Consider the following 55,873-nt stretch of genomic DNA (forward strand, 5'->3'; position numbering starts at 1 on the left):
CGTGCAAACCTTCCGGGCCTAGCTCCCGATAGCGTCCAAGCCATTTGTAGCCGGTCTTGCGTGAGATCTCGTGGGCCGCACAAAGCGCCACCATCGTCTCATCTCCAGAAAGACACTCCACAACAAACCGAAGCCGCTCGTCCATGATGCCAGTCTCTCGCCAAACCATCGCCGGTTCCTCCGGCGGACAAGAAAACTGTCACCCATGCTATCGGTCCATTCTGTTACCTATCTATCCGGTTCGGACATCAGCCCTTTCTCCCCGTCACTATACGGGGAGAAATGCCCGGCAGGGCAATGAGGGGCCGCGCCGCCATCGGGAATTGTTCGATCACAATCCCAGCCGCTCGACCTCTTCCTTCCTCACCTTCAAATCATAGTCGAGCAGAAACTCATCCAATTGCGGCGGCGCGACCGAGGTGCCGGACAGCATCGCGTGCACCTGGCCGCGATGGTGGATGTCGTGCAGGAAGACATGAGCGAGGATATCGCCGATCTTTTCGGGGATCATGCCGTCCTCGCGGCGGTCGGTGATGACGCGACGGTCGAGATCGTCTGCCGACAGCCCGTCGCAAAAGGCGATCAGGCGCCCGTCGGCCGCAGCTTGGGCGGCAAACAGCGCCTGCGGCTCATCGAACGGCACGTAGTCGTCATAGACGGCAGCACCGACGCCGCCCTCTTCCAGGAAATCGAGATAGAGTTGGTCGACCGCGAGGATGTGGTTGAGCGTCGCCTTGATCGACGGAAAAAAGCTGGTGCGTTCGGCTTCGAATTCGCCGGGCTTCAGCGCAAGCACGGCGCGGTAGAGTCGATCGTTCGACCAGAGATTGTTGCCGGCCATGCGGCGCAGATGATCGAGCAAGGTCACGAGTTCATTCGTCTGACCAGGCCAATGCCCGCCGCCATGACCGCGAAGCCGGCGACAACGATCAGCAAAAGCCGGTTCATACGCCGGCGCATGGCCTGCGTTTCCTCGTCACGTGCCACATTGGTGTTGGTGATGGTGTGGAACATCATCGCCTTGCGCGGGTAGCCGCTGCGGTTGGTCAGATCGGGCGAGCGCGCCTCGATGCGGTAGCTCAGCCGGATCGCCTGGATGGACACCACCAGAATTCCAAGCGCCCAGACGCCGGCCAGCAGATAGAACGCCTCCCCCGTCACTCCACACCCCCGCTATTGCTCGTATTTCTCGACCTTCTGCTCGATGGCGCCGAAGATCGAGTTTCCGCTTCTGTTCTTCATTTCGATGCGCACCGTGTCGCCGAAACGCAGGAATGGCGTTTTGGGCTCGCCTGATTCAATAGTCTCGATCATGCGCAATTCGGCAATGCAGGAATAGCCGGCGCCGCCTGCCGACACCGGCTTGCCCGGGCCGCCATCCAACTTGTTGGAGACGGTGCCGGAACCGATGATGGTGCCTGCTATCAGCGGCCGTGTCTTTGCGGCATGAGCGATCAGCGCCGGGAAATCGAAGGTCATGTCGACGCCGGCATTGGCGCGGCCGAACGGTTTGCCGTTGAGGTCGGCGAGCAGCGGCAGGCTGACCTTGCCGCCATCCCAGGCATCACCTAGTTCGTCCGGCGTTACCGCCACCGGCGAAAAGGCCGAGGACGGCTTTGACTGGAAGAAGCCGAACCCCTTGGCGAGTTCGGGCCCGGTGAGCGCGCGAAGCGTCACGTCATTGACCAGCATCACCAGCCGGATCGCGGCGCGTGCCCGGTCGAGGCTGGCGCCCATCGGCACGTCGTCGACGATGACGGCGACCTCCGCCTCCATATCGATGCCGAAGGCCTCATCGGCCATACGGATCGGTTCGCGCGGCGCGTTGAAAGAATCCGAGCCACCCTGGTAGATCAGCGGATCGGTCCAGAAGCTTGCCGGCATGTCGGCGCCGCGCGCTTTGCGCACCAGCTCGACATGGTTCACATAGGCCGAACCGTCGGCCCATTGATAGGCGCGCGGCAGCGGCGAATGGGCGTCATGCTCGTGGAAGCGCGCCGACGGCACCGCATTGTTTTCCAGCGATTCGGCGATGGTCGCCAGATGCGGCGAAATCCGCTGCCAGTCGTCGAGCGCTGCCTGCAGCGTGCGCGCCAGGAACGAGGCGTCGGTGAAGCGCGTCAGGTCGCGCGAGACGACGACGAGCTTTCCGTCGCGCGTCCCGTCCTTCAATGTGGCAAGCTTCATGCGGTTTCCTCTCCTGATGCGGCTTTGGCGCCGTCTACGTTCACAACAAGGCCGTCGCGGGCAATCGTCAAGTCACCCACCCACGATTTCCTGACAGCGGCCTCCCAATCGATCTCCACGATCGCGGGATCGTCGGCCGGAATGAGGTGATTGAGCACCAGCCTTTCTACCGCAGCTTCAGTGGCGATGCGCCCGGCTTCCTCGGCAAAGGAGTGGCTGGCAAGCAGGTGTTCCCTGAGCCGCACGCCGTTGCCAGTCCTGGCGACCAGCCGCTCGATGCCCTCCTCGAGCATGGCTTCATGGACGAGGATGTCGGCATTTTTGGCAAAACCGGCGAGCGGCGGAAAGAAGGCAGTGTCGGACGAGAACACGACGCTTTTGCCATCATGGTCGAAACGCAGCGCAAAACAGTCGGTCACCGGCGGATGATCGACGCGCAGCGCCGAGACCTTGAGGCCGCGCTGCGCAAGAATCTCGCCTTCGCCGAACTCGGCGATCGAAACCAGCTCGCGAATGTCCGGCCTGCCTTCGTCGACGATGCGGATCTCGATGTCGAACTCCATCGCCTGGCAGAAGCGGCGCCAGTAATGGCCGGTGCCGGGCGGCCCGAACATTGTCACCGGACTGGCCAGACCGGCCGTCCAGGCGGTGTGCAGCAGCGGCCCCAGTTCCAGCACATGGTCGGAATGCAGATGGGTGATGAAGATCAGGTCGAGCGTCTTCAGGCTGACGCCGGCATCGACCAGGCCACGCGTGACGCCGAGTCCGCAATCGACGACGATGGTTCGCCCACCGAGTTCCAGCAGCGACGAGCTCGGCCATGGCCCGCCCGGCCGCAGCGCCGGGCCGCCCTTGGAACCGAGACACACCAGCCGGTCGCTCATAGGGCGAGCCTCAAGACCAGTCGCCCTCCGGCGTGCCGTTGAAACGCTTCTTCAGATCGGACCAGCAGTCGATGTAATTGTCCTGTCTTGTTTCCAGCTCGGCGCCGTAGCGGGTCAGCATCTGCGGGAATCGGGTCTCGAACATGAACGCCATGGTGTTGTCGAGCTTGACCGGTTTCAGTTCGACACGCGAGGCCTTTTCGAAGCCAGGCGCATCAGGGCCGTGGGCCAGCATCAGATTGTGCAGGCTGATGCCGCCGGGCACGAAACCTTCCTCCTTGGCGTCGTACTGGCCGTGGATCAGGCCCATGAACTCGCTCATGATGTTGCGGTGATACCAGGGCGGCCGGAACGTGTCCTCCGCCACCAGCCAGCGCGGTGGGAAGATGACGAAGTCGATGTTGGCGGTGCCCTCCTCGCCGCTCGGCGCCGTCAGCACGGTGAAGATCGACGGGTCCGGGTGGTCGAACAGGATGGCGCCGACGGGCGAAAACGTCGCCAGATCATATTTATAGGGCGCATAGTTGCCGTGCCAGGCGACGACGTCGAGCGGCGAATGGCCGATCTCGGTGACATGGAAATTGCCGCACCATTTCACCGTCAGCCGGCACGGTGTCTCCTTCTCCTCGAACCAGGCGCAGGGCGTCTTGAAGTCGCGCGGATTTGCCAGGCAATTGGCGCCGATCGGGCCGCGGTCGGGCATGGTCAGCTTGGCACCATAATTCTCGCAGAGATAGCCGCGCACTTCGGCGTCAACCAGTTCGACCTTGAAGACCAGCCCGCGCGGCAGCACGGCGATCTCGCCGGGCCGAAGCTCGATGACGCCCATCTCGGTGACGAAGCGCAAGGCGCCGACCTGCGGCACGACGAGCAATTCGCCATCGGCGTTGAAGAAATGGTCGTCGACCATCGAACGGTTGGCAACATAGACATGCGCCGCCATGCCGCTCTGCCCCAGCACATCGCCGGCGGTGGTGATTGAGCGCATGCCCTGAATGAAATCGGTCGGCTCCTTCGGCATCGGAACCGGGTTCCAGCGGTACTGGCCGAGCGCCAACTCGTGGTCGCCGACATTGGGAGCGGTCTTCCACAGGGGATAGCTGGCCGCCTTGAAACGCCCGGTGTGCTTGACGCTCGGCCGGATGCGGTAGAGCCACGAGCGCTCATTGGTGCCGCGCGGCGCTGTGAAGGGCGAGCCGGAAAGCTGTTCGGCGTAGAGGCCGTAAGCCGGCCGCTGCGGGGAATTGCGCCCCTGCGGCAGCGAGCCGGGCAAGGTTTCGGTCTCAAAATCATTGCCGAAGCCCGGCATGTAGGAAAAGGCCATCCGATCCTCCCTGATCCCGGCCTCGCGAAACGCTGCTTGCCGGCACTGTTGACCAAACTGGTTTCATTTGTAACCATTGAAAATGTAACTATCAACGGCAAACGCATCCACGGTGCGCAGATGGAACCTGAGATCCTGGAACTCGAAAGCTTCCTGCCCTACCGGCTTTACCGGCTTGCCGATGCCGTCAGCCGCGAATTTTCAAAAATCTACCGCGACCGTCACGGCCTGACGCGACCGGAATGGCGCACGCTTTCAGGGCTTGGACAGCGTGGCACCATGACCGCGACGGCGCTCGGTGAGCAGTCGGCCATGCACAAGACCAAGGTTTCGCGGGCGGTGGCCGAACTGGAGCGGCGGCGCTGGCTGACACGCACGCCGGACGAGAACGATCGACGCGTGGAGCATCTGACGCTGACCAAAACGGGGCTGGCCGCCTATCGCGAGATGGTGCCGCTGGCGAAGGCGTTTGAACGCGAGCTTTTGGCTAGGCTCAGCGCGGCGGAACGAGCGGCGATTGTGAACGGCGTGGCGGCGCTGGAGACGGCGTTGTCCGTTCCGTAGCGATCCTTCACACCCCCCTCTGTCCTGCCGGACATCTCCCCCGCAAGGGGGGAGATCAGATGTCACGAAGGCTTTCGCCAATCTCGGACGTTGCAGAAATCAACAAAACGAAGAAGCTGCTAATCTCCCTCCTTGCGGGGGAGATGGCCGGCAGGCCAGAGGGGGGTGCCGTCCCTCCATCGTCTCCAATAGGAGGCGCGACTCTGCCCGCCTACCAATCCATCACCACCTTGCCAGAACTGCCGCTCCTCATCGCATCAAACCCCGTCTGGAAATCGTCGATGCCGATCCGATGGGTGATCAGGCCCGACACGTCCAACGGGCCCTGCACCAAGGCGATCATCTTGTACCAGGTCTCGAACATCTCGCGGCCGTAGATGCCCTTGAGGTGCAGCATCTTGAAGATGACCTTGTTCCAGTCGATCTCGAAGCCGGTCGGCGCGATGCCCAGAATGGCGATCTTGCCGCCATTGTTCATGGTATCGATCATGTCGCGGAAGGCGGGCGCGGCGCCCGACATTTCGAGACCGACGTCAAACCCCTCGGTCATGCCGAGCGCGGGCATGACATCCCTAAGCTTCTCCTTCGATGCATCGACGACATGTTGGACGCCGAGCTTTTTGGCCAGCGCCAGCCGGACCGGATTGATGTCGGTGATGACGACTTTTCTGGCACCGACGCATTGCGCCACCAGCGCGCCCATGATGCCGATCGGCCCGGCGCCGGTGACCAGCACGTCCTCGCCGACCAGATCGAAGGACAGAGCGGTATGCACGGCATTGCCCAGTGGATCGAAGATGGCGGCGATCTCGTCGGGCACATCGTCGGGGATGGGCACGACATTGTGCTGCGGGATCGCGAGATATTCGCCGAAGGCGCCGGGACGGTTGACGCCGACACCGAGCGTGTTGCGGCAGAGGTGGCCCCTGCCCGCGCGGCAGTTGCGACAATGGCCGCAGACGATGTGGCCTTCACCGGAGACGCGCTGGCCGACCTTGTATTCGGTGACCGCGGCGCCGAAATCGGCGACCGTGCCGACGAATTCATGGCCGGTCACCATCGGCACCGGCACGGTCTTCTGCGCCCACTGGTCCCAATTGTAGATGTGGACGTCGGTGCCACAGATCGCCGTCTTCTTGACCTTGATCAGCACGTCGTTGGGGCCGATCTCCGGCACCGGCACCTCTTCCATCCAGATGCCCGGTTCGGCCTTGGCCTTCACCAGCGCCTTCATCATGTTCGACATTCTTTTGTCCCTTGAATCCTTTGATCCGGAATCGCTTTTGGCGGCTCAGGAAATGACGCCCAGTTCCCGGCCGACCGCCGCGAATGCCGCCACGGCGCGGTCGATATCAGCGCTGGAATGCGCCGCCGACATTTGCGTGCGGATGCGCGCCTGGCCTTTCGGCACCACCGGGAAGGAAAAGCCGATGACATAGATGCCGCGCTTCAGCATGCGCTGTGCCATCTCCTGCGCCAGGCTGGCATCGCCCAGCATCACCGGGATGATAGGATGATCAGCACCGGCAAGCGTGAAGCCGAGCTTGCCCATTTCGGACCTGAACCGCGCCGCATTGGCATATAGGCGCTCGCGTAAGGCGTCGCCATTGCGGATCAGCTCGAACACCTTGATCGAAGCGCCGGCGATCGCCGGCATCAGCGTGTTGGAAAAGAGATAGGGCCGCGAACGCTGGCGCAGCCAGTCGACCACTTGGCTTTTGCCGGAGGTGTAGCCACCGGAGGCACCGCCCAGCGCCTTGCCGAGCGTGCCGGTGATGATGTCCACCCTGCCCTCGACGCCGCAATATTCGGCCGAGCCGCGGCCGTTTTTGCCGACGAAGCCGACCGCGTGGCTGTCATCGACCATAACCATGGCGTCGTACTTTTCCGCGAGATCGCAGACGCCCCTCAGATTGGCGATGATGCCGTCCATGGAGAACACGCCGTCGGTGGCGATCAGCCGGAAGCGGCAGTCCTTCGCTTCCTTCAACCGGGCTTCGAGGTCGGCCATGTCGTTGTTGGCGTAGCGGAAGCGCTTGGCCTTCGACAGCCGCACTCCGTCGATGATCGAAGCATGGTTGAGCGCATCGGAGATGATCGCATCCTCCTCGCCGAGCAGCGTTTCGAACAGGCCGCCATTGGCGTCGAAGCACGAGCCGTAAAGGATGGTGTCGTCCAGGCCGAGGAAGGAAGAAATCGTCGCCTCAAGCTGCTTGTGCTCTTCCTGCGTGCCGCAGATAAAGCGCACCGAAGCCATGCCGTAGCCGTAGCGGTCGAGCGCGCCTTTGGCTGCCGTGCGCAATTCGGCGCTGTCGGCGAGGCCGAGATAGTTGTTGGCGCAGAAGTTCAGCACCTTCTCGCCGCCGACCTCGATCTCGGCCGACTGCGTCGAGGTGATCACCCGCTCGGATTTGTAGAGCCCGGCCGATTTCAACCCTTGCAGTTCATTGTCGATATGGGAGAGGAATGCCGCGCTCATGATCAGGTCCTATTGAGATTGGCGGCGACTGTCGCGCCCCGTGAATGAAAAATCCACCGTAAATGCGACCGCTTCGGTGGCGCGGCAAGCTCAACCTTGGCGCGATCCGATCGCAAAACCAGCATGTTGGAGTAGCAGGTGTGCAAATATGGCCATGCCGCGAAAGAACATGATAACCATTTCGGCAGCTTTCATTGACTGCTGAAGCAACAATTCCGCCGGCTTCGAGACCTGTTAACCCTTTCAAGCCAATGGTCTTCTCGCCATGAATCCGTGGCGGAAATCCGTTCGACCGAGGGGTCACTTAGAATATGTCGCAGCAGCCGGTGCAAACCATCTCGGGGAAACTCATCCTGCTGATCAAGACCGGCTACTGGCTGGCGCTGCTGATCATCGCAGCCATGGTGATGGCCTCCTTCATCCTGCTGCAGCAGATGATGGCGGCCCAGCAGCACAACCATACTCTGCTCGATATCGTCAGCACCCAGAAGGCGCTGTCGCAGCGCATCGTCTTCCTGGCAAGTGCAACCGGCTCCGCCTCGCGCGACAAGCAGCCGGCCCTGGTTTCTGCGCTGAAGCAGGCGACCACCGAGTTCGAGACAAATTACGATCTGCTGCTCGAGCAGACCGGGGCCGATCCCAAGTCGCCGGCACGGTCCGATCCGAAATCGATCGAGAACGTGTTGTTCGCCAAGCCGTTCCACCTCGACTATTTCTCGGTCGGGCTGATCGCTAACGGCCAAAGGCTGATCTCGTCCTTCGAGTCCCAGCTCTCCGGCAACGCCGCCTACAAGGGCGGCGGCGAGCGCGTTAACCTCGACGCCTCGGTCGCCAATGCGACGCTGTCGGGCTATGCAGCCCTTGGTCAGCGCATCAACGCCTTCGCCGACGAACGGTCGGAAAAGTTGCTCGATCTGCACCGCACATTGTTCTACGCCACCATCGGCGTCATCGTTCTGGTCGCACTTTTCATCTTTCGGCCAATGTCGAAGGCGATCCTGCGCAAGACGCACGAGCTTGTCGACGCCCGCAATTCGATGGCCTTCATCGCCGTGCATGACGGGCTGACCGGCCTGCACAACCGCACCTTCCTGACCGACCACTTCGAAACGCTGATCAAGGGCGCGCATCGCCGGCGTGAAAGGCTGGCGGTGATCCAGCTCGATCTCGACCGGTTCAAGCAGATCAACGACACGCTCGGCCACGCCGCCGGCGACTATGTGCTGGTGGTCACCGCGCAGCGCATGCGCGATTCCTGTCGCGCCTCGGATCTGTGCGCGCGTCTTGGCGGCGACGAATTCGTGATGATCCTCAATGGCGCCGGCGGCACCGAGGACATCAACATGCTGGCCAGGCGCATCCTCGAGCAGATCAACGAGCCGATCATGTTCCAGGGCACGACCGTCCTTCCGGGCGCCAGCGCCGGCATTGCCGTCTATCCCATCGACGCCGACAATGCGGCGGATCTGCTCGTGCATGCCGACCTCGCGCTCTATTCCGCCAAGAAGCTTGGCGGCGGCAGCTTCTCGTTCTTCTCCGAGGAGCTCAGGCGCGAGCTCGATTACCGCAAGCAGCTCGAGCACGACATCAGGGTCGCCATCTCTGAGAATGCCTTCCAGGTCTATTTCCAGCCGCAGGTGTCGCTGACCAACGGCGCCATCAGCGGCATCGAGGCGCTGGTGCGCTGGAAACATGCCGAGCGCGGCATGATCTCGCCGGGCGAGTTCATTCCCGTCGCCGAAAAATGCGGCTTCATGCCCGAGATCGGCCGCATCGTCTTTGCCAAGGCGATCGAGCAGGCAGCCGAATGGGACCGCGCCGGCATTGCCTTCGGGCGGCTTGCCGTCAACGTGTCGGGCACCGAACTGCGCGAACCCGACTTCGACCGCTTCCTGTTCGCGACGCTGGAGAAGGCTGGGCTGTCGCCCGACAAACTGTCGCTGGAGATCGTCGAATCCGTCATTCTCGACGACGAGAAGACCGGCATCGCGGCCAAGCTGCGCCACATCCGAGCCGCCGGCGTTCATCTCGAACTCGACGATTTCGGCACCGGCTATGCCTCGCTCAGCCATGTCAACCCGAACGAGATCGACCGGTTGAAGATCGATCGCCGCTTCGTCCAGAACATCAACGAGAATGGCGACAACACCAAGATCGTGCGCGCCATCACCGAGCTGGCGCGCGGCCTCGGCATCTCGATCGTCGCCGAGGGTGCGGAAACCGAGGCCGAACTCGATTCGCTGATGGCGATCGGCTGCGACCAGGTGCAGGGCTATTCCATCGCCTTCCCGATGCCGCAGGACAAGGCACGCGAATGGCTGCTGGCGCGCAGCCCGAAGAAAGCCAAGCTGAAGGTGCTGCAGGGCAATTTAGCCTAGACTATTGCCACACCGGTGCCGGTCATTTGGCGGGCGCGGCATTGGCCCGCAACACCGCCAGCACCTCGGCGAACTCCGCCAGCCGGTCGTCCGGTAATCCGGTGCGCAGCCGCTTGTCGAAAACGAGAGCCGCCGCGCGCAGTTTCACGAACATTGCCTCGCCTGCTGCGGTCAGCTCGACCAGATGAACCCGGCGGTTTTCGGGATCGCGGCGGCGCGTCAGCAGACCTTGCGCCTCCATGGCATTGAGATGGTGGGTGAGCGTGGCGCCCTGGATGCCGATCATGCCGGCAAGCTCGCGCTGATTGGCAAGCTCGCTCGACTTGACCGAAAGCAAGGTCAGCCACACCGGCAGCGTGCCGCCGGCCTCGACCAAAGCGGCGTCAAAAGCTTGCGCTACCAGCTTGGATGTACGCGCGAGATTCATGCCGACGGGCGGGTGGTCAAAGGGAGTCATGAGCCGACAGTAGAACAAGGCACCGAGCGAGGGAACGCAGCATTATTCATTGACATCGAATCATTCGATGTCTAACTATATCACCTGTCGTTGCTAACGTTATCCGCGTCGCCTTGAGCCGGACCGAGGGCCAGTTTTGGCGACGTTCATTGGCGGTGGGGCAAGGAGGAACCATGCAATATGTCTACATCGTCATTATCGGCCTTCATGTCATGGCCGGCGTGTTCTGGGCCGGCACCACCATCACGCTGGCCCGCGATCCCGAGATCAAGGCGGAGCGCTTCATTCATCCGCAGATGGGCGCGGCCGGCGTAGTATTCCTGACGGGCGCGCTGCTTTGGTATTTCTTCCATGGCGCCTATTTCGGCTCGATGGAAATGGTGCTGGCGCTGGGCATCCTTGCCGCCTGTGCCGCAGCCGGCGTTCTCAGCGCTGTGGTTCACAAGACCAGCCGGCAGCTTGCCGGGGCGGACGCCGCCAAGGAAACGGCGCTGCGCGCCAAAATGGCTGGCGGCGAGCGGGTCGCCGCGTGGCTGCTGGTGCTCACCGTCCTGTGCATGGCCACCGCCAGGATGATTTGAGCCCTGCCGCGCCACGTCAGCTTGAAGCTTTCCGCATCGCATGTCGCTTGGCTCCAGGCCGGCGACGTGCGCGGCGCGCAGATCGAACCGATGTGCAAGGTGGCTCTCCGCACAGAGGCTCGACTGCGCGCCAACAGCCGGGCCGGGAATGGGCTCAGATCCGCAAGCCGAACCTGATGCCGTCATAGATGGCCGCGTGGATGTTGCGCGAGGCGACGGCATCGCCGATGCGCAACAGCACGAAGCTGCCCTGCGGGTTGCGCTGCGGAAAAATGTCGCCGCCGCCGACGAGCCGCTCGTAGTCGATCGCGCCACCGTTTTTCGACAGCGGCTTCAGCGCGAGATAAAGATCGTCGAGCGGGGCTGTGCCATGTTCGACCACCACCTGGTCGACCCGCCTTTCGCCGCGCCAGCCATCGGCAAAGTCGGAGGCCAGTTCGGCGACCAGTTGATTGCCCTCTCGCCGCACCGAGCGCAGCCTGGTGTTGATGGTTATGATGACGCCCTTTTCCTGGAAGGCGCGCATATAGGGCACGTGGTTCATGCCGCCCATTTCCGGGGCGAAGAACCGCTCCGGCGAGACGAGTTCGAGTTTCGAGCCGGCATTGGCGATCAGCTCCGCCGCGCCCATGCCCTGGTGACCGCCATTGTCGTCAAAGAGCAGCACGTTCTCCGCCGGCTTGACGCTGCCGGCCATGATGTCCCAGCTCGAGGTCACGAGATTATCGCCTGATGTCAGCGGCGGGTTCTGCGGCAGGCCGCCAGTAGCGATCACCACCACATCGGGCGACAGCGCCAGCACATCGTCCTGCTCGGCCCATTTATCGTAGCGGATCTCGACGCCGAGCCGGTCGAGTTCGGCCAGCCGCCAGTCGATGATGCCGATCAGCTCCTTGCGGCGCGGGTTCTGCGTCGCCAGCCGAACCTGCCCGCCGGCCTGAGCGGAGGCTTCGAGCACCGTGACGTCATGGCCGCGTTCGGCCATGACGCGGGCAGCCTCCAGCCCACCTGCCCCCGCGCCGACGACGACGACTTTCCGCTTCGGCCCTTCGGTCTTGACGATGATGTGTGGAATTTCGGCCTCGCGGCCGGTCGCTGCATTGTGGATGCACAGCGCCTCGCCGCCCTCATAAATTCGGTCGAGGCAATAGGTGGCGCCGACGCAAGGGCGGATCTCGTGCTCGCGGCCTTCCATGACCTTTTTGATGATGTGCGGATCGGCGATGTGGGCGCGGGTCATGCCGACCATGTCGAGTTTTCCCGTCGCTATGGCATGGCGCGCGGTGGCGACGTCGGAAATCCGCGCCGCGTGGAAGGTCGGGAATTTCGTCGCCGCCCTCACCTCGCCGGCGAAATCGAGATGAGGCGAAGAGCGCATGCCGGTCACCGGGATGACCTTGGTCAGTGCCGCATCGGTCTCGATCGAGCCGCGGATGATGTTGAGGAAGTCGACCTTGCCGGAGCCGGCGAGCCGCCTGGCGATCTCGATGCCCTCCGCTTTCGACAGGCCCTTTTCGAAATCCTCGTCGGCGACCATGCGGATGCCGACGACGAATTTTTCGCCGACCGCAGCCCGCACCGCATCCAGCACCAAGTCGGTGAAGCGCAGCCGGTTGTCGAGCGAACCGCCGAACTCGTCGTCGCGGTGGTTGGTGGCCGGCGACCAGAAACCGTCCATCAGATGGCCGTAGGATTCGAACTCGATTCCGTCGAGGCCGGCCGCCTGGCAGCGCTGGGCGGCCGACGCATAGTCGGCGACGATGCGCTCGATGTCCCAGTCCTCGATGGTTTTTGGAAAAGCGCGATGCGCCGGCTCGCGCACCGGCGAAGCTGACAGCACCGGCAGCCAGTCGGCCTTGTTCCAACCGGTGCGGCGGCCAAGGTGGGTGATCTGGATCATCACCTTGCAGTCATGCTCATGGCAGGCGTCGGCAAGCTCGGCCAGCCACGGCACGATGCGGTCGTCGTAGACATGCAGATTGCCGAAGGCGGCCGGGCTGTCGCGCGAGACGATGGCCGAGCCCGCCGTCATGGTCAGCGCCATGCCGCCCTTGGCCTTCTCGGCATGGTAAAGCCGATAGCGCTGTTTCGGCATGCCGTCCTCGGAATAGGCCGGCTCATGGCTGGTCGACATCACCCGGTTCTTCAGCATCAGGTGCTTGAGCTGATAGGGCTGGAGAAGCGGATCGTTGGAGGTCATCGTCTTCCTGCATTTTCATTTTGTGTCGGAGCAGCATGCGCTGCTCCAGTTCTTATTTTAAGCATCGGATTTATCCGAAAACCGCTGCACATTTTTCGGTCCGATGCTAATGAGCGCGGAAAATCCAAGGACAACCGCTTATGATCGATACCAAAACCCTTACCCAGCTCGGCGCGCACGTCGAGACGCCACAGAGCCCCGAAACTGCGGTCCTCGAGACCGTGCCGTTCCAGCGCGGCGACGGGCCGCCGGCAATCGTGCGCTTCACCTGTCCGGAATTCACCTCGCTCTGCCCGGTCACCGGCCAGCCGGACTTTGCCCATATCGTCATCGACTACGCACCCGATGCCGCCCTGGTGGAATCGAAGTCGCTCAAACTGTTCATGACCTCGTTTCGCAACCATGGCGCTTTCCATGAAGACTGCACGGTGATGATCGGCCGCCGCATTGTGGCGGCGACCAAGCCGCTGTGGTTGCGCATAGGCGGCTATTGGTATCCGCGCGGCGGCATTCCGATCGATGTCTTCTGGCAGACGGGGGCGCCGCCTGAAGGCGCCTGGCTGCCCGACACCGGTGTAGCGCCCTATCGCGGAAGGGGCTGAACTCGTCTCTCATTCGCACTGATACTGGCTGAGCGCCCATTCGCCGGTCACCGAGAGCAGGTCGGATATCTTCCAGGCGCCGTCGACCTTCTTCAGTTTCCACTCCAGCCGATGCTGATTGCCTTCGACGACGAAGGCGACCACCACCTTGGCCTGATCACCATTGACGGCCTCGATGCTCTTCAGGCTCTTGTCGATTGCAAGCTTGTCGTAATCGGCATTGTCGAGCGCCATGTTGGGGTCGAGACATTCGCCCTGCCCCGACGCCCGCAGCGCATCGCTCTTGTCGAGCACGGTCTTGGCCGGATCGACGAAGTTCTTGCGCTGGCTCGGATCGAGCTCCAGCCCGAGATGTTCGTAGAACGGCTTGACGACTGCCGTCGGCGAGCCCGGCAGGACGGGCGCTGCTGGCTCGGATGGCGGCCATGCCAGGGGTGGCGTTGTCGGCTCCACCGCAACCCCGGGTGGATTTGCAGGCGGTGTGCCGCCCGGCACTGTCTCAGCCGGGGCATTTGCGGGTGGCGGACCCAGCAGCCCTTGAGCGGCGGCGCCGCTCATACCCACCGCCAGCAGGCACAGGGTGGGCAGCGCCAGGGCGAGACGGCGGAACACTGGATCACTCCGGCGCTTTGTCGGGCATGCATTCGAGCGCGCTCAGCGTCCAGTTGCTGGTCTTCGAAGTGATGTCGGCGATCTTCCATTTGCCGTCGATTTTCTTCAACGACCACAGCATTTCGCGTTTGGACTCATCGCCTTCCACAAAAAGGCTGAACGTCGCCGTCACCTCGGCTGTATCGCCGTTGACGGACTCGGCCAGCTTCAATGTCTTGGCAATCGTCTTCTGGTCGAAATCCTGGGCGTCGAGGCCGGGATCGAAGTCGAGGCAGGCGACCTCATCGGGCTTGTTCTTCTGCGCCTGGTCGTTGAGATCGAAGAGTTTCGTCACCGGCTCGGTGAAGCGGTCGCGGTATTTGGCGTCCCCTTCGAATTTCACTTCAGGGACATAAAAGAACTTCACGGCGTTCGAAGCCGGCCCGGCCAGCGCTGCGGCGGGCAAGGCAATCGAAAGGGCAGCGGCCAGCACTATCGGTCTCATGCAGGAATCTCCGGATGTTCGGCGGCAAGGTGCTAATACCACACATCCTGCATATCGGCTTTTTTGCGGCTCATGAAGTCCCGGAGCGCCAGCCTCAGATGCCCCACCAGATGTTCTGGAGGTTCGTGATTGCCGACGATACTGGCCTGATACAATCGCCGCGACCATCACAGGATCCTCAGCCTCCGAAAATCGCGACCGGCGCTTTGAGTTGGGAGCGCTCAGGCTTGACACCGAGCCCTGGCATCTGCGGGACGCGTATATGTCCGTTTTCGATGACGATGGGGTTCACCGGGTCGGTATGCCCTTCGATGTATTCCTGCGCGATCCAGGCGCCCTCAAAACGTCTCGGCTCGACGGTGGCAGCGAGGTGCACGCATGCCGCGGCGATGACGTCCCCTCCCCAGGAATCGTCGCAGCTATGCGGAAGAGATCGTATCGCACACAGGTCGCGGACCGTGGCCATCCTGGTGAGGCCGCCAAGGCGGGTGACCTTCAACCCGAATCCGTCCGCGACACCTGAAGACACTGCCCGCAGGACCGCGTTCAAATCCTCGGCATTCTCATCGAGATAGATCGGATGGGTCACGCGTCCCTTAAGGCTCGCGACTTCCTCAATAGTGTTGCAAGGCTGTTCGAACACGAACGGGATTGCCTGGCAAAGCCGATCGATGTGCAGCGCAGCCGCGGTGGTGAGGCCACGATTGGCGTCGACGGCCATCCGGGCCTTGAAGCCAACCGCTTCCCATACCTTGTGCACGGTGGCGACGTCCTGTTCGATATCCCGTCCGCCGATCTTGATCTGAAGCCGAGGGTAGCCGGCCTTGACCTTGTCGACGGCAATACGCGCCGTCTCGTCCGGCGCTCCGACGATAGTCGAGTAGTAGGACGGCACACGATCGGTGAGCGCACCGCCCAGCAGTGTTGAAACCGGAACGCCCAGCCGCTGGCCGGTGAGGTCGAGGAGAGCGATGTCCAAGGCCGCCTTGGCATAGTTGTGACCGTTCAGCCGCTCGTCCATTGTTTTCGCGAGGCGGCGCATGGACGTGGTGTCCTCACCGACGAGCCCGGGCGCAATTTCGGCAATTGCCGCTCTCGCGCCCAGAGCATGTTGGGGCTGATAGACAGGGCCGACCGGGCAGGTCTCACCCCAGCCTGAAAGCCCGTCCTCGGTGGTCACTTCAACGAGCGTGCTGTCCAGATCCTGCACGGTATCGCTGGCCATCCGGTAGGCACCGCCTTTGACAGGCAGAAGCACTTGATAGACTTTGATCGTCGCGATACGCATACCAACCTTAGCCCCCTTCGAGCCAAGCGATCCCGGCCATCCTGCCATCCCGGTGCATGACGGCGCTCTCGGTCACAATCTCGGATCGAACTGCTGTGCTGAAGCGCGCACGTTGTGCTTGCGCTTCATGAAGTCTTTGGCGGTCTCGACCGCCACTGCCGCGTCGCGGCAATAGGCGTCGGCGCCGACGGCCCTGCCGAATTCCTCGTTGAGCGGCGCACCGCCGACCAGCACGACGTAGTCGTCGCGAATGCCCTTTTCCTTCATCGTGTCGATGACGACCTTCATATAGGGCATGGTCGTGGTCAAAAGCGCCGACATGCCGATGATGTCGGGCTGATGCTGCTCGATGGCGTCGAGATATTTCTCGACCGCATTGTTGATGCCGAGGTCGATGACGTCGAAGCCAGCGCCTTCCATCATCATGCCGACGAGGTTCTTGCCGATGTCGTGAATGTCGCCCTTGACGGTGCCGATCACCATCTTGCCCTGCTTGGGTGCGCCGGTGGCGGCGAGCAGCGGGCGCAGGATGAACATGCCGGCCTTCATGGCGTTGGCCGACAGCAGCACTTCGGGAACGAACAGGATGCCATCGCGAAAATCCTCGCCGACGATGCGCATGCCTTCGACCAGCGCCTCCGTCAGCACCTTGTAGGGCGCCCAGCCGCGCTCGAGCAGGATGTTGGTGCCTTCCTCGATCTCTTCCTTCAGCCCGTCATAGAGATCGTCGTGCATCTGCTGCACGAGCTCGTCGTCGGAAAGCTCGGAAAGGATGATCTCGTCGTCGGACATTTTGCCTGCGCCAATTGCTTGTCAGTGATTTACGGACCGCCGGCACCTTTTGTCAGGGGTGCCGGCGGCGGTTGCTTGCTAGTCTCGGGAGTTAAATCAGGTGTCGAGCCAGACGTTCTGGAAGTCCATTTCGTAAGTCTGGTGCATTCCGTAGTTCTTCACCTTCTTGCTCATGTGGCAGTAGAGCTTTTGCCAGAACGGCTGGATGATGACGCCGGAATCCTGCAGGATCTGCTCGACGTCCTTCATCACTTCCTTGCGCTTGTCAGGATCGGCCAGCGATAGCGCCTGCTTCAGCTTGGCGTCGAAGTCCGGGTTGGCATAGGCCGTTTCGTTCCAGGCCTCGCCCGAGCGATAGCCAAGCGCCAGCACCTGCACGCCGAGCGGCCGCATGTACCAGATGGTCATCGAGTACGGATACTTCGTCCAGTCGTTCCAGAAGGTCGAGCCCGGCAGCACCGTACGCTTCACCTTGATGCCGGCATCGCGCAACTGGCCGGCGATCGCATCGCCGGTGTTCTTTTGCCATTCGTCCTCGACGGTGATCAGCTCGTGCTCGAAGTCGGCCTGCCCGGCATCCGCCATCAGCTTCTTGGCGGCGGCGGCATCCCGCGTCTTCTTGGGCAGCGGATAGTATTCGGGATGGATCGGGGCGACATGGTGGTTTTCGCCGACCGTACCGCGCCCGGCGTAGCCGAGTTGCATGACGGCATCGTTGTCGACGGCCATCTGCAGCGCATTGCGCACCCGCTGGTCGTCATAGGGCTTGTGGGTGATGTTGGTGCGGGCAACGAGCGTGGTTGCCGTTGCGACCTCCGATTTCACCAGATCCATCTTGTCGAGGGCATCGATGAAGTCGGCCGGCGTTTCGAAATCGAGGTCGATCTCGCCGGATTCGAAGGCATTCAGCGTGGCATTGAAGTCGGTGCCGTAGTCGATGAACTCGACACTGTCGAGCGGCGTTTCGCCACCCCACCACTTGCCGTTCTCGCGACGCTTGACGACCGCCTTCGAACCCACCGCATAGGACACCAACTCGAAAGGACCGGTACCGATCGGCTTCTTGATCGGGTCGGCGCCATCCTTGTCGAAGTCGCGATGCACGACCAGCGCCGGATAGTCGGTCAGGCCCGGTATGATCGCGATGTCGGGTTCGCCGAGCTTCAGCTTGACCGTGAGGTCATCGACCTTGGTGATGGCGCCGTCCTTGGCCTTGCCGGTCTTTGTGTCGATCAGCGCGCCGACGCGTGCCGCCATGGAATTGCCGGAAGCACCCTTCTCGCACCAGCGGTTCAGATTGGCGACCACGTCGTCGGCGTTGAATGCATCGCCATTGTTCCAGGTGATGCCTTTGCGCAGATGCAGCGTGTATTCGGTGGCGTCGTCGTTGACGTCCCAGCTTTCGAGCAGGATCGGCTCGAAAGTGAACTGGTGCGTGTAGCGGACGAGCGGCTCCAGCCAACAACGGGTGACGTTTGCCATCTCGGTCCAGTCATAGGTGCGCGGATCCTTCTGCGCCTTGACCGACATGGCGACATGCAGCGTTCCACCCTTTTTCGGTTCATCGGCCAGGGCCTTTGTCGGCGCGGCAAGGCCGATCATGCCGTAGGCGAAAGCCGTCGATGCGCCGAAGGCGCTGGCCAGCGCCAGGAATTCGCGCCGGTCCATGCGGCCCGCACGCGTCTCTTTCGCCATTGCCTCGATAGCGCCCGGCACGCGGTCGCCATTGCTTCTGAAGAGCGTCATGTTTTCCTCCCTGGGTTGTTCCGTCAGGTCTTCGCCTGTCACATCAACTAACGCTGTCCGGCAGAATTTCCTCTCGCCGCGCGATCAAATCCTTGAGACCCTCGGCGATACCCTCGTCGAGCTTCGGCTCCTCATAGTCGGCAAGCATGTTGCGCGCCTTCTCGCGGCCGCGCGTGTCGTGGTCCTTCGCGCCTTCGGCATTCCACTGCTCGTACGAATTGAAGTCCATGATGGTGGGCATGAAGAAGGCGGACTCGAAATGTTCGAGTGTGTGCTGGGTGCCGAGGAAATGTCCCTGCGGTCCGACCTCGCGGATCGCCGCCATAGCTTCCTTGAAATCGTCGAAAGGCAGGCCGCCGGCGTATTTGTACCAGCCGACAAGCTGCTCGCAGTCGGTGGCGAATTTCGAATAGCCGCAGGTGAGCCCCGCCTCCAGCCATCCGGCGGAGTGCCAGATGTAGTTGGCGCCGGCAAGGATGGCGGCATGCATCAGCATGTTCGCCTCGTAGCCGGCCTGGGCGTCGTTGAGCTTCGAGCCGACATGGAAGCCGGAGGTGCGCCACGGCAGCCGGTATTTCCTGGCCAGCGCACCCATCAGATACATCATCTGCGCGGCCTCCGGCGTTCCGCCCATCGGTGCGCCGGTCTTCATGTCGACGGTGACCATGAACTGGCCGTAGATCTGCGGCGATCCGGGACGCAGCAGCTGCGTGAACGCGATGCCGGCAAGCGCTTCCGCATTGACCTGCGCGACAGCGCCGACGGCGGAGGCCGAGGTCGAGGCGCCGCACAGTGCGAAGGGCGCCAGGATCAGCGGCTGGTTGCTGCGCGCATAGACCTTCATGGCGTCCAGCATGGTGGCGTCCCACACCAGCGGCGAGTTGCAGTTGGTGATCGACACCAGCACCGGGTTGTCGCGGACGAACTCCTCGCCGAACACGATGCCGGCCATCGCCATCGTGTCTTCGGCGCGCTCCTTCGACGTGACGATTCCCATGAACGGCTTGTCGGAATGCTTCAGCGCCGAATGGATGATGTGGAGGTGACGCTTCGGCACAGCAATTTCCATCGGCTCGCAGATGACCGAACTCGACGAGTGCAGCGCTGGCGCCATGTAAGCGAGCTTGTGGAAATTGTTGAGGTCGGCGAGCGAGCCGTAGCGCCTGTTGTTGTCGAGGTCGCGCACATAGGGCGCGCCATACATAGGCACGAAGATGGAATTCTTGCCGCCGACGCGGACGGTACGCTCGGGGTTGCGGGCATTGAGGGTGAATTCCGGCGGGACCTTGGAGACCAGCTCCATCAGGAGCGCTCGATCAATGCGGACGCGTGTTTCCGAGACATCGGCTCCAGCCGCCTTCCACAGGGCGATCGCCTCGCCGTCGCGGAATTCGCAGCCCACCTCTTCGAGGATCAAGAGCGATTCCTGATGGATCAACTCGACCGCCTCATCAGGCACCATCTGATAGGCGGGGATCTGGCGCACCAGGGTCGGGAACGAGGCTATGGGAGCGCCGCGTATAGCCTTGCGCCCCAGGCGGCCGCCGCTTCTACGGTTGGCGTGTTCGGTCACTGCAACGGCCGGTGCATTCATGGCAATTCCATCCTCCAACAGCCCGTCAACTTAGCGAGACGAAATATGCCTGTGACGCTGGAAAATCCTGATCTCTTGTATAAACTCAGCTTATGCGAAGCCTGCGCCACCTGCTGCCCTCCGCCGGGAGCCTGATCGTCTTCGAGGCGGCCGGCCGTCTGTCGAGCTTCACCGCCGCCGGGCGAGAGCTCGGCATGACGCAGGCCGCCGTCTCCTATGCGGTGCGCGGGCTGGAGGAACAGCTCGGCGCCAAGCTGTTCCAGCGCCGCCATCGCCAGGTGGTCCTGACGGAAGCCGGCGAGCGCTTCCACGCCGACGTCTCGCTCGGGCTGTCGCATATCCGCAAGTCGGCGGAGGACCTGCGCCTGCAGGCGACCGGCGGCCATGTCACGCTCGCCGCCTCGACCGCGTTCGGCTCGTTCTGGATGATGCCGCGCCTGCAGCAATTCCGCGACGAGCTGCCGGGCGTTGATCTACGCATCCAGACCGCCGACCGCGACCTCGACATCATCGCCGAGGGCATCCCGCTCGGCGTGCGCGGCGGCGTGCCGCGCGACTGGCCGGACTATCATTCGCTATCGCTCTCCGACGAGGAGATCTTCCCAGTCGCCGGCCCCAACTATCTGGCGAAGTTCGGGTTGCCTGAGACCGTCGAGGAACTCGCCATGCACCGGCTCATCCATCTCGAGGAGCCCTACCGCGAGGCCCCGAACTGGGACGAATGGTTCGCGTCAGCCGGAACCAGCCTGCGCAATGCCGAGCGCGGCTTGCGCATCAACGATTATGCCCTGGTGATCCAGGCGGTAATGGAGGGACAAGGCATCTCGCTCGGCTGGCGGCATCTGGTCGAGCGCCTGGTGGCATCAGGACTGTTGGTGCCGGTGACTGATCATGTGCTGAGGACCGGCGTCGGATTCTACGTCATCTGGCCCAAGAACCGCGAGCTCAGCGACAATGCGCGCAAGGTAAGAGACTGGCTGGTGGCGCAGGCTTAAGTTTGCCTGGCGCAACACTCTCGAGGTTGGCGGGACAGCACCCCCTCTGTCCTGCCGGCCATCTCCCCCTCAAGGGGGGAGATCGGCAGCTTTGACGCAGGCTCTTCTTTTTGAACGTGGAAAATTGGCGAAAGCCACGGTGGCATCCAATCTCCCCCCTTTAGGGGGAGATTGCCGGCAGGACAGAGGGGGGTGCTGTCCCGCCAGCGTCTCTATTGAAGCCTTCCGCACACCCTTCGAATCCGCCTATAGTGCGCCATGCCCATCCGCCAGCTTTCCGAAACGATGATCAACCAGATCGCCGCTGGCGAGGTCATCGAGCGTCCGGCGAGCGTAGTGAAGGAACTGGTCGAAAACGCGCTCGACGCCGGAGCATCTCGCGTCGAGATCGTCACCGCCGGTGGCGGACTCAACCTGATCCGTGTCACCGATGATGGCTCGGGCATCCCCGAGAAGGAATTAGCGCTGGCGATCGCCCGCCACTGCACCTCCAAGCTCGCCGAGGATATCCACGATATCCGCTCGCTCGGGTTTCGCGGCGAGGCGCTGCCGTCGATCGGCTCGGTGGCGCGGTTGTCGATCCGCTCGCGCACAGCATCGGGTGACAGCGCCGCCGAGATCGGTATCGAGGGCGGCCGGGTTTCGGCGGTCAAGCCGGCGGCGGCAAACCGGGGGACGACCGTCGAGGTGCGCGACCTCTTCTTTGCCACGCCGGCACGGCTTAAATTCATGAAGGGCGAGCGCGCCGAAAGCACCGCGACCAATGACGTGGTCAAACGCATCGCTATCGCCTTCCCCGCCGTGCGCTTCACGCTCGCCGGCTCCGACCGCTCGACGCTGGAATTGCCAGCCACCGACGACAGCGCGGAAGGCAGCCTGCGCCGCGTCGCCCAGGTGATGGGCGCCGAGTTCCCCGACAATTCCATTGCCATCGACGCCAGCCGCGACGGCGTGCATCTGACCGGTCACGTCTCGATCCCGTCCTTCACCCGCGCCAACGCGCTGCAGCAATATGCCTATGTCAACGGCCGGCCGGTGCGCGACAAGCTGATCGCCGGCGCCATTCGCGGCGCCTTCGCCGATGTGCTGCCGCGCGACCGGCACGCTGTCACCGTCCTGTTCCTGACGCTCGATCCGGCGACCGTCGACGTCAACGTCCACCCGGCCAAAGCCGATGTCCGCTTCCGCGACCCAGGCCTGGTGCGCGGGCTGATCGTCGGCACCATCCGCGAGGCGCTGGCCAATGCCGGCATCCGCGCCGCCACCAGCGGGGCTGCCGGGATGATGGCGACGTTCCGGCCGGGTGCTGCGTCCTATGCCCATGCCGGCCCGGCCAACGGCCACCGCAGCTATGACGCGACCTACCGGCCGTCTGGCTCCGGCGGCTTCGACCCATCGCGCTCGCCACAGCGACCACTGGATATGGGTCACGGCGAAGCAAGGGCGCAACGAAACGGCTTTGCTGACAGCGACCAGGCGGCGTTCGATGCCGGGCCGCTTGCCAGCGCCGATGCGCGTGCCGGCGTAGCCGAGCCGACCGAGACGCTGCTCGGTACGGCGCTGGGCGCGGCGCGGGCGCAGGTGCACGAGAATTATATCGTCGCGCAAACCAGGGATTCGCTAGTCATCGTCGACCAGCATGCGGCGCATGAACGGCTGGTCTACGAAGCGCTGAAGAATGCGCTGCATTCACGCGCGGTGCCCTCGCAAATGCTGCTCTTGCCCGAGATCGTCGACCTGCCGGAGGAAGACGCCGAGCGGCTGGCCATGCATTCCGAGACGCTGGCCCGCTTCGGTCTCGGCATCGAGCGTTTCGGCCCCGGAGCGGTGGCGGTGCGCGAGACGCCGTCCATGCTCGGCGAAACCAATGTCCAGCAATTGGTGCGCGATCTCGCCGACGAGATCGCCGACAATGACACGGTCGAGACGCTGAAGGAGCGCCTGGACAAGATTGCGGCGACCATGGCCTGCCATGGCTCGGTGCGTTCCGGCCGCCTGCTCAAACCCGAAGAGATGAACGCGCTGCTGCGCCAGATGGAGGCGACGCCGGGATCCGGCACCTGCAACCACGGCCGCCCGACCTATATCGAGCTCAAGCTCGCCGATATCGAGCGGCTGTTCGGGCGGCGATAACCTGTGAGCGGCGAGACGACGCTCCGGTTCCAGTTCGAAGCCGAGGTGATCCACTGGCGGGGCCCTTCGCCATACTTTTTCGCGCCAATCCCCGAGCAGCATGGCGACGAGATCAAAAGGATCGCGAAGTTCGCGACCTATGGCTGGGGGGTGATACCTGTCGAGGCCACCATTGACGGCGTCACGTTCGGCACATCGCTGTTTCCCAAGGACGGCAGCTATCTTTTGCCGTTGAAGGATGACGTCCGGCGCGAGTGCAATCTAACGGCAGGCGATTCGATTTCCGCTTCCGTGGCGATACACCTTCGCGGACGATAACGACGCGGCCCTTGGGCGGTTATGTCGGCAGGCGTCGTCTCACTTCTTCAGACGGTACTTCTTGGTCTTGCGGTCAAAGACATAGGCCTCCTCATAGCCGGCGCGGCCGTCGTAGAAATTCACGGATATGATGTCCTTGCCGCGTTCTGTCTGCTTCTGCACGTTCCAGTAGATGGGTGTCATCAGCGTGCCCGCATTGCAAAGGTCGCCGCCGAATTTGATGGTCTGTATGGCCTCCTTCCGCTTCTTGTTGATGACCTGCATCTTCGTCATGCAGATTCCGTTGTCGGTTTTCGCGTAGATCCCGGCAAACCGGTCGGTGGCCGTCTGCTCCCAGAAGGGAATCTCGACGATTCCTTCGACCTTCCCCTCGCCGGTGTCGTCCAGGCCCGCTACCTTCCTGAGATTGACGGGGAATTTATCGACGCCCTTGCTCCAGCTTCCCGTCAAGACACCGTTGCCGAGCTCAAGGGAAAACGGGCATCCGGAGGTGTCGAGGCCGGTTTTTTTGCCCATGACGATGATGCGCTCAAACTCCTCGTCATCCGCAATCGCGCAAAGCGCAAGGCCGGCGCCACTGGCTTTGCCGTAGAGCGCGATCGGACTTTGCTTCGCGTCATAGAAGTAGCTGCCCTGGACAGTGATGCCGCTGCCGAAACTGTAGGTCTGCAAGGAGAGATGGACGGGATCGGGACCGATGGAACCTTCGTAGTTTTCCACGTGATACCAACCAGCCGTGGCCTTGCCGCTTAGCAGCAGCAAGCAAAACACGGCCGATACAAGCTGCCTTACCATCCCGACCCCCGGTGAATTTCAACTCACCATAGCCAGCCGGTGGGGTCATGTCTGCACCGCATCGACAGCCGGCCGTCTCGTGAGCTGTGAAACTCCGGAACGGCTCTCATGTTGATTCGGGAAATGCGTCCAACCCTCTGATCTAGCGCTTCAAATTCACCACGATGACACCGCCAAGCGCCAGCGCGCCGCCGACGATGCCGAGCAGTGTCGGCACTTCGCCCAGCCAGAAGAAGCCGATCAGGGCTGACATGGGCGAAACCAGATAGAGGAAGTTTGAAGCGCGCGCCGCAGGCAGACGCGAAAGAGCGGTTGCCCAGGCGGCATAGGCGATCAGGCTCGGCACGATGCCAAGAAAGATCACGGCACCGATCCCAGCTGTGTCGGCTACCGCCGCCTGCGCAAAGCCGCTTGGCAGAAAGGGCGCTAAACAAAGTGCGCCAAGGATCATGTTCGAGGCCGAGATGGTTAGCGGGTGATGGCGGGCAAAAAGCGGCTTCTGAACGATCGTGTTGACGGCCGAGCACAGCGCGGAACCAAGAACCAGCAGCGCACCGGTGTCGAAATGCAGGCCATTGCCGTCGGCCACGGCGATGATGCCGATGCCGGCAAAGGAAATGGCCGTGCCAAACCAGGCCCAGCCTGAGAAGCGTTCGCCGAGCAATGCCATTGCCATGATGGCGGTGAAGATCGGGCTGACATTGATGATGAAACCGGCAGCACCTGCCGATACGGTCAATTCGCCATAGTTGAGCATGACCGTGTAGAGCGCGACGAAAATCGCGCCGCCAAAGACGAGGCGCCACAATTCGTCGAGCCTCGGCAGCGCCGGGCGCTTGACGGCAAGGAAGATCGCCGCCGGTACCGCGGCGATGGCAAAGCGCAGCGCGCCGAGTTCCAGCGGCCCGAAGGCGGCGAGGCCGGCGCGTATCGCGGGAAAGGCGGACGCCCAGCCGACCACCGTCAGCGCCACGGCGATGGCTGCCGTGGCGTCCATCCGCTGTGTCGGATTCGACGTGCTGGTCGTTGCACTCATCTCACTGTCCTTCGTGTTCTTGGGTCTCGAAAGCCAGAAAGCGCCTTTTCGACGCCGTTGACAAACGATCAAATCGAGGATCACCTGTGACTATGGATCACAGCTCAGACACAATGATGCCGCTCGAGACTCTGCGCGCCTTCGATGCGGCGGCGCGCACCGGGAGCTTTTCGGCCGCCGCCGAGAAGCTCAACATCACCCATGGCGCCGTCAGCCGGCAAATCGCCAAGCTGGAGGACTGGCTGGGCCTGAAAGTGTTCGACCGCGGCGCGCGCGGCGTCTCGCTGACCATCGAGGGCAACCGTCTGCATCTGCGCACGGCGGAAGCTTTTGCGCTGATCTCCACCCATTCCGACCGTTGGGTCGAGCCGCGCGGCACCGCCGTGGTGCGGCTGACCTCGATCCCCTCGGTCAGCGGGCTGTGGCTGATGCCGCGCATGGCGGCGCTTGAGAACAATCCCAGCAAGCTGCGTATTGTGCTCGACGTCGACATCCGCCAGGCCGACCTTGCCGACGAAGGCATCGACCTGTCAATCCGCTGCGGGCGCGGCGGCATTCCGGGCCGGATCTCGGTGCAGCTGTTCGAGGAATATGTCTTTCCCGTCGCCGCACCTGGCCTTGCCCACGAGATCGGTCGCGGCGACCCTGCCCGTCTGCTCAAATTTCCGCTGATCAACGATTCCGACGCATCGGGCTGGCGCGCCTGGTTTGCCGCTCAAGGCATGGATTACCGCCCGCGCCCGCAGGACCGCCGCTTCGAGGACTATAATCTGGTGCTCGATGCCGCCGCTTATGGGCTCGGCATCGCGCTGGCGCGGCCGCCATTGACCGGGCAACAGCTTGATACGGGCCGCATCGTCGCCGTCGATGAGCGCACCGCGCTCAACCCGGTGTCATACTGGCTCGACCGGCCGCTGGGGCGGCCGCGCACGGCTGCCGCCGAACTTTCACGCCGCATCGCCGTCGAGGCGGGGCTGGCGATGGAAAAGATGGAGGCGTTCCTCGAAGCCGAGCGCTAGCGACGATCGTTCAGTGCTCAGCGAAGCACCAGCAGGACGAACCCGATAATCGCGACAGCCAAAAACCCGGTCCCCACCGCCATCAGCCCGATACGCATCTGTTGCTGGCTTTCGGGCTGGACTGCGCCATTCGATCGAGGCGTCGCCTGCCCTCCTTTCGCCGCTGCATTGGTTGCGGAGGCACGAGACTGCGGCGAAACTTCAGGGACGAGAAAGGCAAGCCATGGCAGGCCTGCGGGTTTCACAGCAGCGCCATCGTCGGTTCTTGGCGGCAACACCGGCAAACCGTGCTGTGCGTCGTCGTTTGCCGGTGTTGCCGCCACAGCCCGTATCGGCCGCCCCGCAGCATCTGGCGCCCCGGCGCCTGGTTCGGCAATTGCCAGATAGGCCTGCAGCATTTCGGCAGATCCTGTCTGCTGCGCCTTGGCAGGGGTGGCGGACAACTGGGCCTGCAGCGCTGGCACCGCAGCCGGCTGCAATGGAGCACCGGATGGCGCCGGCGGCTGCGCCACCGCCTTGACAAGGCCCGTTTTCGCCGGGTCGGCGTTCGCCGACGGCACCGCCGCCAATACCATGGCTTCGCGCAGCAGAGCGGTCAGACGGGCCGATGAAATGTCCATGCCGGTCCCACGAGAATGGTTTGCGGCGCGACAATAGAGCCTCAGCATTGCGTCAAGCTTGACCTTGCCGGCAATTTATGGCGATGAAATCAGCATGAACTCTGGCACCACCCAATGATGAACCGTTTCGAAGGCCCTGGCGGCAAGGAAGCCCGGATCCGCTATCTCGACGGCGATTTCCAGGTCACCAGCCCCGGCGCATTCGTGCGCTGCGCGGTGACCGGCGAGAGCATCCCGCTGGACGAGCTGAAATACTGGAGCGTCGCCAGGCAAGAACCCTATGTCAGCGCCGCCGCCTCGCTGCGCCGCGAGATCGAAACGCATCCGGAACTGCGCAGCCGACGCTGACGCCAGCCCCTCCTGCCGGGCCGGACCGAACTCAGCCCCGCAGCTTGCGCTGCCTCCACGCGTCCAGCGTCTCGTCGATGATGCGTTCGGGCACGTTGTCGAGCTCGAACATGGCGTCGATCTCCAGCACGTCGAGCTGACCAAGGAATTCGGCCGAGGCTGCACCATGGCGCAGCCGGGCGGCGTCCTTGGCAGTGGTGACGAGACCCAGTCCCTCGCGGCGCGCGGTCGCTGCCAGCTCAGTGAGCTCGTCAGGGGCATAGAAATGATGGTCCGGAAACGACCGGCTCAGCGCCACCTCCGCGCCTGTGCCGCGCAGCGTGCCGAAGAATTTTTCGGGGTGGCCGATGCCGGCAAAGGCGAGGAAACGCCGACCGGCGAAGCGTTCCTTGCCGCCGGGTTCGACATGCGCCTCGAAGATCGGCCGGCCGGCGCGGGCGGCCTGGCGCACGACCTGGTCGGCGGCGGTGCCCTCGCCCATCTTCAGCAGCCCGTCAGTGAAGACCAGCTGATCGACGATGTTGGCGCGCAGCGGCCCACCCGGAATAACGCGGCCATTGCCGATGCCGTAGCGGGCGTCGACGACGACCAGCGCATAATCGATATGGATACGCGCGCTCTGAAAGCCGTCATCCATGATCAGGAAATCGCAGCCATGGGCTTCCAGGAGCAGTTTGGCGCCGGCGGCGCGGTTGGGGCTCACCGCAACCGGCGCATGCTCGGCCAACAGCAGCGGCTCGTCGCCGACATGTTTGGCGGCGTCGTGATTGATGTCGACGACATGCGGCTGCGCGAACGAGCCGCCATGGCCGCGCGACAGGAAGCCGGGATTGAGCTGCATGCGCCTGGCCTGCTTTGCCAGCGCGATGGCGACCGGCGTCTTGCCGCTGCCGCCGACGGTGAAATTGCCGACGCAAAGCACGGGTGCGTCGATCTTTTCGCGCGGCGCGCGGCGCATGCGGCGGCCGGCGACCATGCCGTAGACCGCTGACAGCGGCGACAGCGCGAAGACCCGCCAGTCCGGCGCTTCCCACCAGAAAGGTGGCGCTTCGGACGCCACCCTAGCGCCCGTCGGCGCCCTTCAGGCGCGACTTGACGATCAGTGGCTGGATGTAAGGCTCGAGCGACTTCAGCGTGTGGGCCAGCGCGCCGCGCATCTGGTCGACGGTGGCGGCACCGGCCGCCATCATCTCATGGCGGGCGACTTCATTGCTCAACAGGAAATTGACGGCGCCGGCCAGCATGTCGCGGTCGCGCACCAGCTTGGCGCCGCCACTGTCGAGCAGGCGCTGATAGGCTTCACGGAAATTCTGGACGTTGCGGCCGGCAAGCACCGCGGTGTCGAGCATGGCCGGCTCCAGCGGATTCTGGCCACCTTCCGAGGTCAGCGAGCGGCCGACAAAGGCGATTTCCGTCAGCCGGAGGTAAAGCCCCATCTCGCCGATCGTATCGCCGAGCAGGATATCGGTGTCGGCGGTGATCCGGTCGCCCTTGCTGCGCCGCGCCAGCTTCAGCCCCATGCCGGAAATCTGCGCGGCAAGCGCTTCGGCGCGGTCGGGGTGGCGCGGAACGATGATCGTCAGCAGGCCATGGTGGCGCTTGTAGAGCATGGCGTGGACCTCGGCGGCGACCACCTCTTCGCCGTCATGGGTCGAGATCGCCGCCCAGGTCGGGCGACCGGCGATCTGGCGCTTCAGCGTCGCCAGCGTCCTTTCGTCGACCGGCGGCGGCAAGGTGTCGACCTTGAGGTTGCCGGACACGGTGACCGGCCGGGCGCCAAGCGCACGAAACCGTTCGCCATCAACATCAGACTGGGCAACGACATGGGCGAGGTTCTCGAACAGCGCCTCGGCGATGTTGGCGCGCTTCTTCCAGGATTTGAACGAGCGGTCGGACAGCCTGCCGTTGACCAGCACCTGCGGCACGCGACGTGCGCCGAGTTCGAGGATGGTCATCGGCCAGATCTCGGATTCGGCGATGATCGCTAGGTCCGGCCGCCAGTGATCGAGGAAGCGGCTGACCGCCGGCTTGAGGTCGAGCGGCACATATTGATGGATAATGCGGTCGCCGAGCCGTTCGTCGGCGACCTGCGCCGAGGTCACCGTGCCCGTCGTCAGCACGATGTTGACGCCGTAATCGAGGATGCTTTGCACCAGCGGCACGACGGCAATGGTCTCGCCGACGCTTGCGGCATGGATCCAGATCACCGGGCCTTCGGGACGCGGCCGCCCGGCGACGCCGTAGCGCTCGCGACTGCGACTACGATCTTCCTTGCCCTGCGACGTCCGCCAGGCGACATAGGGGCCTATCAGCGGATAGGCGGCCGCGCCGGCGAAGCGATACGCCGTCAGGAAGGCGCGCGCCCAGCGCTCGCTCATGGATTGCCGTCCACGAGGCGATAGGCCTCTGCGGTTGCGGCATTGAGCGCGGCCGTGACTTCCTGGCGCTTGCGCTCCATTTCGGCCTCGTCGGCATTGGCCGGCACAAACACCGGCGTTCCAATGACGATCGAGGAGCGACCGAACGGCAGGTTGATGGTTGTCTTGTCCCAGCTCCGTTCCAGCACCTTGCGGCGGCTGGTGGCGATGGCGGCAGGCATGATCGGCCGACCCGAAAGCCGCGCCAGCAGAACGATGCCCAGCCCCGCGTCGCGCGGCGTGCCGTGGGGAATGTCGGCGATCATGGCGACGTTCTTGCCGGCGACGAGTGACTTTTTCAGGGCAATGAGCGCCTTGGCGCCGCCCTTGTCGAGGTGCTTCGAGCTTTCGCGGCCGCCGGAGCCGCGCACCGCCTCGATGCCGAATTTCTCGATCATCAGCGCGTTGAGTTCGGCATCGGCACTGCGCGAGACCATGGCGACCAGCGGCCGTCCCTTGGGATAATAGGCCGGGGTGAGCAGATGCTGGCCATGCCACAGCGCGATGATGCCAGGCTCGAATTTGGCGTAGGCGCCGCCCGAAAACTGCGCCGAGCCTTCGACCATGCGGTTGGTCAGGCGCACCAGGCGGACAAACCAGGCGAGCAGGCTGACGATGATGCTCTTGACGATTCGCGACTGCGCCAATGGCTCGCGGATCTTGCGCCAGAACGTCTTCGTGCTGCCGCCGCGCCTTCTTCTGACCGCGGCGCCGGTGGGCTGCCCTTTCACCGCTTCATGCTCCATCGCTGTCAACTGCCGGCCTTGCTTTCAGGGTCGAGCAGCCGGTGCAGATGAACGACGAAATAACGCATATGGGCATTGTCCACGCTGGCTTGCGCCTTGGCTTTCCACGCGCTGTGCGCGGTTTGGTAGTCCGGATAGACGCCGACGATGTCGAGCGCGTCGAGATCGCGGAACTCGGTGCCACCCAGCTTCTTCAGCTCGCCGCCAAACACCAGGTGCAAAAGCTGTTTCTTTCCGTCTTCCGCGGGCATTTCGGTCCTTCACATATTGTGAGTTTGTGACAGGTCTAGACCAAAGCTGTCGACTTTGGAACCTTCGATCACGCTTCCGTACCGGCAATGACGCCGGCAAGCACGGTGAGCAGCTTCCCGCTGCCGGCGACCAAGGCTCCGTGACGGATCACCTCGCCGGCATAAAGCGGCGCACGGCCATGCCCGTCGAGCACGGCGCCGCCGGCTTCGCGCAGAATGAGATCGGCGGCGGCAATATCCCAGTCATGCGCGTTGGGCTTGACGAAGGTGGCGTCGAGCGTGCCGTTGGCGACCATCGCCAGCCGATAGGCGAGCGAGGGAATGTGCGCCGCGCGATGCACCCGGCTCTGCCACTCCGCCGGCATCCGGTCGATCAGCTGTTTCAGACCGCCGATCTTGACCGTCTCGCCCAAGCGACGCACGGCAATGGACTTGCCATTAAGGAATGCGCCCTGTCCGGGCAGCGCCCAATAGGTTTCGTCCTTGGCCGGGCATTCGAGCACGCCGGTGAGCGTGCGGCCGTCCTCGACCACGGCGACGCTGACGCACCAGGAGCGCAGACCTTCAAGGAAGCCACGGGTGCCGTCGATGGGATCAACGACAAAGGTGCGGCGCGCCAGAAGCCGCGCCGGATCATCGGTGGTTTCCTCCGACAGCCAGCCATAGTCCGGCCGCGCCGCGAGCAGGGTCTCACGCAAATAGGCATCAGCTGCATGGTCGGCCTCGCTGACCGGCGAGGTGCCGCCCTTCATCCACACTTGCGGGTTTTTGCCGAAATAACGCATGGCGATCGCACCGGCCTCGCGGGCGGCGTCGCGCAAAAGCTCAAGGTCTTCTGCAGCCGATATAACCGGGTCACGCGCCGGCAAGGGTCATGCCTTCGATCAGCAGCGTCGGTGCCGCGGTGCCGAAATTGCGGTCGAGGTCGCTCGCCGGCACCATGTTGAGGAACATCGTCTTCAGATTGGAGGCGATGGTCACCTCGGCCACCGGATAGGCAAGCTCGCCATTGTCGATCCAGAAGCCGGACGCGCCGCGGCTGTATTCGCCTGTGACCATGTCGACGCCCTGGCCGAACACTTCGGTGACGTAAAAGCCTGATTTCAGCGACTTGATCAGATCTTCCGGCGTCCTGTCGCCCGGCTCGATGGCGAGATTGGTCGATGACGGCGACACCGAGGAGCCGCTGCGCGCACCGCGTCCGTTGGTGATCAGTCCCAATTCCCGCGCGGCGGACGTCGACAGGAACCAGTGCTTCAGCACGCCGTTTTCGACCATCAGCAGCTTTTCACCCTCGACGCCTTCGCCATCGAAGGGACGCGAGGCCTGGCCGCGGCGCCGCAGCGGCTCGTCGGTGACGGTGATATCGGCCGATGCAACCTGCTTGCCCATCATCTCGCGCAGAAAACTGGTCTTGCGCGCCACCGAAGCGCCGTTGATGGCGCCGGCGAGATGGCCGGCAATGCCGCGCGCGACGCGCGGATCGAACACCACGTTGACCGGCCCAGTCGTCGCCTTGCGGGCGCCGAGGCGGCGCACGGCGCGCTCGCCGGCCTTGCGGCCGATCAGTTCGGGCGCGTCGAGATCGGAAAAATGCTGGTGCGAGGAATATTCATAGTCGCGCTCCATTCCGGTGCCCTCGCCCGCAATGACGCTGGCCGAGCGCGAAAAGCGCGAGGCGACATAGTGGCCAACGAAGCCGTTCGACGTCGCCAGCACCAGCCCGCCCAGCCCGGCGCTGGCGCCGCTGCCGGCCGAATTGGTGACGCCCTTGACGGCAAGGGCTGCTTCCTCGGCAGCCAGGGCCGCTTCCTTCAACTGATCGGCCGAAACCTCGGTGGCGTCGAACAAATCGAGGTCGCGCACCTTGCCAACGAGCAAAGCCGGATCGGCAAGACCCTGGTAGGGATCCTCCGGCGAGACTTTCGCCATCGCCACGGCGCGCTCGGCCAACGCCTTGGGGTCCGATGCCGCCGTCGCCGATACGCTCGCCACCCGGTTGCCGACGAAGACGCGCAACGAGACATCGTCGCCCTCGGAGGCCTCGGTGCTCTCGACCTTGCCCAGCCGCACCGACACGCCGGTCGAGCGGCCGCGCACGGCAACCGCATCTGCGGCGTCGGCGCCGGCCCGCTTGGCAGCCTCGACCAGAGCCGCGACGCGGTCGGTCAATTTCGCTGCCTCTGATGTATCGGTCATGCGCATGGTCCTGGCTTCAAGCCGCGCCGGGCGGTAGCGGCTGCTGCACCATCTATTGTCCCGATGCGGCTTGTGCAATGGCGCATGGGCAATTGCGCCGCTGCGGCATAGCGCCCGAGCAGACTGCAAAGCCCATCCACGGCGCCGCGCTCGTGATCCAAGCCAAGGCGGTGGTGATGGCAAGCCGACTGCGCGGAGGCAAGGCTCCGAACTTTCTCGTAACAGCAGCCCTTTCCACAGAACGCAGCTTTAAGAGATCAAGTTGATTTAATTTATTGCGCACGGATTCCAGCGCGGCCGGATCGCATCCATTTCAGAACGAACTGTGGAGATCCGATAGTCCCGCTTTTCGTCGCAAATCTACTGGCGCGACTGCAGCCAGAAGCGGCCGCGAAGGCGCACAGCCGCCCTGCCCGTTCTTCAGGCAACCGGCGTCCAGATCACGTCGTCTATTCTGGCCGCGCCCGTCGCCAGCATCACCAGCCGGTCGAAGCCGAGTGCCGAGCCGCTGGCCTGCGGCATGGTGGCCAGCGCCGCGAGAAAATCCTCGTCCAGCGGATAGCGCTCGCCATAGACGCGCTCTTTCTCGTCCATCTCGGCGGCGAAGCGCCGTCGCTGCTCGGCAGCATCGGTGAGTTCGCCGAAAGCGTTGGCGAGCTCGACGCCACAGCAATAGAGCTCGAAGCGCTCGGCAACGCGCGGGTCCTCGGCGCTCCGCCGGGCAAGGGCTGCCTCCGAGATCGGATAGCCGTATAGGATGGTGGCGCGCCCCTGCCCCAGTATCGGCTCGACCTTTTCGACCATCACTCGACTGAACAGATCGGCCCAGTTGTCATCATCGGCCGTGCGCAGGCCGGCCTTGACCAGGGCCTGATAAAGCGCGTTGCGGTCGGTGCTGCCATCGGCGGCCACCGTGGCGAGAAGGTCGATGCCGGCATGGCGTTGGAAGGCGTCGGTCACGCTGAGCCGCTCGGGCTCAGCAAACGGATCGGCCTCGCGACCGCGAAAGCTGAAGCGCTTGTTTCCCGACCGCTCGGCCGCCAGCGCCAGCAGTGCACCGCAATCCTCCATCAGGCTCTCATAGGTTTCGCCGACCCGGTACCATTCGAGCATGGTGAATTCGGGATGGTGCAAGGGGCCGCGCTCGCGGTTGCGCCAGACCGCACCCAGGCTGAAAATGCGCTGTTCGCCGGCGGCCAGCAGCTTCTTGCAGGCGAATTCCGGGGATGTGTGGAGATAAAGCGGCCGGCGCTCCCCGTCAGAACCAATTGCCTCGGTGGCGAAGGCCGAAAGATGCGCCTCATTGCCAGGCGAGATTTGCAGGGCCGCCGTCTCGACCTCGATGAAATCGCGCTCGCCAAACCAGTCACGCATCGCGGCCGCGATGGTGTTGCGGGCGATCAGCCGCGGCCGGCGGTCGGCGTGAACATCCGGCGTCCACCAGGGCGAAGCCTCGGTCATGGATTTGCCGGGCAACGGAATCGCTGACAGGGCTGGCGGTTCGCGCCAAGATGCGCTACGGCGACGGCTCTCGCAGCCGATTTGCGCCGAACAATCGTTTCAGGCCAACGAAGTCTAGGATTGAAAACCGTGGTGAAGGTCATCGCCAGTTCCCTGCGTAAAGGCAACGTCGTCGACAAGGACGGCAAGCTTTACGTGATCCTCTTTGCCGAAAACATCCATCCTGGCAAGGGCACGCCGGTCACCCAGCTCGACATGCGCCGCATCTCGGACGGGGTGAAGGTTTCGGAGCGCTACCGCACCACCGAGCAGGTCGAGCGCGCCTATGTCGAGGACCGCGAGCACACCTTCCTCTACGCCGATAGCGAAGGCTATCATTTCATGAACCCGGAGAGCTACGACCAGGTCGCGGTGTCGGAAAGCGTTGTCGGCGACATGGCACCCTATCTGCTCGAAGGCATGGCGGTGCAGATCTCGCAGTTCAACGGCATCGCCATTGCCCTCGTGCTGCCGCAGCGCGCCACCTTCGAGGTGGTCGAGACCGAGCCGGTGACCAAGGGCCAGACGGCCTCGTCGTCCTACAAGCCGGCCGTGCTGTCCAACGGCGTGCGCACCGCAGTCCCCCCGCACATCAGCGCCGGCACGCGCGTGGTGGTGATGACGGCGGACGGCTCCTATGTGGAGCGGGCGAAGGACTGAGGCGCCAAGCCCCAGTCCTCGTCAATCCCTTGCATTGCCTTCTGCGGCCACTGGCTCGATAGTCCTGCCGATGTGGCAGACCTTTGTGACCTACTGGCCTCTGATCCTCGTGATCATTCCGATGCTGATGGCCGCTATCGGCATCGTCCACGCCATCATGACGAAGGAAGACGTCCGCGCCGCCACCGGCTGGGTGGGCGTGATGATTTTGTCGCCGTTCCTGGGCGCAATCATCTACGCCATCGCCGGCATCAACCGCATCCGCCGCGCCACGATCAGCGCCATGAGGCCCGTGGCGGGCGAAGCCGAGACGGCCAAACACGACCGCGACATTGCGCTCGAAGCGCTGATCTCAGCCGAATTCGGCCAACGCTTTGCCGGCCTGAAGACATTGGGCGACAGGGTGGCGCGACGCGGGTTGCTTTCGGGCAACGCAATCACCATGCTGAGGACGGGCGACGATGCTTGCGCGGCCATGCGCAAGGCGATCGACGAGGCACAGCGCAGCGTCCTGCTCGAGACCTATATCTTCGACAATGACGAGATCGGGCAGCGTTTCGTCGATTCGCTTGCCGGCGCGGTTCGGCGCGGTGTCACCGTGCGCGTGCTCATCGATGCCGTCGGCGTGCGCTATTCCGTGCCCAGCATCCTGACGACTCTTCGAGAAGCCGGCGTCACTGTCGATCTCTTCAACGGCAACATCGTCATGGGCCTGAGACTTCCTTATGCGAATTTGAGAACCCACAGAAAAATCCTGATCGTCGACGGCGCAGTGGCATTCACGGGGGGCATGAACATCCGAAAGGGATTCTCGGCCGAATTCGCTGGCGCCGACACCTCGGCGGATACGCATTTTCAGGTCACCGGACCGGTCGTGGCCGACCTGTTTGCGGTTGCCGCCGAAGACTGGCGCTTTGCCGGCAACGAGGCCCTCAAGGACGAGGTCTGGCAAGTCGAAAAACCCGCGCCGCCTCCCGGTCAGCCAATCCTGGTGCGGGCCGTGGCGTCGGGGCCGGACGCCAGCATCGAAACCAACCACAAATTGCTGATGGGCGCATTTTCCGTCGCCCGCAAATCGATCCGCATCATGTCGCCCTATTTCCTGCCGGACCGGGAATTCATCAGCGCGCTGACCACGGCGGCCCGGCGCGGCGTCGAGATCGACATCGTCGTGCCGGCGGTGAACAATCTCTTCCTGGTCGGCCGCGCCATGACGGCGCAATACGACCAAGTGCTGAAGCATTATTGCCGTGTCTGGCGTCATGAAGGATCGTTCGACCATTCGAAGCTGCTGTCGGTCGATGGCGTATGGGCCTATGTCGGCTCCTCCAACCTCGACGCCCGGTCGCTGCGGCTGAATTTCGAAATCGACCTGGAGGTGCTGGATGCCGGCTTTGCCACCGAGATCGAAGCACGCATCGGATCGGCAATCGCTTCCGCCAAACCCGTCACACTCGCAACCCTGAAAGCGCGGTCATTTGTCATCCGTGTCTTTGACCGGTTGCTATGGCTGGGATCGCCCTATCTCTAATGCATATCGCTCAAAAGTGGTCCCGGTTTTGAGAGAACGATATGCATAAAACAAGGAATCAGTACAGATTGAACAGCAGGCCCATGGACATAAACGGACGCAGCCTCCCTGAAACCGTGCTCCTGTCGATCCGCGGCAGGAAAGCGCGCAAGGCGAACGCGACGCCGCGCAAGCGGGTTGATGGCGCTGAGATGGTGGTCGCCTCCTACAATGTTCACAAATGCATTGGCACCGACCGCCGGTTCGACCCCGAGCGGACCGCCCGCGTCATCCGCGAGATCGGCCCAGACGTCATTGCTTTGCAAGAGGCCGACAACCGGTTCGGCGATCGCGCCGGGCTGCTCGATCTTGCCCGGATCGAACACGAAACCGGGCTGGTGCCGGTGCCGGTTTCGGGAAACGGCAAGGGCCATGGCTGGCGCGGCAACGTGCTGTTGTTCAAGCGCGGCACTGTGCGCGACGTCCATCAGATCAAGCTGCCGGGCCTGGAGCCGCGTGGCGCGCTGGTGGCCGAAATCGACCTCGACGAAACGCGCACGCTGCGCGTCATTGCCGCCCATCTCGGCCTGCTGCGCCGCTCGCGCTCCGAGCAGGCCCGCGTCGTGCTCGACATTATGAGCAGCCAGGATGAAAGGCCGACGTTGCTGCTCGGCGACCTCAACGAATGGCGGCTGGGCAACCGCTCGGCGCTGAAGACGCTGCACACCACCTTCGCCACGCCGCCGGCCGTGCCGACTTTCCCCTCGGGCCTGCCGGTGCTGGCGCTCGACCGGATCATGGCCAACCGGCACGGCATGGTCTCGTCGGTGGAAGCCCATGATACGCCGCTATCGCGGGTGGCGTCTGATCATCTGCCGCTGACGGCTTTCGTGAGTTTGTAACTCACCCGTCCCGCAACCACACCACCATCTCGCCGGGGTCACGATTGTCCCAGGCGTAATAAGGGACGGCCTTGAGCTTCGCCTGCTCGACGGCTGGCGCCTCGGTGCGATAGAGGCCGTCGTCCCAGTTTTCCGCCGTTTCCCGGCTTCCGGTGGCCGAGAGGGTGACGACGCCGCCGAGAAGGTTCGGCTCGGGATGCGCCTCGATCTCAGCCGTGCGCGGCAAGGTGATGCGGTGCAGTTGGCCGGCATTGTCGGTCTCTTCGACGCAGTAGATCAACGGGCCGCGCGCAAGTGCTACGCGGCCGATGTCCTGGCGCACCTGGGGGTTGGCGAACAGGCGCGAGATCGACATGTCGAGGTCGAGCTCGACGCGGTCGCCCTTTTGCCACTCGCGCCGGATCGCCGCGTAGCCATCGTTCGACGCGGCATCGAGGTCGACATGCGCCCCGTTGACCTTCAGCGTCGCCTTGCGGCACCAGGACGGCACGCGCAGATGCAGCGTGAACTCAACGGGCGCATCCGGCTCGACCCGGATCGAGACCGCGCCGTCCCAGGGATAGTTGCTGGTCTGGACGAGGCTGACGGGCGTGCCCGCGATGTCGAAACGCGCCGTCGAGTCGCCATAGAGGTGGACGGCCAGCGCATCGTCGGCCAGGCTGTAGAAATAGCTGCCGATCGACGCCACCATGCGGCCGATATTGGGCGGGCAGCAGGGGCAGCGGTGCCATTTCCAGCGATTGTGCTTGCCCCGGCTTTCCAGCGGGTTCTCGTAGAAGAACAGCGAGCCGTCGAGCGACAGGCCGGAGATCGAGCCGTTGTAGAGCGCCCGCTCCATCATGTCGGCGTAGCGGGCGTCGGGACCCATGCCGAGCATGCGGCTGGCCCAGAACACCAGCCCGACCGAGGCACAGGTCTCGGCATAGGCGGTATCGTTGGGCAGGTCGTAATCGCTGGTGAAGCCTTCATTGTGGGCCGACGGCCCGATGCCGCCGGTGACGTAGAGGCTCTTGGTGGTGAGATCGTCCCAGAGCCGGTCGAGCGCTGCCCGCAGCGTATCGTCGCCATATTCGGTGGCGATGTCGGCCATGCCGGAATAGAGGTACATCGCCCTGACCGCGTGACCGACGACCTTGTCCTGCTCGCGCACCGGCCTGTGCGACTGATTGTATTCGTAGGTTTTGAAATGATAGGCCTTCGGGTCGGCGCCGCGCGCACGCGCCTCCTCGTCGAAATAATGCGGCTCAACGCCGCGCTGGTCGATGAAGTATTTCGCCAGCTCCATGTATTTCCGCTGGCCGGTCGCTCGCGCCAGCTTGACCAGCGCCAACTCGATCTCCTCATGGCCGCAATAGCCCTTCTGCTTGCCGGGCTCTGGGCCGAACGTGTCGGCGATATGGTCGGCATAGCGGCATAGGATGTCGAGCAGCTTGCGCTTGCCGGTGGCCTGGAAATAGGCGACCGCGCCCTCGATCAGATGGCCGGCGCAGTAGAGCTCGTGGCAGTCGCGCAGATTGGTCCAGCGCAGGCCGGGCTGGATGCGCTGGTACCAGGAGGACAGATAGCCGTCGGGCTGCTGCAGCTTTTCGTACATGTCGATGACGGCGTCGATGTTTTTCTCCAGCCGTTCGTTGCGGCGGCGGTAGAGCGAATAGGCGGCGGTCTCGATGGTCTTGCCCCAGTCGGAATCCCAGAACATCTGCGTCGTCACCGTCGAGCCGGTGAAGCCGGGCGTGGCTGCCTCGTCGGGCGACGGCGAATGGAAGGGGATGACGAGGCCGGGCGACGGCCGGTCCGGATCGATCTGCTCCAGCATGCGGGCTTCGACGCAGCGCTCGTAGAGGATGTCGGCGGTGCGCGAGGCGACCGCATCGACGCGGTCGCCCCAGAAGCCGCGCACGTCGACCTGCGGCACCGGCAGCGGGCGGAAGGCGAGGCTCAGTTTTCCCGTCTTCCGGGCGGCGGATTTGTGTGCGGTCATCGGCTGGCTCCGTTCGATTTCGTTATTGTCATTTCACCGCGGGTCATTTCACGGCGCCGGCCATCAGGCCGCGTATGTAGAAGCGCTGCAGCAACAGGAAGAGGATCAGGCAAGGCACCATCATCACGGTGACGCCGGCCTGCACGGCGCCCCAGTCGATGGCGCCAAAGCGGCCGGATTGAAGTGCGGTCATCATGATCGGCAGCGTGAATTTGGACTGGTCGGTCATCAGCACGAGGGCGGCCAGGAACTCGTTCCAGGCGCCGAGGAAGGCGAACAGCGCGATGGTGACGATGCCGGGCCAGACCAAAGGCAGCATCACCTTCAGCAGCATGGTGAGATTGTTGGCGCCGTCCATGCGGGCGGCCTCCTCGATCTCGCGCGGCACCGCGTCGAAGGCGTTGCGCATCATGAAGATCGAGAACGGCAGCTGCAGCGTGACATAGACGCAGACCAGCCCGGTCAGCGTGTTGTGCAGGCCGACCTTGGTCAGCACCAGGAAGATCGGCGTCAGGATCGACTGGAACGGGATCATGATCGTCGACAGGATGACGACGAAGAGCAGGTCCTTGAACGGAAAGCGGAAGCGCGAGAAGCCGTAGCCGGCAAGCACGCTGACGATAACGGAAAACACCACCGTCATGACGGAGACATAGAGGCTGTTTTGCGCCGGCAGCCAGAGCCCGTCGCCGAAAGTGTTGAGCGTGCCGTAATTTTCAACCGAAAAACCGGTGGTCGGCCAAGGCGGCAGCGGCGGCAGGCGCGCCTCCTGCGACGGCTTGAAGGCAGACAGCACTGTCCAGACGATCGGCGCCAGGAACAGCACCGAGGCGATCATGCCGGTCGCGTGCTCGGCGATGCCGAGGCGCAAGCGGCTTTTGCGGCTTCTTGCCTGCGCCATCAGTCGACCCCCTCGGGCTTGCGCAGCAGCCAGAGTTGGAACGTGCTGAGCGCGACCAGGATGGCGAGCAGGATCATCGACAATGCGGCGCCATAGCCCAGCTTGAACGACACAAACGACTGGTTGAATATCCAGTAGACGGCTGTCAGCGTCTGATTGCGCGGGCCGCCACGCAGGATGATGTAGAACTGGTCGAAGGCGAGGATGGAGCCGGCGACCGACAGGATCAGCGCCAGCGCCAAGGTGCGGCGCATCAGCGGCAGCGTGATGGCGCGAAAGCGCGCGAACGGCCCTGCTCCGTCGATCATCGCCGCCTCCTGCAGATCGGTCGGGATCGACTGCAGGCCGGTCATCAGGATGATCATGGTGAAGCCCGCCACCTTCCACACGACCATGGCAATGATCGACCAGAAGGCCGGCTGGAAGGTGGCCAGAAGGTTGAATTTCTTCCCGGTCAGGCCGAGGTCGAAGGCGGCCGGGCTGAACAGACCGGAATCGACATTCAAAAGCCACGACCAGAGCAGGCTCGCCGAAGCGAAGCCGATAACAGCCGGCATGAAGAAGGACGTGCGGTAGAAGCCGGTGAGCCGCCGGGGACGCTCGATGAACAGCGCCAGCGGAAAGGCGACGGCGAAGATCGCGATCGTCACCACCACGGTGTAGAGGCCGGTGAAGCGCAGCGCGTTCCAGAACCTGGTGTCGCGCAGGATTGCCCAATAATTATCGAGGCCGATGTAGCTGTGCTCGCCCATCAGCGGCCAGTTGTGCAACGACATCCACGCCGTCATGCCGAGCGGGATGATGAAGAACACGACGACCAGCGCCACGGCCGGCGCGACATAGAGCAAGCCGATCCACTGCCGGCGCCCGGCGCCGACCAGTTTTCGCGGGCGCGCCGGAGCGGAGGTTGCTGCGATGGTGGTCATGCGATGCTCCAGTTGCGGCGTCCCCCTCCCCCTCGAGGGGAGGGTCCGGCCGAAGGCCGGGGGTGGGGTCCTCTGCGCAGTGCGCCGACAGAAAGGCCGAGCACTTCGCAGGCGACCCCACCCGGACCCTTCGGGTCCGACCTCCCCTCAAGGGGGAGGTTGAGGGCGGCGCTATTTCTGCGGCGCCTGATCGATGATCGACTGCATGGTCTCCTGGGCGTTCGCGATCGAGCCGTCGACATCGTCGCCGAAGAAGACCTCGTTGACCATCTGCGTCCACGGGCCGTTGGCGGAGTTGATCAAATCGTTGAACACCACCGAATAGGGCGTGCGGCCCTTGGCCATCGCCTCGGCGGCGATCTGGTAGCGCGGGTCGAGATCCTTCAGCGCCTCCTTGGCGATGTCGCCGCGCACCGGCAGGCTGCCGTATTTCGCCAGGATGGTCTGGCCCTCCAGCGAATAGGCGAAGTCGAGAAACTCCTTCACCACGGCGAGCTTCTTGGTGCCCTTGGTGACGACGAAATTGTCGCCGCCGGCGAAGGATGACCAGCCGGCATCCTTGCCCGGCAGAAAGGTGACGCCGTAATCGACATTGGGGTACTGCGTGTTGAGGGCGCCGATGGCGAAGGCGCCGGAGGGCGAAATGCCGATATTGCCGGCGGCAAAGGCAGCAAAGAAGTTGGAACCGGTATCGGTTTGCGCGCCGGCCGGCACCAGATCCTTCTTGACCATCGACCGGTACAGGTCGATGGCGCCGCGCAGTTGCGGGCTGTCCAGCGTCGCCTTGGAGCCGTCCTCGGAGAGGATGTCGCCGCCCGAGGCCCAGACCAGCGGCGTGAAGGTGAAGATGTTGCAGCCGCCGCAATTGCCGGAGAAGTAGAAACCCTTGATGTCGCCTCCGAGCGCGTTGACCTTCTCGGCGTCGGCTTCGATTTCGGCCCAGTTGGTCGGGCCCTTTTCAGGGTCGAGCCCGGCCTGCTTGAACAGCTTCTTGTTCCAGATCAGCACCGAGCTATCGGCCGAGAACGGCAGGCCGTAGATGCGGCCCTTGTAAGTGCCGGTCTTGACGTGCGCCGGCGACAGGCTGGCGAAATAGGGCAGAGACTTCGCCCAATCGGTGATGTCTTCCAACTGGCCGGCGGCGGAAAAAGCCGGCGTGTAGATCAGGTCGAGGGACAGCGCGTCGGGCGCGGTGCCGCCGGCGGCCGCTGCGCCATATTTCGGAATGATCTCGGCATTGGGGATGATGTCGAGCTTGATCTGGTTCTCATGCGCCTTGTTGAAAGCATCGACGATGCGCGGCATGAAATTCGAGCCGTCGGCGCGGACCCAGATATTGGCCGTGTCGGCGGCAAAAGCGGGCAGAGCAAAGATGCTTGCGGCGAGCGCGAGCCCGGCAATCATGGTCTTCATGGTTCTCCTCCTCATGGTTCTGTTCTCCTCCCTATTGCGGCGCTCTCCCAGATCGCGCCGCGCGTTCTCCTAACCGCCCGGTGGACGGCCGCATGACTGACGCACCACCAGCCGGCACGGCAGTTTTCGGATGCCCGGCGCGGCCAGTTGGCCGCCAACGAGCGAAAGCAATGCAAGCCCGGCCTCGCGGCCAAGCGCTGACAGGTTCATGTCGACCGAGGTCAGCGGCGGCCGCGTCGCTTCGGCCACGATCTCCCAATTGTCGAATCCGATGACGCCGACTTCGCCGGGCACACCGACCCCGCGCTCGCGTAGAGCATCGATGACGCCACGCGCGATCTGGTCGTTGCCGCAGAAGATGGCGTCGGGTTTCTCCGCCCTGCCCGCTCTGCCGTCGAACAGTCTTGCGACGGCCTCATGCCCCCAGGCCTCCGACCAGTGCCCAAGCAGCGGCTCGGCAACCGGCAGGCCATGCTCGGCCAGCACCTCGCGGTACGCCCGGGCGCGCTCATGCACCACGGCGAAGCTCGTCGGACCGCTGACATGGGCAATGCGCCGGCGCCCGAGCGCGCAGAAATGCTCGACTGCCAGCCGCGCGCCACCGGCATCGTCGGATTCGAAGCCGATGGCGTCGGGATCGGGCTGGGTGAAGGCGTAGATCACCGGGATGCGCAAATTGGCGAGATCGACCGGCAGGTGGCGGTCGATGCGCTTGCCGGTGGCGATGATGCCGTCGACGCGTTTGTCGAGCATGGCCTCGACATGCAGCTGGCCGAGCCGCTGGTCGTCCTCGACATTGCACAGGAACACCGAGACGCCGGCATCGACCAGAGCATCGGAGACGCCGGCCATCAGCGGCAGCGAGAAGCGGCCGTAGGTATCGTTGGTAAGCAGCCCGACGGTGAAGGAGCGCTTGCGCAACAGGCTCTGCGCCAGGCTGTTCGGCCGGAACCCGAGCCGCTGCGCCGTCTCGCGAATACGCTCGCGCGTCTGAGCGGTCATCCGCCCCTGCCCGTTCAGCGCCTTTGACGCCGTGGCGACGCTGACGCCGGCGACTGAGGCCACCTCACGCAGAGTGACCGGTGTCTTGGCGGAGACAGGTGGTGGCGCGTCGGATGCCATTGCTTAGGTGTTGGTCCTCGGTTTGGGAAAAGGTTTTCTCTTGCTGGCCCGTGCCCTGTCGATGTTGGGGATCGGCGGACGCCACGGAACTTGGGAAAAGGTTTTCTCAACGGGAGACTAGGATGAGAATTCGGGGATGGCAAGGGGGGCGGCGAGTGGCGACGCGATCGACGCAGTTGTTCGTTGCGACCGATTTGCGTCAGAAGTGACCATTGACGAGCAGATCTTCCGATGTCGCCTTTGGGGCCGAGAGGGGATCGGCAGCTTTTGGCGTCAGGGAGAACGATAGCGGACGCTTAGCCGGTGGAGCTAAGGTCGTCGGTAAGCTGAACTCAAGCTACCACTGCCAAGCCCGGCGAGGCGCGCAAGCGGGCTATGTCGCGCGCCGGCGGTTCCCCAAAGTGGCGGCGATATTCGCGAGTGAACTGCGACGGGCTTTCGTAACCCACGCGGAAGGCGGCAGTCGTGGCGTCGATGTCGTGGACCAGCATCAGGCTGCGCGCGTCCTGCAGCCTGAGCTGCTTCTGGAATTGCAGCGGCGTCATCGCCGTCACGGCGCGAAAATGCTCGTGCAGGCTCGACGGACTCATTCCTACTTCCGCGGCAAGCCGCTCGATGCTGAACCGTTCCCGGAAGTTCTTCCCGATCCAGGCGATGGCGCGGCCGACCTGGGCCACCCGGCCCTGGCTGGAGGTGATGTGGCGCATACGGGCGCCGTCCGGCCCTGCGAGCAGGCGATAGAGAATTTCCTGCTCGGCAAGCGGTCCGAGCACGGGCAGCGCTGCCGGATCGTCGAGCAGGCGTAAGAGGCGTAGCACCGCGTCGAGCAGACCGGCGCCGGCGTCGGAGACGGTCTTGCCTATGGGCGGGGATGGTGCTCCCGGTGGCGGCGGTACGCGCAACGCCAACTCCCCCAGCGTGACTGGATCAAAATCGAGGTACAGGCAGAGATAAGGCTTGTCAGGCGTTGCCTCCACCACCTGGCCTGTCACCGGCAAGTCGTAGGTCACGACCCCATAGCGCCCCGGTGCATATCTGAACAAGCGGTCGCCCAGCGTGACCTCCTTGCGACCCTGCGCGACGAGGCACAGTTGCGGCCGGTAAACATTTGGCATCGGCATCGTCACCGTGGAGGATCGAACAAGCGTCACGTGTTCGATGGGAGTGGCGTGGAAGCCATCCTTCGAGACGTGCCGGGCAATTATTGTCGCAATTTCCGCCAGTGTTTCCATGAAAGGACCATCGCACGCGCGCGGAAGGGCGGCAATGCGAACCGCGGCTTCTGGAGGATCAGGCAGTAATCCCGGCGCATCGGGCTAACGGTTCGGCCTCGCTGCGCATCACAGTGTCAGCGGCCCCTGGGTCACAGCAAACCTGGCCGCAGAACAAGTGAACAAGTAGGAACAAACATGAGAAGCGATAATCTGAAGACCCCCACGGTCGCACTGGGCACCTGGGCTTGGGGCGACAGCGGCGAGACTGGCAGTGGCTACTTCGGCAGCCACATGACTCAGGCTGGCCTGGAAGAGGTCGCCGACAAGGCACATGCGGCCGGGTTCACCCTGTGGGACACCGCGATTGTGTACGGCATGGGCCGTTCAGAGACCGTGCTCGGGGAGGTCCTGAAGCGCTACCCGCGCGGCGACTACCAACTCTCCACGAAGTTCAACCCGCGGATCGCGGGCACCGGCGACGATCCGGTGGCGGACATGCTGGAGCAGAGTCTGGCCAACCTCGGCACCGGCTACATCGACCTCTACTGGATTCACAATCCAGCCGATGTGCCGCGGTGGACTCCGCACCTGATTCCGTTGCTGAAGAGCGGGAAGGTCAAACATATCGGCGTCTCGAATCACAACCTTAGCGAAATCAAGCTCGCCGACCAGATCCTGGGTGAAGCCGGGTTCCGGGTCGAAGCCATCCAGAACCATTTTAGCCTCCTCTACCGCAGCTCTGAGGACGCTGGCATCCTGGACTACTGCCGCAACCAAGGCATCCCGTTCTTGGCTTATATGGTGCTCGAACAGGGCGCCTTGACCGGCAAGTACAGCCCGGAGAACCCACTGCCGGAAGGCAGCAGCCGGGCGAAGATCTACAACGGCATGCTGGCTCAGCTGAAGGCCCTGACGGACAAGCTCGCCTCGATCGGCCACAGCCAGGGTGCAGCAACGCCCTATGTCGCGACGGCGTGGGCCATCGCCAAGGGCACGACGCCGATCATCGGCGTCACCAAGCCCCACCATGTCGATGGTCTGGTCCGGGCCACCAGCATCACGCTTACCAGCGACGACATCACGGAGTTGGAAGCTCTTGCTGACGCCGCCAACGTGAACACCCGCGGCTTCTGGGAGCAAGAGATGTAAGTCTAAGTCCTCGAGCGTCGGATCAACCCCGGCAAGGTGTTCGATCTGGAACTGGCCGATGTCGGCGAAGGCTACCGCGCAATGGACGAGCGCCGCGCGATCAAGACCCTCCTTCGGGTCTGACCTAGCTGCAGGACCCGTCCTTGCAATGCTGTCAGCCGCCGTGGCAACGCCGCTACGGCGTGGCGCGAAGGTTGCGGCGCGTGCGGCGGCGGCTTACGGCGCGGGCGGCTCCCGCCACCGGGCCGTTGATTTCTACCACGACGCCTTCGCGCGGCTTGGCGCTGGCAACTTTGTGCAGGCGCTCAAAGGGCAACAGTTCCTTGACGCGGGCATTGAGAGCCGCGACCTCGGCTCTCAGTTCCTCGCATTCCTGCCGCTGGACATCCAACTCCATCCGTTCGGAGGCGTGCAGCAGCGAAAGCTGCGATAGATCGGCGTTCGCGGTCGAAAGGCTCATCTTGTCGCTTTCGCTCTCCTTCATCAGAGCAGCCAGCCTTTCGTCCGCGACCTGCTTTTCAGCAACGGCGTCGGCCCATTGAGCCTTGAGCCTAGCGGCCTCGGCTGAGGCCGCGCTGCTCTCGTTCGAGGCCAGTTCCAGCCTCGATTGCAGGCTCTGGATCTCGGAACGCAAGCCGCTTGTCTCCAGCTGGTTGCGGGCGAGTTCGGCCTGCGTGTCGGCTTCCATCATGGAAGCCGCTTCAGTCATTTCCGCCAGCTTGGTTTGCGTCTGCTCGAGCGATCTCTGCAACCGCAGTTCCTCCTTCTCGCTCTTGCCGAGTGCCGCCAGCAGTTCCGCAAGCCGCGCCACCTCGGTGGTGTGGATCGCCGAAAGCTCGTCCAGCCTGTGGCGCGCTCCGGTTTCGCGCTTGCGCGCCGTGTCGACATCCATCGCCAGGCTGACATGCTTTTCGCGCAGCAGCTTGTTTTCGCGCGCCCGTCTGTTGGCTTCGACCGTCTTGGCCGTCAGCGCCTTGACGATGTCGCCGAACTCGGCCTCGCGCTTGGCGCTTGCATTGGCTGACTTCACGAGTTCCAGCCTTACTGCCGCAAGTGCCTCGCGAAGTGTCTCCCGGTCCTGGACCAGGCTTGCCTCGCGCTGCTTCAGGACCTCGAAGGCAGCTTCGCGCTCGCGCTGCTTCCTGGTTGCGTCGTGGAGCTGTTCCGACAACGCTCTCTGATGCGCGGTCAGGTCGATGGTTGCCAACTCCAGTTCGTTGGCGCGAAGAACGTCGCCGTGCAGGAGGTTCAGGTAGTCGCGGGTGAGATTGTGCGAATTAGATATTTCCGAGAGTTTCGCGTTGATCTCGTCCAGATAGTCCTGCGCATTGTGAAAGAGCCCATCCACCGCGCTCAATGCGGCCAGCCGGCTTTGCGCATGCGGCGTCAGCCGCCGCGCGCTCTCGGCCGACGTTGTGCCGTCGTCAGCCCGGGGACTGTCCTCAGGCTGCAAGCGCTCATTGTTTGCGGCAAGGTTCTCGTCGGGAATAGGGCCGTCTTGCGGCGGCGACAGATCGTCCAGTTCAAGACACTCATCGACCGCATCCGCCAACTCGGCTTCGATCTTCTCAAATGCCTTGTCGGAATTCACAGCACGCTTCATCAGACTCTTGAGGTTCATGACCTAACACCCTTCGCACTCACTCCAAATTCTATACTTAACGATTTGCTAATGTTCCTTCTACATCCGCTTGTTCCGTTGGGGAAGCCCCCTTCCCGGCCAAGCTTGGATAGTCATGTTGATCCATGCCTCCGGCCCAGCGAGAGGTTTTTTCCCATGGCGGGACTTTGAAGGCGCGTTGCACGCTCAGCACGGCCCAACAAGTGCGGCGTTTTTTTGCCGCGGCGTGTCGCAAAGGGCTGGCGCCATCCGTCCTCTGACAAACAAGGAGAACGCCATGCGAAAACTGATCGTCACCGAATTCATCAGCGTCGACGGCATTGCCGAGGTCGAGAAGCTGCCCAAAGTGACCTGGAACGATGAAATGCAAAGGTTCAAGGAGGATGAGCTTGCCGATAGCGGCGCCATGCTTCTGGGGCGCACGACCTATGAGATCTTTGCCGGCTCATGGCCGAGCGAGACCGGCGACTTTGCCGACCGGTTCAATGCGCTGCCGAAATATGTCGCCTCGGCCAGCCTGAAGGCGCTGGACTGGAAGCCGGCGGAATTGCTTACGGGTTCCTTGCCGGAAGCAGTGAGCAAGCTGAAGCAAGGCAGTGGCGGCAACATCTATGTGCATGGCAGCCTCAGCGTCGCGCAGGAACTGCTGCGCCACGGCCTGGTCGACCGCGTCAGGCTGCTGAGCTACCCCGGCACTGTTGGCGAGGGCAAGAAGCTGTTTCCGACCGACATGCCTGTGGCGCTGGAGCCGATCACGGCCATGACGTTCAGCAATGGTGTGGTGGCGCTGGAATATGCGGCGGGGACGTGAAGGCTGATCTCCCCCTTGAGGGGGAGATGGCCGGCAGGCCTGAGGGGGTCGGTCCGACTGGATACGACCTTCTTGCGACCGATGAGGTTGGCGCTTCACACGAGACGACCCCCTCTGTCGCCTTCGGCGACATCTCCCCCTCAAGGGGGGAGATTGCAGCCTCACCCGGCCTTCTTCCCGCGCTTGCCCTTGGCGCGCGCCTCGACCACCCTTTCCACCTCGCGCTTCAGCTCGTCCTTGATCTCCTGCGTCTCGGCCATCAGCGCGTCGATCTTCATGAAATCGAGCACGCGGTACTTCGACACGTTGGGGCGGATCAGGATGTCGGGCGGCCCCTGCTTCAGCTTGTGGGCGATGATCGACTGCATCATCAATTGCGTGGCGCCGTACATCAGGTCGACGGTGGTCGGGTGCTTGCGCTCGGCCTCACTCGGCGCGCCGACGACATCGATGGCGATGATGATGTCGGCGGCGTTTTCGATCAGGTCGAACGGCACCGGATTGTAGATGCCGCCGTCGATCAGCACGCGGTCGTCGCGCGTCACCGGACGGAACACGGCGGGAATGGCGGCCGAAGCCGCCAAGGCCGAATGCAGGTCGCCATCGTCGAAGACGGCCAGCTTGTGGCCGAAATAGTCGGTCGCCGTCACCTTGAGCGGGATCTGAAGGTCGGCGAAGGTTTCGGGAATGGCTTCGGGCAGGAAGGCCTTCAGGATGCGCTCGATGTTGAACTGGCTGACGCGGATGCCGCCTTGCATGGCCTCGGCGATGGTACCCGGCCGGGAGCGCCACATGCGCGCTGCGACCTCGGCACGGCGGCTCAGGATCGAACGGGCATAGTCCTCGATGTCCTTGCCGCTCATGCCCGAGGCCATGCCGGCGCCCATGATGGCGCCGATCGACGAGCCGGCGATGGCCACCGGCTTGATGCCGAGCTCGTCCAGCGCCTCGACGATGTGGATGTGAGCCAGGCCGCGAGCGCCGCCGCCGCCAAAGGCGATGCCGAAAGTGGGCGCCGTCATTTGGCCTCCAGCTTCGGGCCGATGCTCATGATCGCGGGGGCCGCCGACAGCAGCTTCTTTGCCGCCGCCTTGACCTGATCGAGCGTCACGCCGTTGATGAGCGCTGAACGGCGCTGCACGTAGTCGATGCCGAGATGGTCGAGCTGCAATTCCACCAAGGTCGCGGCAATGGCGCTGGAAGAATCCAGATTGCTGATGGCGTAGGAGCCGACCATGTATTTCTTGGTCGCGTCCAGTTCGGCCTCTGTCGGCCCCTCCTCGGCCATCTTCCTGACCACGTCCTTGACGATGCCGAGCGTCTCTGCCGCCCGGTCCGAACGCGTCGCCGTGGTGATGATCAGCGCGTTGGAATGCTGGTGATCGACCAGGCTGGAATCGACGCTATAGGCGAGGCCGCGCTTTTCGCGCACCTCGTCATAGAGGCGCGAGGTGAAGGTGCCGCCACCGAGAATCTGGTTCATCAGCACCGCGGCAAAGAAATCCGGCGCATCGCGCTTCACGCCGGGATAGGCGAACTGCAGCGAGGTCTGCGGCAGATCGTAATCGACCTCGAGCTGCTGGCCGAGCTTCAGCTCAGTATCGGCAACCGGCCGCAGCAGCTGCTTTTCCGGCAGATCGCCGAACACGTCATCGAGCTTCTGTTTCAGCGTCGCGGCGTCGATGTCGCCGACCACCGCAACATGCAGGCCATTACGGGCGAAATTGGCCTTGTGGAAGGCAGCCAGATCCGCCGCGGTGATGGTGGCGATGCTGTCTTTGGTGCCCTGGTCCGGCCGGGAGTAGGGATGTTCGCCATAGATGGCGCGCAGCCATTTGGTCTGGGCGACGGTGTTGGGGTCGCGCTCACTGGCGATGATGCCGGACAATATCTGGGAGCGGATGCGGTCGATCGGCGCCTGGTCGAAGCGCGGACTGGTAACCGCCAGCCTGAGCAGGTCGAAGGCCGCATCCTTCTGCTCGGCCAGCATGCGCATCGAGCCATAGGTGCCGTCGCGCGCCGCGTCGAAGCCCATTTCGGCGCCGGCATCGTCAAGCCTGGTCTGAAAGGCCTCGCTGTCGAGGTCGCCGGCGCCCTCGTCGAACAGGCCGGTCATCAGATTGACCAGCCCTTCCTTGCCGGCCGGATCCTGCGTCGAGCCACCATCGAAGACGAAGCGAATGGCGATGATCGGAATGGAGTGATCCTCGACCAGCCAGGCGTTGATGCCCTTTGACGAGGTCACCTGCTGGATGTCCATCGCGCGCGCGGCAAGCGCCGGCAGGACGAGGAAGAGGATGGCGAGGAGCAGGGTGGTGAAGGTACGGAGCGCGGCACTCCCCCTCACCCAGCCTCCGCTTCGCTCGGCTGACCTCTCCCCATTGGGGAGAGGAGCTTGCCAGCGCTGGCGCCCGCCTCTTCTCCCCAGCGGGGAGAAGGTGGCCGCGAAGCGGCCGGATGAGGGGGCAGTCTCGCGCATGCCCATGGAAACCAGGCTCATCATCAATTCCCCGCCTGTTGCTGCGGCAAGAGATAGCCGGTGGTCGAACGGTCGAGCAGCAAATAGCGGGCGGCGACCGCCCTGATCTCGTCGGCGGTGACCTTGCGAATGCGGTCCGGCCATTCCTCGATATCCCTAACATTACCGCCGGTGGCGAGCTCGGCGCCGTAGAGATTGGCCATCTCGTCCTGTTTGTCGCGGGCGAAGATCATGGCCCTGATGTAACGGGCCTTGGCCTTCTCCAGCTCGTCGGCGGTGACGCCGTCCTTGATGATGCGGGCGATCTCGGCGTCGACGGCCGCCTCGACGTCGCTCAGCTTGGCGTCGCCGCGCGGCGCGCCATAGACGGTGAAATTGGTGGCGTCGAGCATGGTTCCCTGGAAGAAGGCACCGATCCCCGATGCGATGCCCTGCTTGACCACCAGCTGCTGGTAGAGCCGGCTGCGGCTTCCGCCGCCAAGGATCTCTCCCAACAGGTCGAGCGCCTCGGCCTCGCCGGGTTTTGCGGTGTGGTAGGACGGAACCACCCATTGCGTCGAAAAGCTCGGCACCGAAACGCGCGCATCGGTGAGCGTCACCGTGCGCCTGGTGTTCTGCTCCGGCTCGACCGGGCGGATGCGCGGCGGCAGGTGCGGGCCGCGCGCGACCTTGCCATAGGTCTTTTCGGCCAGCGCCTTCACCGCGTCCGGCTCGACATCGCCGGCAACGATCAGCACGGCATTGTTGGGGCGGTAATACTTGTCATAGAAGGCAACCGCATCGGTGCGGTTCAGCTGTTCCATCTCCTGCATCCAGCCGATCACCGGAATGCGGTAGGGCTGGTTCTGCCAGAGCGTCGCATCGACCTCTTCGTCGAGCACGGCCTCGGGGTTGCTGTCGATGCGCGAGCGGCGCTCTTCCAGGATCACGTCGCGCTCGGTCTTGATGACCTCGTCGGTCAAGATGAGGTTGCGCATGCGGTCGGCCTCAAAGCTCATCATCAGTTCGAGCGCCGAGGGCGTCACCGTCTCGTGGAAGGCGGTGTAGTCATAGGAAGTGAAGGCGTTGTTGGAGCCGCCTATGTCCGAAATGGCGCGGTCGAACTCGCCCGCGGCGTGGTTGGTCGTGGCCTTGAACATCAGATGTTCGAAGAAATGCGCGATGCCGGACTTGCCTGGCGGCTCGTCGGCGCTGCCGATCTTGTACCACACCATATGGGTGACGATGGGGGCACGATGATCGGGGATGACCACCACTTCCATGCCGTTGTCGAGCAGGAAGTTCGCCACCTTGCCGTCGTCCGCGGCCAGGGCCGGGCCGGCCAAGGTCAGCGCGGTGGCGAGCAACGCTCTCCGCAGCCATTCAGTGTGAGGTGTCATCAATGGCTCCGGTTTGTTATCGCGCGACGATAGGCAAGGTTAGCCACCGAGGCAAAGTGAATTGTGCGTCATTTTGAAGGCGCTGTTTCTTCCTTCTCCCCTTGTGGGGTGAGACGCGGTCCGCGTAGCGGACGAAAAGCCAATTGCTTGGCTTTTCGAGCCTCGAACGCCCTGAGCCATGCGAAGGGCCGGGTGGTGGCCGATCCACCCTGCCGGGTCCCCGCTGCTTCGCAGCGTCCCGGCGTTCGCCGGCCTTTCATCGTGCCACTGGCACGCTGAATTCGCTTCGCGAACCGGCTGCTCACCCCACAAGGGGAGAAGGGGGAGCCTAATCACCCAGCCTCGATGAACCGGATCACCGTCTCGCCGTAGTTGCGCTCATCAACCACCGAGAATTCGGGCCCGACCTCGAAGGGCGCCGAGGCGGCTTCCTCGACCACGCAGAGCGCGCCAGGCAGCAGCCAGCCGCCTGCCTTGGCCGAACGTAGCGCGCGTTCGCCGAGACCTTTGCCATAGGGCGGATCGGCGAAGATCAGGCCAAAGGCCGCAAGCGTGCCGGCTTCGCCCAAGGCAGTCGCGTCGCGGCGAAAGATCTTGGTGCGGCCAGTGAGGCCAAAGGCTTCGACATTGGTGCGGATCAGGCCGCGGCCTTCGGCCGATTCTTCGATGAAGACGCCATAAGAAGCGCCGCGCGACAGCGCTTCGAGGCCGAGCGCGCCGGTGCCGGCGAACAGATCGAGCACACGCGCACCCTCGAGCTTGTCGGCGAAGCGGTGCGCCAGCACGTTGAAGACGGCCTCGCGGGCGCGGTCGGTGGTCGGGCGGATGGCGTGGTCGCGCGGCGTCGCCAGCGGACGCCCGCGAAACTGGCCGCCGACGATTCTCATCTAAACGGCTCTCATCTGGTCCGGGGACCCTTGGGACCATTGCGCGGCCGCTCACCGCCGCGACCGCCACCCGGACGCTCGCCGCGCGGCTTACCGAACGGCTTGGCGCCACCCGGCTTGCCATAGGCCGGCTTGCCATAGGCCGGCTTGAACGAGGCCTTGCGCGCCTTGGCATCGGCCGCCTTGGCGGCATCGGCTTCCGCCCTGCCCTTGCCGATCGGACGCGCGCCCGGCGCCATCCAGACATTGGCCTTGCGCTGGCCCGGCGGCTCGATCGGCCGCTGCTCGCGCTCGGGTTTTTTGCCACCACGCGGTTTGTCGCCAAAGGCGCCACGGGGTTTATCGCCAAAGCCACCGCGCGGTTTGTCGCCGAAATCGCCACGTGGCTTATCGCGAAACTCGCTACGCTCGGGTCGCGGGCCGCGTTCGCCAAAGCTCTTTTCCGGCCTTGCACCCCTTTCAGGGCTGGTCGACAGTTTGCCCAACGCCTCGTCGCGGCTGCCCTCGCGGCGCTTGCGGTTCTTGATCAGACCGCCCTCGCCGATCGGCCGGCGATCGCCCTCGCGGGTGAATTTCGGCCGTTCGGGCTCCACTTCGCGCTCACGCCGCACCGGCTGGTTGGAGAACGGCTTGGTGATCTCGGCGTCGAAATTGGCGCCGGAATCCTCGATCAGGCGTTCGCCGAGCTGGTCGCGCAAGACGCGGCCCTTGATCTCCAGCACATGGCCTTCGGCGAGGTCGTCGAGCTGGAACGGCCCGTAGGAGATGCGGATCAGCCGCGTCACGTCGAGGCCGAGCGAACCAAGGATGGTCTTCACTTCCCGATTCTTGCCTTCGCGCAGGCCGATCGTCAGCCAGGCGTTGGTGCCTTGCTCACGGTCGAGCGTCGCCTCGATGGCGCCGTAGAAGACGCCATCGACGGCAATACCTTCACGCAGGCCTGCGAGCACGCTTTCCTCGACCTTGCCATGAACGCGCACGCGGTAACGGCGCAGCCAGCCAGTGGCCGGCAGTTCGAGCACGCGCGACAGCCCGCCATCATTGGTGAGCAGCAGCAGGCCTTCGGTGTTGATGTCGAGGCGACCGATGGTCATCAGCCGCGGCAATTCGGCCGGCAGCACGTCGAACACGGTCTTGCGTCCCTCGGGGTCGCGATTGGTGGTGACGACCCCGGCCGGCTTGTGGAACAGGAACAGCCTTGTGCGCTCGATCGGCGGGATTTCCATGCCGTCGAGATGGATGATGTCGCCGGGCATGACGTTGAAGGCCGGCGAGGTCAAAGCCCGGTTGTTGACCTTGACGCGGCCGGCCGCGATCAGGTCCTCGGCGTCTCTGCGCGAAGCCAGGCCGGCGCGGGCCAGCCGCTTGGCGATACGCTCTCCGGCTTCTTCAGTCTCCGCGGCGCGCGGGCGCGGCTTGAAGCCGCTGCCGGAGGCGCCTTGCGGCCGGTCACCACCGAAATCGCGCTTGGGGCGATCGCTGAAGTCGCGTTTCGGACGATCGCCGGCATCGCGCTGTGGGCGATCGCCGAAATCGCGCTTTGGCCGGTCGAAACGGTTTTCACCTTCGGCGGCGGCAGGCCGATCACCGCGCGGTGCATAGGGCTTGCGCGGACCTTCGCGCTTCTCATAGGGCTTGCCCTCGGTACGAGGCCCCTTGCTGAACGGCCGGTCGCCGCTCTTGAAGTCGCGCTTCGGCCGCTCGCCATCGGCCGCCATCGGCCGGTCGCCACGCGGCGCATAGGGCTTGCGCGGCCCTTCGCGCTTTTCGAAAGGCCTGCCTTCCGGGCGCGGACCCTTGCTGAACGGCCGATCGCCGCTCTTGAAATCCCGCTTCGGCCGCTCGCCATCGGCCGCCATCGGCCGGTCGCCGCGCGGTGCGTAAGGTTTGCGCGGACCTTCGCGCTTTTCGAAAGGCTTGCCTTCGGGGCGCGGACCGTTGCTGAACGGCCTGTCGCCGCTCTTGAAATCGCGCTTTGGGCGCTCGCCCTCGGTTGCTGCAGGCCGGGCGCCACGCGGCGCATAGGGCTTCTTGGCCCCGAAGGAAGGCTTGCCGCCTTTGCCGGCGGCGCCATCACGGCGCGGCCCTGCGGCTCTCGGGCCGCTTTTGCCCGGGCCTTTGTGGCGCGGAGATTTCTTGTCGTTGTCGTCCATGTGGCCTTTGTCCGTTTGCGCTGCTACAGCGTGGCGCATCCCTAAGCGTGATGCCGAAAGCGGTTTTCGGCGTCATGCTCTATCTCTCGATCTAGAGACGGCGCGCAACGAACGCTATAGCACTTTGATTTGGCGCATGATCATTTCCGAAAATCTGTTCCGATGTTCGGGTTGACGCGCTCCATAACAGGATCACCGCCAAGTGGCGAGGAGATA

At 63.8% G+C, this 55,873-nt stretch carries 52 protein-coding genes and 1 pseudogene; 15 read left to right on the forward strand and 38 right to left on the reverse strand.

Annotated features, from left to right (window positions below; all coding sequences use genetic code 11):
• The 6 genes from AC1D1L_RS29835 to hmgA form a co-directional block, all read right to left on the reverse strand.
• Nucleotides 1-169, reverse strand: a 169-nt coding sequence (locus tag AC1D1L_RS29835; RefSeq protein WP_477339720.1) for a helix-turn-helix domain-containing protein, incomplete at its 3' end; no start/stop codon positions are given.
• Between the two features lie 162 nt (nucleotides 170-331).
• Nucleotides 332-868, reverse strand: coding sequence for a DinB family protein (locus tag AC1D1L_RS29840; protein ID WP_477344926.1), 537 nt, complete (start codon nucleotides 866-868; stop codon nucleotides 332-334).
• Nucleotides 865-1,161 carry a hypothetical protein gene (locus AC1D1L_RS29845; protein WP_477344928.1) on the reverse strand — a complete coding sequence of 99 codons (297 nt, stop codon included), beginning with the start codon at nucleotides 1,159-1,161 and terminating at the stop codon, nucleotides 865-867. The genes AC1D1L_RS29840 and AC1D1L_RS29845 overlap by 4 nt, the downstream gene beginning before the upstream one ends.
• A gap of 12 nt (nucleotides 1,162-1,173) precedes the next feature.
• Complete coding sequence (locus AC1D1L_RS29850) at nucleotides 1,174-2,187, reverse strand: fumarylacetoacetate hydrolase family protein (RefSeq protein ID WP_477344929.1); 1,014 nt, start codon at nucleotides 2,185-2,187, stop codon at nucleotides 1,174-1,176.
• Nucleotides 2,184-3,071 (reverse strand): MBL fold metallo-hydrolase, encoded by an 888-nt coding sequence (locus tag AC1D1L_RS29855; protein ID WP_477344931.1) that lies wholly within the window; start codon nucleotides 3,069-3,071, stop codon nucleotides 2,184-2,186. The genes AC1D1L_RS29850 and AC1D1L_RS29855 overlap by 4 nt, the downstream gene beginning before the upstream one ends.
• Before the next feature lie 10 nt (nucleotides 3,072-3,081).
• The gene (hmgA, locus tag AC1D1L_RS29860) at nucleotides 3,082-4,395 is read right to left on the reverse strand and encodes a homogentisate 1,2-dioxygenase (protein ID WP_477344932.1); all 1,314 of its coding nucleotides are present in this window, start codon (nucleotides 4,393-4,395) and stop codon (nucleotides 3,082-3,084) included.
• A 120-nt stretch (nucleotides 4,396-4,515) separates the two neighbouring features.
• Here hmgA and AC1D1L_RS29865 point away from each other — a divergent pair, with 120 nt between their 5' ends.
• Nucleotides 4,516-4,959, forward strand: a complete 444-nt coding sequence (locus AC1D1L_RS29865; protein ID WP_477344934.1) for a MarR family winged helix-turn-helix transcriptional regulator — start codon at nucleotides 4,516-4,518, stop codon at nucleotides 4,957-4,959.
• Nucleotides 4,960-5,170: 211 nt separating this feature from the next.
• Here the strand turns inward: AC1D1L_RS29865 and tdh are convergent, their stop codons facing one another.
• Together tdh and AC1D1L_RS29875 are read right to left on the reverse strand one after the other, a co-directional pair.
• Complete coding sequence (gene tdh, locus AC1D1L_RS29870) at nucleotides 5,171-6,205, reverse strand: L-threonine 3-dehydrogenase (RefSeq protein WP_023672918.1); 1,035 nt, start codon at nucleotides 6,203-6,205, stop codon at nucleotides 5,171-5,173.
• Between the two features lie 45 nt (nucleotides 6,206-6,250).
• Complete coding sequence (locus AC1D1L_RS29875; RefSeq protein ID WP_477344936.1) at nucleotides 6,251-7,438, reverse strand: glycine C-acetyltransferase; 1,188 nt, start codon at nucleotides 7,436-7,438, stop codon at nucleotides 6,251-6,253.
• A gap of 311 nt (nucleotides 7,439-7,749) precedes the next feature.
• Here AC1D1L_RS29875 and AC1D1L_RS29880 point away from each other — a divergent pair, with 311 nt between their 5' ends.
• The gene (locus tag AC1D1L_RS29880; protein WP_477344938.1) at nucleotides 7,750-9,816 is read left to right on the forward strand and encodes a putative bifunctional diguanylate cyclase/phosphodiesterase; all 2,067 of its coding nucleotides are present in this window, start codon (nucleotides 7,750-7,752) and stop codon (nucleotides 9,814-9,816) included.
• A gap of 22 nt (nucleotides 9,817-9,838) precedes the next feature.
• Here AC1D1L_RS29880 and AC1D1L_RS29885 read toward each other — a convergent pair whose 3' ends face one another.
• Nucleotides 9,839-10,243, reverse strand: coding sequence for a MarR family winged helix-turn-helix transcriptional regulator (locus AC1D1L_RS29885; RefSeq protein WP_477344940.1), 405 nt, complete (start codon nucleotides 10,241-10,243; stop codon nucleotides 9,839-9,841).
• A gap of 203 nt (nucleotides 10,244-10,446) precedes the next feature.
• On the opposite strand from AC1D1L_RS29885, the gene AC1D1L_RS29890 reads away from it, so the two are divergent.
• Nucleotides 10,447-10,854 (forward strand): hypothetical protein, encoded by a 408-nt coding sequence (locus tag AC1D1L_RS29890; protein WP_477344942.1) that lies wholly within the window; start codon nucleotides 10,447-10,449, stop codon nucleotides 10,852-10,854.
• A gap of 154 nt (nucleotides 10,855-11,008) precedes the next feature.
• Here AC1D1L_RS29890 and AC1D1L_RS29895 read toward each other — a convergent pair whose 3' ends face one another.
• Nucleotides 11,009-13,054 (reverse strand): oxidoreductase, encoded by a 2,046-nt coding sequence (locus AC1D1L_RS29895; RefSeq protein WP_477344944.1) that lies wholly within the window; start codon nucleotides 13,052-13,054, stop codon nucleotides 11,009-11,011.
• Nucleotides 13,055-13,194: 140 nt separating this feature from the next.
• On the opposite strand from AC1D1L_RS29895, the gene queF reads away from it, so the two are divergent.
• A complete protein-coding gene (queF, locus tag AC1D1L_RS29900; protein WP_112564976.1) occupies nucleotides 13,195-13,656 on the forward strand; it encodes a preQ(1) synthase in 462 nt (153 codons plus the stop codon).
• Nucleotides 13,657-13,665: 9 nt separating this feature from the next.
• On the opposite strand, the gene AC1D1L_RS29905 is transcribed toward queF, so the two are convergent.
• The 6 genes from AC1D1L_RS29905 to AC1D1L_RS29930 form a co-directional block, all read right to left on the reverse strand.
• The gene (locus tag AC1D1L_RS29905; RefSeq protein WP_477344946.1) at nucleotides 13,666-14,268 is read right to left on the reverse strand and encodes a hypothetical protein; all 603 of its coding nucleotides are present in this window, start codon (nucleotides 14,266-14,268) and stop codon (nucleotides 13,666-13,668) included.
• 4 nt (nucleotides 14,269-14,272) lie between these two features.
• Nucleotides 14,273-14,752: a DUF3828 domain-containing protein gene (locus AC1D1L_RS29910; RefSeq protein WP_477344948.1), complete on the reverse strand. Its 480-nt coding sequence runs from the start codon at nucleotides 14,750-14,752 to the stop codon at nucleotides 14,273-14,275.
• A gap of 178 nt (nucleotides 14,753-14,930) precedes the next feature.
• Entirely contained in the window at nucleotides 14,931-16,040 is a 1,110-nt protein-coding gene (locus tag AC1D1L_RS29915; protein ID WP_477344950.1) for a mandelate racemase/muconate lactonizing enzyme family protein, read from the reverse strand.
• A 72-nt stretch (nucleotides 16,041-16,112) separates the two neighbouring features.
• Nucleotides 16,113-16,832 carry a corrinoid protein gene (locus AC1D1L_RS29920; RefSeq protein ID WP_477344952.1) on the reverse strand — a complete coding sequence of 240 codons (720 nt, stop codon included), beginning with the start codon at nucleotides 16,830-16,832 and terminating at the stop codon, nucleotides 16,113-16,115.
• Between the two features lie 96 nt (nucleotides 16,833-16,928).
• Entirely contained in the window at nucleotides 16,929-18,578 is a 1,650-nt protein-coding gene (locus AC1D1L_RS29925) for an ABC transporter substrate-binding protein (protein WP_477344954.1), read from the reverse strand.
• A 43-nt stretch (nucleotides 18,579-18,621) separates the two neighbouring features.
• Entirely contained in the window at nucleotides 18,622-20,172 is a 1,551-nt protein-coding gene (locus AC1D1L_RS29930) for a trimethylamine methyltransferase family protein (RefSeq protein WP_477344956.1), read from the reverse strand.
• A 92-nt stretch (nucleotides 20,173-20,264) separates the two neighbouring features.
• Between AC1D1L_RS29930 and AC1D1L_RS29935 the strand changes: the two genes are divergently transcribed.
• The 3 genes from AC1D1L_RS29935 to AC1D1L_RS29945 all read left to right on the forward strand — a co-directional run bounded on the left by AC1D1L_RS29935 (nucleotide 20,265) and on the right by AC1D1L_RS29945 (nucleotide 23,618).
• Nucleotides 20,265-21,167 (forward strand): LysR substrate-binding domain-containing protein, encoded by a 903-nt coding sequence (locus AC1D1L_RS29935; RefSeq protein ID WP_477344958.1) that lies wholly within the window; start codon nucleotides 20,265-20,267, stop codon nucleotides 21,165-21,167.
• A gap of 258 nt (nucleotides 21,168-21,425) precedes the next feature.
• Nucleotides 21,426-23,300, forward strand: coding sequence for a DNA mismatch repair endonuclease MutL (mutL, locus tag AC1D1L_RS29940; protein WP_477344960.1), 1,875 nt, complete (start codon nucleotides 21,426-21,428; stop codon nucleotides 23,298-23,300).
• A 3-nt stretch (nucleotides 23,301-23,303) separates the two neighbouring features.
• On the forward strand, nucleotides 23,304-23,618 hold the full coding sequence (locus AC1D1L_RS29945) for a DUF1905 domain-containing protein (RefSeq protein WP_477344962.1): 315 nt from the start codon (nucleotides 23,304-23,306) through the stop codon (nucleotides 23,616-23,618).
• A gap of 39 nt (nucleotides 23,619-23,657) precedes the next feature.
• Here AC1D1L_RS29945 and AC1D1L_RS29950 read toward each other — a convergent pair whose 3' ends face one another.
• Complete coding sequence (locus tag AC1D1L_RS29950) at nucleotides 23,658-24,413, reverse strand: hypothetical protein (protein ID WP_477344963.1); 756 nt, start codon at nucleotides 24,411-24,413, stop codon at nucleotides 23,658-23,660.
• A 142-nt stretch (nucleotides 24,414-24,555) separates the two neighbouring features.
• Nucleotides 24,556-25,449 carry a DMT family transporter gene (locus tag AC1D1L_RS29955; protein ID WP_477344965.1) on the reverse strand — a complete coding sequence of 298 codons (894 nt, stop codon included), beginning with the start codon at nucleotides 25,447-25,449 and terminating at the stop codon, nucleotides 24,556-24,558.
• Nucleotides 25,450-25,541: 92 nt separating this feature from the next.
• On the opposite strand from AC1D1L_RS29955, the gene AC1D1L_RS29960 reads away from it, so the two are divergent.
• The gene (locus tag AC1D1L_RS29960; protein WP_477344967.1) at nucleotides 25,542-26,468 is read left to right on the forward strand and encodes a LysR family transcriptional regulator; all 927 of its coding nucleotides are present in this window, start codon (nucleotides 25,542-25,544) and stop codon (nucleotides 26,466-26,468) included.
• 17 nt (nucleotides 26,469-26,485) lie between these two features.
• Here AC1D1L_RS29960 and AC1D1L_RS29965 read toward each other — a convergent pair whose 3' ends face one another.
• Nucleotides 26,486-27,088 carry a hypothetical protein gene (locus tag AC1D1L_RS29965; protein WP_477344969.1) on the reverse strand — a complete coding sequence of 201 codons (603 nt, stop codon included), beginning with the start codon at nucleotides 27,086-27,088 and terminating at the stop codon, nucleotides 26,486-26,488.
• Nucleotides 27,089-27,202: 114 nt separating this feature from the next.
• Between AC1D1L_RS29965 and AC1D1L_RS29970 the strand changes: the two genes are divergently transcribed.
• Complete coding sequence (locus AC1D1L_RS29970; protein WP_112564953.1) at nucleotides 27,203-27,436, forward strand: DUF2093 domain-containing protein; 234 nt, start codon at nucleotides 27,203-27,205, stop codon at nucleotides 27,434-27,436.
• Nucleotides 27,437-27,467: 31 nt separating this feature from the next.
• Here the strand turns inward: AC1D1L_RS29970 and lpxK are convergent, their stop codons facing one another.
• The 7 genes from lpxK to epmA all read right to left on the reverse strand — a co-directional run bounded on the left by lpxK (nucleotide 27,468) and on the right by epmA (nucleotide 34,510).
• Nucleotides 27,468-28,496 (reverse strand): tetraacyldisaccharide 4'-kinase, encoded by a 1,029-nt coding sequence (lpxK, locus tag AC1D1L_RS29975; protein WP_477344970.1) that lies wholly within the window; start codon nucleotides 28,494-28,496, stop codon nucleotides 27,468-27,470.
• A 1-nt stretch (nucleotide 28,497) separates the two neighbouring features.
• Nucleotides 28,498-29,814, reverse strand: a complete 1,317-nt coding sequence (gene waaA / locus AC1D1L_RS29980; RefSeq protein WP_192252905.1) for a lipid IV(A) 3-deoxy-D-manno-octulosonic acid transferase — start codon at nucleotides 29,812-29,814, stop codon at nucleotides 28,498-28,500.
• Nucleotides 29,811-30,599, reverse strand: coding sequence for a lysophospholipid acyltransferase family protein (locus tag AC1D1L_RS29985; protein ID WP_352592571.1), 789 nt, complete (start codon nucleotides 30,597-30,599; stop codon nucleotides 29,811-29,813). Before AC1D1L_RS29985 ends, waaA begins: the two co-directional genes overlap by 4 nt.
• Before the next feature lie 5 nt (nucleotides 30,600-30,604).
• Nucleotides 30,605-30,850 carry a DUF4170 domain-containing protein gene (locus AC1D1L_RS29990; protein WP_112564945.1) on the reverse strand — a complete coding sequence of 82 codons (246 nt, stop codon included), beginning with the start codon at nucleotides 30,848-30,850 and terminating at the stop codon, nucleotides 30,605-30,607.
• Between the two features lie 68 nt (nucleotides 30,851-30,918).
• The gene (locus AC1D1L_RS29995; RefSeq protein WP_477344971.1) at nucleotides 30,919-31,719 is read right to left on the reverse strand and encodes a 3'(2'),5'-bisphosphate nucleotidase CysQ; all 801 of its coding nucleotides are present in this window, start codon (nucleotides 31,717-31,719) and stop codon (nucleotides 30,919-30,921) included.
• Nucleotides 31,706-33,049: a TldD/PmbA family protein gene (locus AC1D1L_RS30000; protein WP_477344972.1), complete on the reverse strand. Its 1,344-nt coding sequence runs from the start codon at nucleotides 33,047-33,049 to the stop codon at nucleotides 31,706-31,708. Before AC1D1L_RS30000 ends, AC1D1L_RS29995 begins: the two co-directional genes overlap by 14 nt.
• Before the next feature lie 420 nt (nucleotides 33,050-33,469).
• Nucleotides 33,470-34,510, reverse strand: coding sequence for an EF-P lysine aminoacylase EpmA (epmA, locus tag AC1D1L_RS30005; protein ID WP_477344973.1), 1,041 nt, complete (start codon nucleotides 34,508-34,510; stop codon nucleotides 33,470-33,472).
• A gap of 129 nt (nucleotides 34,511-34,639) precedes the next feature.
• Here epmA and efp point away from each other — a divergent pair, with 129 nt between their 5' ends.
• From efp to AC1D1L_RS30020, 3 genes are all read left to right on the forward strand, one after another.
• Nucleotides 34,640-35,209, forward strand: coding sequence for an elongation factor P (efp, locus tag AC1D1L_RS30010; RefSeq protein ID WP_112565024.1), 570 nt, complete (start codon nucleotides 34,640-34,642; stop codon nucleotides 35,207-35,209).
• Between the two features lie 70 nt (nucleotides 35,210-35,279).
• A complete protein-coding gene (locus AC1D1L_RS30015) occupies nucleotides 35,280-36,740 on the forward strand; it encodes a phospholipase D-like domain-containing protein (protein ID WP_477344974.1) in 1,461 nt (486 codons plus the stop codon).
• Nucleotides 36,741-36,823: 83 nt separating this feature from the next.
• Complete coding sequence (locus tag AC1D1L_RS30020) at nucleotides 36,824-37,621, forward strand: endonuclease/exonuclease/phosphatase family protein (protein ID WP_112564939.1); 798 nt, start codon at nucleotides 36,824-36,826, stop codon at nucleotides 37,619-37,621.
• 1 nt (nucleotide 37,622) lies between these two features.
• Here AC1D1L_RS30020 and AC1D1L_RS30025 read toward each other — a convergent pair whose 3' ends face one another.
• The 6 genes from AC1D1L_RS30025 to AC1D1L_RS30050 all read right to left on the reverse strand — a co-directional run bounded on the left by AC1D1L_RS30025 (nucleotide 37,623) and on the right by AC1D1L_RS30050 (nucleotide 45,196).
• Entirely contained in the window at nucleotides 37,623-39,602 is a 1,980-nt protein-coding gene (locus AC1D1L_RS30025) for a glycoside hydrolase family 127 protein (RefSeq protein ID WP_477344975.1), read from the reverse strand.
• Between the two features lie 43 nt (nucleotides 39,603-39,645).
• On the reverse strand, nucleotides 39,646-40,503 hold the full coding sequence (locus AC1D1L_RS30030) for a carbohydrate ABC transporter permease (protein ID WP_477344976.1): 858 nt from the start codon (nucleotides 40,501-40,503) through the stop codon (nucleotides 39,646-39,648).
• Nucleotides 40,503-41,429, reverse strand: a complete 927-nt coding sequence (locus tag AC1D1L_RS30035; protein ID WP_477344977.1) for a carbohydrate ABC transporter permease — start codon at nucleotides 41,427-41,429, stop codon at nucleotides 40,503-40,505. Before AC1D1L_RS30035 ends, AC1D1L_RS30030 begins: the two co-directional genes overlap by 1 nt.
• 171 nt (nucleotides 41,430-41,600) lie before the next feature.
• A complete protein-coding gene (locus tag AC1D1L_RS30040) occupies nucleotides 41,601-42,842 on the reverse strand; it encodes an ABC transporter substrate-binding protein (RefSeq protein WP_477344978.1) in 1,242 nt (413 codons plus the stop codon).
• A 69-nt stretch (nucleotides 42,843-42,911) separates the two neighbouring features.
• Nucleotides 42,912-43,964, reverse strand: coding sequence for a LacI family DNA-binding transcriptional regulator (locus AC1D1L_RS30045; protein ID WP_477344979.1), 1,053 nt, complete (start codon nucleotides 43,962-43,964; stop codon nucleotides 42,912-42,914).
• A 332-nt stretch (nucleotides 43,965-44,296) separates the two neighbouring features.
• Nucleotides 44,297-45,196, reverse strand: a complete 900-nt coding sequence (locus AC1D1L_RS30050) for an AraC family transcriptional regulator (protein WP_477344980.1) — start codon at nucleotides 45,194-45,196, stop codon at nucleotides 44,297-44,299.
• A gap of 177 nt (nucleotides 45,197-45,373) precedes the next feature.
• Here AC1D1L_RS30050 and AC1D1L_RS30055 point away from each other — a divergent pair, with 177 nt between their 5' ends.
• Together AC1D1L_RS30055 and AC1D1L_RS30060 are read left to right on the forward strand one after the other, a co-directional pair.
• Nucleotides 45,374-46,327 (forward strand): aldo/keto reductase, encoded by a 954-nt coding sequence (locus AC1D1L_RS30055; protein WP_477344981.1) that lies wholly within the window; start codon nucleotides 45,374-45,376, stop codon nucleotides 46,325-46,327.
• Between the two features lie 6 nt (nucleotides 46,328-46,333).
• A pseudogene (locus tag AC1D1L_RS30060) lies at nucleotides 46,334-46,450 on the forward strand (IMP dehydrogenase); the annotation flags it as partial.
• 52 nt (nucleotides 46,451-46,502) lie between these two features.
• Here the strand turns inward: AC1D1L_RS30060 and AC1D1L_RS30065 are convergent.
• Nucleotides 46,503-47,948, reverse strand: a complete 1,446-nt coding sequence (locus tag AC1D1L_RS30065) for a coiled-coil domain-containing protein (protein WP_477344983.1) — start codon at nucleotides 47,946-47,948, stop codon at nucleotides 46,503-46,505.
• 277 nt (nucleotides 47,949-48,225) lie between these two features.
• On the opposite strand from AC1D1L_RS30065, the gene AC1D1L_RS30070 reads away from it, so the two are divergent.
• Nucleotides 48,226-48,759 carry a dihydrofolate reductase family protein gene (locus tag AC1D1L_RS30070; RefSeq protein ID WP_477344984.1) on the forward strand — a complete coding sequence of 178 codons (534 nt, stop codon included), beginning with the start codon at nucleotides 48,226-48,228 and terminating at the stop codon, nucleotides 48,757-48,759.
• Nucleotides 48,760-48,920: 161 nt separating this feature from the next.
• On the opposite strand, the gene AC1D1L_RS30075 is transcribed toward AC1D1L_RS30070, so the two are convergent.
• From AC1D1L_RS30075 to AC1D1L_RS30095, 5 genes are all read right to left on the reverse strand, one after another.
• Entirely contained in the window at nucleotides 48,921-49,781 is an 861-nt protein-coding gene (locus AC1D1L_RS30075; RefSeq protein WP_477344986.1) for a patatin-like phospholipase family protein, read from the reverse strand.
• Complete coding sequence (locus AC1D1L_RS30080) at nucleotides 49,778-51,106, reverse strand: M16 family metallopeptidase (RefSeq protein ID WP_477344987.1); 1,329 nt, start codon at nucleotides 51,104-51,106, stop codon at nucleotides 49,778-49,780. Before AC1D1L_RS30080 ends, AC1D1L_RS30075 begins: the two co-directional genes overlap by 4 nt.
• 155 nt (nucleotides 51,107-51,261) lie before the next feature.
• The gene (locus AC1D1L_RS30085) at nucleotides 51,262-52,617 is read right to left on the reverse strand and encodes a M16 family metallopeptidase (RefSeq protein ID WP_477344988.1); all 1,356 of its coding nucleotides are present in this window, start codon (nucleotides 52,615-52,617) and stop codon (nucleotides 51,262-51,264) included.
• Nucleotides 52,618-52,949: 332 nt separating this feature from the next.
• Nucleotides 52,950-53,504 carry a 16S rRNA (guanine(966)-N(2))-methyltransferase RsmD gene (gene rsmD, locus AC1D1L_RS30090; protein WP_436259490.1) on the reverse strand — a complete coding sequence of 185 codons (555 nt, stop codon included), beginning with the start codon at nucleotides 53,502-53,504 and terminating at the stop codon, nucleotides 52,950-52,952.
• A gap of 11 nt (nucleotides 53,505-53,515) precedes the next feature.
• Entirely contained in the window at nucleotides 53,516-55,657 is a 2,142-nt protein-coding gene (locus AC1D1L_RS30095; protein WP_477344989.1) for a pseudouridine synthase, read from the reverse strand.
• Nucleotides 55,658-55,873 lie beyond the last annotated feature (216 nt).

It is taken from the genome of Mesorhizobium sp. P2_D6 (assembly GCF_056404315.1).

Excerpts from the sequence above, each read along its gene's own strand:
- AC1D1L_RS29850 (WP_477344929.1), bottom strand. The coding sequence starts at position 2,187 with ATGAAGCTTGCCACATTGAAGGACGGGACGCGCGACGGAAAGCTCGTC.
- AC1D1L_RS29855 (WP_477344931.1), bottom strand. The coding sequence starts at position 3,071 with ATGAGCGACCGGCTGGTGTGTCTCGGTTCCAAGGGCGGCCCGGCGCTG.
- hmgA (WP_477344932.1), bottom strand. The coding sequence starts at position 4,395 with ATGGCCTTTTCCTACATGCCGGGCTTCGGCAATGATTTTGAGACCGAA.
- AC1D1L_RS29865 (WP_477344934.1), top strand. The coding sequence starts at position 4,516 with ATGGAACCTGAGATCCTGGAACTCGAAAGCTTCCTGCCCTACCGGCTT.
- tdh (WP_023672918.1), bottom strand. The coding sequence starts at position 6,205 with ATGTCGAACATGATGAAGGCGCTGGTGAAGGCCAAGGCCGAACCGGGC.
- AC1D1L_RS29875 (WP_477344936.1), bottom strand. The coding sequence starts at position 7,438 with ATGAGCGCGGCATTCCTCTCCCATATCGACAATGAACTGCAAGGGTTG.
- AC1D1L_RS29880 (WP_477344938.1), top strand. The coding sequence starts at position 7,750 with ATGTCGCAGCAGCCGGTGCAAACCATCTCGGGGAAACTCATCCTGCTG.
- AC1D1L_RS29885 (WP_477344940.1), bottom strand. The coding sequence starts at position 10,243 with ATGAATCTCGCGCGTACATCCAAGCTGGTAGCGCAAGCTTTTGACGCC.
- AC1D1L_RS29890 (WP_477344942.1), top strand. The coding sequence starts at position 10,447 with ATGCAATATGTCTACATCGTCATTATCGGCCTTCATGTCATGGCCGGC.
- AC1D1L_RS29895 (WP_477344944.1), bottom strand. The coding sequence starts at position 13,054 with ATGACCTCCAACGATCCGCTTCTCCAGCCCTATCAGCTCAAGCACCTG.
- queF (WP_112564976.1), top strand. The coding sequence starts at position 13,195 with ATGATCGATACCAAAACCCTTACCCAGCTCGGCGCGCACGTCGAGACG.
- AC1D1L_RS29910 (WP_477344948.1), bottom strand. The coding sequence starts at position 14,752 with ATGAGACCGATAGTGCTGGCCGCTGCCCTTTCGATTGCCTTGCCCGCC.
- AC1D1L_RS29915 (WP_477344950.1), bottom strand. The coding sequence starts at position 16,040 with ATGCGTATCGCGACGATCAAAGTCTATCAAGTGCTTCTGCCTGTCAAA.
- AC1D1L_RS29920 (WP_477344952.1), bottom strand. The coding sequence starts at position 16,832 with ATGTCCGACGACGAGATCATCCTTTCCGAGCTTTCCGACGACGAGCTC.
- AC1D1L_RS29925 (WP_477344954.1), bottom strand. The coding sequence starts at position 18,578 with ATGACGCTCTTCAGAAGCAATGGCGACCGCGTGCCGGGCGCTATCGAG.
- AC1D1L_RS29930 (WP_477344956.1), bottom strand. The coding sequence starts at position 20,172 with ATGAATGCACCGGCCGTTGCAGTGACCGAACACGCCAACCGTAGAAGC.
- AC1D1L_RS29935 (WP_477344958.1), top strand. The coding sequence starts at position 20,265 with ATGCGAAGCCTGCGCCACCTGCTGCCCTCCGCCGGGAGCCTGATCGTC.
- mutL (WP_477344960.1), top strand. The coding sequence starts at position 21,426 with ATGCCCATCCGCCAGCTTTCCGAAACGATGATCAACCAGATCGCCGCT.
- AC1D1L_RS29950 (WP_477344963.1), bottom strand. The coding sequence starts at position 24,413 with ATGGTAAGGCAGCTTGTATCGGCCGTGTTTTGCTTGCTGCTGCTAAGC.
- AC1D1L_RS29955 (WP_477344965.1), bottom strand. The coding sequence starts at position 25,449 with ATGAGTGCAACGACCAGCACGTCGAATCCGACACAGCGGATGGACGCC.
- AC1D1L_RS29960 (WP_477344967.1), top strand. The coding sequence starts at position 25,542 with ATGGATCACAGCTCAGACACAATGATGCCGCTCGAGACTCTGCGCGCC.
- AC1D1L_RS29965 (WP_477344969.1), bottom strand. The coding sequence starts at position 27,088 with ATGGACATTTCATCGGCCCGTCTGACCGCTCTGCTGCGCGAAGCCATG.
- AC1D1L_RS29970 (WP_112564953.1), top strand. The coding sequence starts at position 27,203 with ATGATGAACCGTTTCGAAGGCCCTGGCGGCAAGGAAGCCCGGATCCGC.
- waaA (WP_192252905.1), bottom strand. The coding sequence starts at position 29,814 with ATGAGCGAGCGCTGGGCGCGCGCCTTCCTGACGGCGTATCGCTTCGCC.
- AC1D1L_RS29985 (WP_352592571.1), bottom strand. The coding sequence starts at position 30,599 with ATGGAGCATGAAGCGGTGAAAGGGCAGCCCACCGGCGCCGCGGTCAGA.
- AC1D1L_RS29990 (WP_112564945.1), bottom strand. The coding sequence starts at position 30,850 with ATGCCCGCGGAAGACGGAAAGAAACAGCTTTTGCACCTGGTGTTTGGC.
- AC1D1L_RS30000 (WP_477344972.1), bottom strand. The coding sequence starts at position 33,049 with ATGACCGATACATCAGAGGCAGCGAAATTGACCGACCGCGTCGCGGCT.
- epmA (WP_477344973.1), bottom strand. The coding sequence starts at position 34,510 with ATGACCGAGGCTTCGCCCTGGTGGACGCCGGATGTTCACGCCGACCGC.
- AC1D1L_RS30015 (WP_477344974.1), top strand. The coding sequence starts at position 35,280 with ATGTGGCAGACCTTTGTGACCTACTGGCCTCTGATCCTCGTGATCATT.
- AC1D1L_RS30020 (WP_112564939.1), top strand. The coding sequence starts at position 36,824 with ATGGACATAAACGGACGCAGCCTCCCTGAAACCGTGCTCCTGTCGATC.
- AC1D1L_RS30025 (WP_477344975.1), bottom strand. The coding sequence starts at position 39,602 with ATGACCGCACACAAATCCGCCGCCCGGAAGACGGGAAAACTGAGCCTC.
- AC1D1L_RS30030 (WP_477344976.1), bottom strand. The coding sequence starts at position 40,503 with ATGGCGCAGGCAAGAAGCCGCAAAAGCCGCTTGCGCCTCGGCATCGCC.
- AC1D1L_RS30035 (WP_477344977.1), bottom strand. The coding sequence starts at position 41,429 with ATGACCACCATCGCAGCAACCTCCGCTCCGGCGCGCCCGCGAAAACTG.
- AC1D1L_RS30040 (WP_477344978.1), bottom strand. The coding sequence starts at position 42,842 with ATGAAGACCATGATTGCCGGGCTCGCGCTCGCCGCAAGCATCTTTGCT.
- AC1D1L_RS30045 (WP_477344979.1), bottom strand. The coding sequence starts at position 43,964 with ATGGCATCCGACGCGCCACCACCTGTCTCCGCCAAGACACCGGTCACT.
- AC1D1L_RS30050 (WP_477344980.1), bottom strand. The coding sequence starts at position 45,196 with ATGGAAACACTGGCGGAAATTGCGACAATAATTGCCCGGCACGTCTCG.
- AC1D1L_RS30055 (WP_477344981.1), top strand. The coding sequence starts at position 45,374 with ATGAGAAGCGATAATCTGAAGACCCCCACGGTCGCACTGGGCACCTGG.
- AC1D1L_RS30065 (WP_477344983.1), bottom strand. The coding sequence starts at position 47,948 with ATGAACCTCAAGAGTCTGATGAAGCGTGCTGTGAATTCCGACAAGGCA.
- AC1D1L_RS30070 (WP_477344984.1), top strand. The coding sequence starts at position 48,226 with ATGCGAAAACTGATCGTCACCGAATTCATCAGCGTCGACGGCATTGCC.
- AC1D1L_RS30075 (WP_477344986.1), bottom strand. The coding sequence starts at position 49,781 with ATGACGGCGCCCACTTTCGGCATCGCCTTTGGCGGCGGCGGCGCTCGC.
- AC1D1L_RS30085 (WP_477344988.1), bottom strand. The coding sequence starts at position 52,617 with ATGACACCTCACACTGAATGGCTGCGGAGAGCGTTGCTCGCCACCGCG.
- rsmD (WP_436259490.1), bottom strand. The coding sequence starts at position 53,504 with ATGAGAATCGTCGGCGGCCAGTTTCGCGGGCGTCCGCTGGCGACGCCG.
- AC1D1L_RS30095 (WP_477344989.1), bottom strand. The coding sequence starts at position 55,657 with ATGGACGACAACGACAAGAAATCTCCGCGCCACAAAGGCCCGGGCAAA.